Source organism: Pseudomonas arcuscaelestis, from assembly GCF_016881005.1.
In the GTDB taxonomy this organism is placed as follows: Bacteria; Pseudomonadota; Gammaproteobacteria; order Pseudomonadales; family Pseudomonadaceae; genus Aquipseudomonas; species Aquipseudomonas arcuscaelestis.
Genome location: NZ_JACOPV010000019.1, coordinates 1 through 57,671 on the forward strand (window position 1 = coordinate 1; position 57,671 = coordinate 57,671).

Genomic DNA, 57,671 nt, shown 5'->3' on the forward strand with positions numbered 1-57,671 from the left:
TCGTAGCGTCTGCCGTTGAAATAGCATCACCATGATGGTGACGCGCTCCTCGGTACTCAGGTGACTGTATTGGGTAGACATGACAACACCTTACATCAGGTGTTGCACTTGCTCCTTGAGGCCGCCCTTCCTGTAAGATGCCGTACAACTGATGCGTGCGGCGCAAATCTCCACGGCTACGCAGTTCATCTGCGTAAGTATCTGTACGCTATCGTTGTGCTGTGTATCGATTGATTAGTTAATGGGTGGCATTGATTATATGAGTCGAGGTCAAGTTAGATATAGGTATCGCTGTATTGGACGTTCAAAGGCGCCCGCTTTATAGATGATGACTGGGTGGTGTTAGCCTTCAACTAGTATTCAGGCTTCCCTGGCTGGCTCGATCACGGCGCTCAGGAGGGCAGCCGTGGACGATGAAAAAGAACTGGTCAGTCGCCTGCGCGAGGGCAACCTCGAAGCGCTGGAGCACCTGATCAAAAGCCATCATGCTTTTCTTGTCGGTATTGTCATTCCCTTGGTCGGTCGCGAGTCAGCCAACGACGTAGCTCAGGAGACCTGGCTCAGAGCCGTTAACGCAGTCGGCTCGTTCGAGGGGCGCTCTAAATTCAGAACCTGGTTGGCAAGAATCGCCATCAACGAAGCCCATTCGATGCGGCGCAAACTAGGGCGGGAAATATCCCTGGAGTGGTGGGAGTCCGAGCATAACTCGCCTATCTCGTCGCAGTTTGACGAACACGGGGCGTGGGCCACCCCCCCTGATGCGCGTGTTCAACACAGTCCGGAAGAGCTACTGACCGAGATTGAGTTGTACGAATGTATCTGGAAATACATTCAGGAACTGCCCAGCGCACAAAGAAGCGTTGTCATAATGCGTGATATCGCCGGGCTGGAGTATAAGGAAATTGCACACGCCCTGGCGTTGAGCGAAGGTAATGTGCGGTTGCTCCTTCATCGAGGTCGTCAACGTATACAGGTGATGCTGAGTAATTTTCAGGAGAAAGGGAAATGCTGAGTTGTTACGAAATATCCGAGCGAGGGTCAGATATTATTGATGGCAACTTGCGGTTGAGCCTGCGCTGCCGGGTATCTATTCATTTATACGGTTGTCCTCAGTGCAAGGTATATATAAGTAGGCTTAGACAAGCGACGCGTATCGTTCAGGCGCTGCCTGTATCAAAGACGGCAGTGAACAGCCAGTCGACAAACAATAAAGTCGAAGATTTGCAGGGCGATAGTATCTAACGCCCTGATAGACCTCAGTGCACGTACCGCGTGCACTGAGCCCTTAAGGGTGCAAGACGTTCGTTTATTCAATGGGCGCTGCGGTATTCGTCTCGATCTCTGGTAATAGGATCGGTTAGTCTAGGGTTTGTCGTGTTCATTTCATCGAGCGGATCAGCCACTGTATTTCCTGACGCAGTAGGGTTTTCCTTGATCAACTGTACATAGGTTGCGCCACTGTCCTGCTTGGGTTGGCTTTTTGCCAAAGCTTGTCGTTGTAGATAGTTTTCAGTAAGACGATCACTACCTCCTTCGGCAAGCATTAATTGAGCAGGTTCACTGGAGACACTGGAAACTGGGTATTCAACTTGCGTTGCAGCTGTAACACTCCCACTCAAATACGCAGCTGCAGCTAATGCTGTCATCTGTACGAAGAGTTTCATGATGTTCTTCCTCAAGAAGAGTCGTGCTTGCTTGAGTGACGCATTTACATGGATGCATGAGCCTGCACTTTGTTACAGTTCATCGGACTGACGGTAGCCTGCGTAACTCTCCGACGGACGCACCTTGCCGAGCCGCAGGCGTTACCTTAATGTGCGGGTCGCTTGGCCCAGTAAGCTTTTAGAAATCGATTGTTATTAAGCGAGGTACTGCTTGGTAAATTTTAATTTCAAAGCCTTTACCAAAATTATTCGACAATTGAATATCTTAGCGGCAGTTCTGCTGGGTCTGGGCGTCCTTTCGGGCAGCGCGATCGCCGTGCCTCTTCCTCAAAGCCTGCACCTGACTCAGCAGGCCACCCAGCGTCTAGACGACTGGCGGGCCCTGGTGGCCGATTCCGGCACGCTGAGCGAACAGCAAAAGCTGCTGCGTGTGAATGAATTCTTCAACAAGAACATTCGTTTCGGTGAAGATAGTGATGTGTGGAAAAAAGCAGACTACTGGGCCTCGCCACTGGAGACCCTGGAGAAGGGCGCGGGCGATTGCGAAGACTTTGCATTGGCAAAATATTATACGTTGCGGTTGTTAGGCGTTCCCGAAAGCAACGTTCGTCTTTTGTACACTACCGTCAACGCCAGCGGGCAAGCACATATGGTGCTTTCTTATTGGCAAACATCACAATCGGATCCACTGTTGTTGGATAATCTCACCAATAACATTACCTCGGCAATCCAACGCAATGATTTGAAAGTTGAATTCGCTTTCAATAATGTTGGTTTGTATCAAGTTGATCAGGCCGGGGTGAAGCGCGTCGGTAATATCGAGCAACTGCCCAACTGGTCCTCATTTGTGAGTAAGACCCAGGGCCAGGCGTCGTTGTTGATGGCCGGTACGCAAAACACGGATTTTCAAACGCCGCGGGTTTTCTAGGCCCGCGCCAGTGTTGCTACCAGACGTATTGCAAACGCAGGGTCCAGGTATTCACATCTGGCGACCCTGTGCGTTCTGAAACGGTATCGCTGTAGGCAACCAAGCCGCCGAACTGGCGTGACAGCATGAAACCCAGGCTGGCGCCAAGCAGGGCATTTTCCTGCTTGTTGTCCTGGTCGACACCGTCGACCTTGGTTTCGCCCCCCACACTGTAGGTTGCGTCCAGAGAAACCCAGAGCGCCGGGTTCAAGGTGTAGCTGTAATGTCCTTCGACGGCGTAAAGCGGCCGTTGTTCTAGCTTGCTGTCGCCTTGATACTCATCGTTGTCGCCGTAAAGCGAAACATAGGTGTTGAGTTCCAGCCATGTCGGGCCCAACGGGGTACCGAAGGCTACTTCGGGTTTTACTACCCATCGGTTGGCGCCAATGTTGATGATTCGGTTCTTGTCGTAGTCGCCGGTCGGCGTGGTCAGCCACAGGGCTCCGCTCAGGAAGGTCTTGGGTTGCCAGGTGGCAAACTCCTCCGCAGTCAATGCCGGACCACCAAAGAAGTTGTGGGCGAAAACAATTTGCGTGTCACCCATGCCGCCGTTGCGTTTGGTGCCGGAAAAAAACCGCGCGTCATCGAACGACGCTTTTACATCAGCGTAAGGCTGCAGCAACTGTATCGCAGAGTTGCGTCCATCAATACCAAACGAGCGGGCGTAACGCACGATGTAAACGTCGGCGTTGAGCGACAGGCCATCGAGCGCCAGCGAGGTATCAATAGGTGTGTTGGTGTCGATCAGGTTGTAGTAGCCAAACACCATGTTCAAGCCGATCGGGGTATTCTGCCAGTCTCTGGCGTTGTCAGCCTGGGCAGAAACCGCGAACAAACCCAGCGAAATTGAAACCAGGGATCCCGATACGTAGGGGTATTTCATGGCGACTCCTTGCGCTTACCGTCTAACAGTCATAGCTCAGGATTCGTTGAAGCTGTAGATTTTTGTCGGTGTTGAGTCATTTGACGCACAGGGTGAGGCGGCGTTGCCAGTTTATGCGAGTGCGTGCATGCACCATCCCAGCAGACTCCCACCGATGACCACCAGCCATGGCGGCAGTCTCCAATACATCAACGCGATCAACGCCAGTAATGCCAGGCCGACGTCTTGCGGCGAGTGAATCGAGCTTGTCCAGACAGGCTGATAGAGCGCGGCCAGGAGCAGGCCAACCACTGCGGCGTTGACTGCCGAAAGCGCCGCCTGCGCCTGGTTGTTGCGTCGCACGTCCTGCCAGAACGGCAGGGCACCCAGCACCAACAGAAAGGACGGTACAAAGATCGCCAGCAGGCAGATAAAACCACCCAGCCAGCCTGCCGGGGCTGTGTTCATGGATGCACCCAGGAACCCCGCGAAGGTGAACAATGGGCCCGGAACCCCAGGTGAGCGACAGGGCCGCCGAAGGATGTCAGGCCCAGGCGCAGGAAGATCAAGAACACGGGCCAAGGACTACGGTCAGTTCCAGCGGTGTCGGTCATGCGTACCTAGCTTTCTTGGGTATTGAAAAGACATTACGTCACTTGCGATGTCGGCACGCGAAGTGTTGTTGATTCAAGTCAAACGCATCTGGCCAGACAAATGCAGGATAGGACAATCCTACTCATCACTTAGTGTGAGGTGTGTTATGTCCGACTATCAACGTTTACTGCTTGTAGTCCCCCCGCTTATGCGCCGAAGTGATGCCTTTGACCGCGCCGCAGCCCTGGCCAAGGCCAAGGGCATGCCGCTGCATATTGTGGCGTTCGATTATCTCGAGGGGCTGGCTACAGCTGGAATGATGAACGAAGAAGCGCTGGCCCTGGTGCGCCAGGCCTACGTTGAAAAACACCGTGACTGGCTGGAAACCCAGGCTGCGCCCATGCGTAAGAATGGGCTGACGGTCACCACCGAAGTTGTCTGGGTGGACAATGTGCTAGATGAGATCCTGATCCACTTGAAAGAACAGCCATTTGCAATGGTGATCAAGGATATCGAGCACGAATCGCGGTTGATGCGAGCCTTATTCTCGACGCTGGATATTCGCTTGTTGCGCGAATGCCGGGTGCCCTTGCACTTTGTCGACAAGACCGAGCACGCGCTGCCCCGCAAGGTGGTCGCCGCCGTTGACCTGTCACGCCCTGATGATCAGTACCAGGGTTTCAATGATCGTATTGTTCAGGAAGCGCTGAAGTTGGCGATGCAGTGTCAGGCCCAGGTTGAACTGCTTTACGCCTACGATCTGACCTCTATGCAGACCGAAGCAGAACACCTCGGTCGGATATCGTTCATGTTCGACTCAAACGTGGCCCGCACCCTGCAAGAAGCTCAGAGCGAAGCTTTCCGGGCATTGGCCGAGCGCAACGGCATCGATCCGCAGGCCTGCCACATGATCATGGGCGACCCATCGAAAGTGCTGACGACGTTCTGCCAAACCCATGGCAGCGACATTGTGGTCATGGGCCGGGTTCATCATCGCGGGTTAGCAAAGTATATCGGCAGCACTGTTGAGCGGGTGCTGTACAAAATGCCAAGCAGTGTATTGGTCATAACCCCAGAACCTACCGTCGACTGATACACCAGCGCTGCCGGCCTGTTGGATGCATCGGTAAAAGATGTTTCGAACAGGCCAGCAGCGCTGCAGCTCAAGGCGTTCAGGCCAATGTCAGGGTATGAATGACCTGGCAGGAATCGTTTGGGTCGCGGGAAGTGGAAAAACCAAACTCACGGGCCAACTCGTGCATCGCGGTATTGGCCGCGGAGTCGATGGAAAACATGTGCTTGAAGCCGTTGGCGCGTGCCTTGTCAATCAAGTGCCCAAGCAATTTTGCGCCCAGGCCACGACCTTTCCACTGATCATCCACGGTGACCGCACATTCACACTCATCAGGTTGTGCGCACGCTGAGTAACGGCTAATACCGACTTCACGAAGCTCACCATCGACATGCGCAAGGGCCACATAAGCGGCGTTCTCAAGCTGGTTGACGCTCATCAGCTTGTCGAGCATCGCTTCGCCCGGCTCACTGACCTGGCACAAGAAGCGAAAGTGCCGTGACTCAGGTGAAAGACGCATGATGAAGGCTTTCTCACGCTCGCGGTCTTCAGCCCGCAGCGGCCGGATAAGCACGTGCCCGCCATCGTTCAGCGGCTCGATCCAGTGCTCACCGGTTTCAGAGGGAAAGGCAGGGGTAGAAGATGATTGCGTGTTGGATTGAACAGGTGCCATGAGGATTTGCTCCGCAGAGGTAAAGAGGCATGACGCATAACTCCTATCTACTCCTGTTGTAGCCAACGCCTTTGATGCATGTCAACGATCCAGCGGCAACGGCTAGCGCTACGCCGAATGGGCTGTGGCCGTCGGTTCTAGCTGCCCGCCCTGCGAATGCGCCCGGGCGCCGTGCCGTAAAAGTCCTTGAACTTCTTGCCGAATGCCGCCTGCGATTGATAACCGACCTGGCAGGCTATATCGGTCAGCCCAAGTTGAGTTTCGCTCAGAAGGCGAAAGGCCAGTTCCATTCTCACCCGCGTCAGCAATACCCAGGGGGACTCCCCAGCGACTTTCACAAAGCTGCGCATAAAAGTTGCCCGCGACATGCTGGCGTGCTCGGCCAGGCTCTCGATAGTCCATTCGAATGCCGGATCGTCGAGCATGGCTTGCCAGGCTCGGCTCAGGCGTTTGTCGCTCAACAACGCCAATGCGCCGGTGGCTGGGGGTTGATGTTGCAGGTAGCTGCGCACCACCATCGCAAACAGCGCAGATGACAGGGTGTCGACCAGAAACCTGGCGCCGATCTGGTTGCCATCGGCTTCGGCGCGCAACAGCCCCACCAGCGCGGACAATTGATCGGTTGTCTGAGGATAGTCGCTGGAAACTTTCAGGCACTTGGGAAGGGCGCCCAGCAGCAGCGATTCGCGCTGGTAGAGAAAGCGGCCACAGAGGATATCCAGCTCGCCAGCCTCACTGCCGATTCGATGCAGTGGTATCAGCCCACCATGACTGACCTGGGGCTTCACCGCGACGCCCTGATGGCCTTGGCTGTGCAACCGGTGAGCCTCTCCATCGACAAACACCAGAATGTCGCCAGTACGAAGGGTTATGGCCGTGCCATCGGGGCGTACAGCCTGGCATACGCCTGCCAGGACGATGTGGTAGCGAGCGACACCCGCGGGTTCCTGATCGTGCTCCAGGGCCCAATTACCCTGGAAGCTGCAGCGCAGATCCAGGTTGCCCCTGACGGCGGCAAGCTGGATGAGTTTATCAATCGAGTTCATGTGAGCACTTCGGAAAGTCTATTGAGCGGGTTTGATAATTCAAGCGGATTCTACCTCCTGGCTGCCCTGCAAGCCGTGGCCCACCTGGGACAAGCTGTCGCAGGCGGCTGAGACTTATCGACAAAAACTTGAGTGCAACGGGCAAGAGCGGCGGTCCGTCGAGCGGCATCATGAATCCAGTTTTTCATAGATGACGATTCGAGAGGTTCCCATGTCTAGCTTCACACGTTCGCTGCAACTACTCAGTCAACTCGACAAGTTTGGCCCGATGCTTATCCGTTTTGGTATCGCTGTTGTGTTTCTGTGGATCGGTGCACTCAAGTTTATCCCTTATGAGGCTGACAGCATCACGCCTTTCGTGGCTAACAGCCCGGTCATGTCGTTCTTCTATGAGCACCCCGAACAATACAAAGCTCACCTCACGCATGAGGGCGAACTGGTTGCCGAGAAGCGCGAATGGCAGACCGCCAACAACACCTACGGCTTCTCTTTCGGCCTGGGGGTGGTGGAAATAGCCATCGCATTGCTGGTGTTGGCCAATCCGTTTTCCCATCGTCTGGGTTTGCTGGGTGGTCTGCTTTCTTTTGCCACACCGCTGGTGACCTTCTCGTTCCTGGTCACCACCCCTGAGGCCTGGGTGCCCGCACTCGGCGATGCCCACCACGGCTTCCCCTATCTATCCGGTGCCGGTCGACTGGTGCTCAAAGACATCCTGATGTTCGCCGGGGCCGTGGTGATTATCGCCGACTCCGCACGCAGCCTCTTGCTCAAAAAAGCCTGATTCTCCCCTTTTGGAGACACACCATGAAAGCTCAAATTGCACTTCTACTCAGCGCCGTTGCACTCGCAGCTTGCACCAGCACCCCGGCATTCAGTAAGCCGGATATCGCCAGGGTCATTTCCGTTACAGACACCCAGGCAGCCTGCGGTGTAGTGCCGGTCACGATGGTCTATGACGACTCCCTGGGGGTTCGGCATACCCTGGACTACCGGGTGTTGGGCAGTGGCTGTCATGACAATTAACTCTCATCGATGCCCGGGTATTGGCGGCACGTGCTCAGAGAGCTTCCAGTTCAGGGCTGCACTATTCTGACTTGCAACGTTACCAGGGCGATGCCTGTTGAGGCCGCAGGTGCGGCCTCAGCTCGAAAAAACACACATTTTGCGCACCGTTAGAGGCGTTAACAATGACTCAGAACATTGAAACAGCAGCGGCCTTTGGTACTCCGCAACAAGCCGCGCATGAGGGGAGGTTGGCCTATCTGCCGGTAGCACTGTTCGGCTCAGTGATGGGGCTCACCGGGCTTTCCTCAGCCTGGCACCTGGCGAGCCAGATGTACGGGCTGGCGCTGTGGGTCTCTCAGTTGATCGGTTTGCTTGCGTTACTGGCGTTCGTACTGGTGTCTGTTGGCTATGCTGTCAAAGCGATTACCGCGCCGCACGCGGTGAAAGCCGAATACCTGCATCCCATTGCAGGCAACTTGTTCGGTACGGTGTTTATCAGCCTCTTGCTCCTGCCAATTTCCCTGGCAGCATACAGTCCGTTGCTTGCGCGGGCGCTTTGGGTAATCGGGGCCACGGGCATGATTATTTTCGCCTGGGTGATCGTCTCGCGTTGGCTCAGCCAGCGTCAGCAGGCGGCACATGCTACGCCTGCGTGGATCGTTCCGGTGGTGGGTTTGCTCGATATCCCGTTGGCGATGCCAACATTGCAGTGGGACGGTATTGCAGATGTGGGCATGTTTGCCCTGGCGGTGGGGTTGTTCTTCGCCATACCCCTGTTTACCTTGATTTTCTCGCGCCTGCTGTTTGAAGAGCCTATCGGTGCGGGTTTGCGGCCATCGTTGTTGATTCTGCTGGCGCCGTTTGCCGTCGGCTTTTCGGCCTATGTGAGTCTGACCGGTGAAGTGGACCGTTTCGCCAGTGCGCTGTACATGCTGACCCTGTTTTTCCTCGCCATTCTGCTCGGACGTTTGCGCTACCTGGCGAAGAGTTGTCCGTTTCGCTTGTCCTGGTGGTCGGTGGGCTTCCCGTTGGCGGCTGCCACCAGTTGCGCCTTGCGTTACGCCGGCCACGCGCCGGGCGTATTCACCAACGGTGTGGCGATCCTGTTGTTGGCGGGCACAACGCTGGTGATTTTCGGGATGGCTGTGCGTACGTTGCTGGGTATTGCGCAGGGTAAGTTGCGGGCGCTGGCAGGCTGAAATATCCACGACCAGAGGCAGGGCTCAATTGCCCCTGACGCTGCATGAGCGCTGATGGGAACATATTCTTGTCAGCCGCCTTCGCTTAATCACTGTATTGCGCTTGCGAGTCGCTGCACGCCTACCTGAAACCACTCGTCGATAATGATCATTAATGATGTGGGCACGGCGCGCATTTGTAAGTGGCGAGCAACAAATTTCTGGAGGCTAACGAAATGGAGGGGCTCTCTGTGCGTTATGAGATTTATTTAAAGCGCGAGCAACTTCGCAACGTCGTTCTGGTTGTCGATCAGGAGATGTGGACGCTGCAGGTGTTTGATGAGAAGAATATAAGAATTCCCTGCGCGCTGGGCCCCGCTGAAGTAAGGGTATTGCAGCAATTGTTGTCCAGCCCTGGGGAAGTATTCTCCAAAGAAGAACTTATTACTGCGGGGTGGGTAGGGCGGATCGTGGCTGCCGGAAGCCTGACTCAGGCAATATTCAATATCAGAACATTTTTGGGTGTCGACGGCCATTGCATCATCGTTACAAGTCCCAAGACGGGTTACTTGTTCAGTCATGAGTTTGTTGTAGGCCAGGCGGCGACTGAGGGTGCTCTTATCAATAATGAGGTGGCAGTACCGGCCGCGCCTCAAGTGGCGTCGACCCTGGAAGCAAATATTGACAAGCGTGCGAAAAGTACACGGAAAACAAATTATTTATCTCCCCTCGGCTGGACAGTGGCTGCCTTGCTAGTGGTTTCAACCACCTTGGCAATAGCCCTGATGAAACCGGAAATAGATCTTGTCTGAAACGACCCAGTCAACATTGAAAGCCGTGAACTTGGCCAGCTTGACCTGAAATTCATCAGCGCCGGCGCGCAGGTTGATACCCGGCGCATCGACAGTCAGATGGTCGGGCTGTCACCCGGTCTGGTTGGGGAGGTGTGGGTGCGTGCCTATGAGCGTCGATACCGTGTCGTGTGCTTTTCAGATGAGGGTGCGAGTTCCTACACAGCCTCCCGGCAAATGCCTTTGAAGGAGGTAATAGCACAGTGCGTCAAGAGGGAGGTCCCATGAAGAGCAAAGCTGTGTTGGTGGCGAGCGTTGTTGTGATCCTTTGTTTGTTACTGGTTGCCAGTGTATTTTTGCGCGAGTGGCCAGTATCGAAAAACCTTCAATACCGAATGTTCACCGACGTCCAGCCAGTGCAAACATATCAGGGGAGCTAGGCGGTAGAAAACCTGGAAACAATGGTGTTTGCGCATGGAGCGTTTAAATACACATCGACCTGGGCAGTCGACGGCAGGATGGAGTACTTGCACATCTCCGGGAAGGTCTATCCACTGTGGGGCGACTATGGGTACATGAAAGTTTCTGCGCGCATGGCAACGGAGGGGCTTGTCGAGCTTCTCAGTCACCTTAACATTCCGCTGGCGCTCAACCGGCAACTCGAGTTCTCCGAGGGAAGTTACTCTTACGTACGGCTGCTGAAAAATTCGTCTTCAGGTATGTGTTTTTATCATTATGACAGTAATAACGTGTTTTGCTTCGGTGAGAAGTAGTAGCATTTTTCTCGTTTGAACGCGACGCGTGAGGCAAATGCGTTACCCCTCCACATGCGCTTCACGCAGTGTTCAAACACTTTGCATGTTTATGTTCGTCTCTCCACTTGGTCGGACACGTTTGCTCCGGTCGTGCAGGTGCTGAATATATTGGCTCCTCCTTTAGGCTCGTCCATTGAGTGATGGCGAGCCTTTTTTTATTGTTATTTGTTTGAGACTTTCTGACTAAACGATGAGACGAACGCGATAGAAAGCGGGTATCCCGTCCGGCAGGCTTGCAAAGGCGTAATCACCTTGAAAAGCCAATCATTGGAAGATGCCGAGGAACCTGGATATGAGCCGTTCACCCTCTTTTTACCAGCGCTTTACAATGATGCCCGCCACCACGCTGCTGGGTTTGTTGTTGCTATTTGCATTCGCCGGTGCCGCCACCGCTACCGCCACTCAGGAGAGCCATACCGTGAATTTGTCCAGCCCTTATTCTTTCGATGAAACCTTGAATCGCGTGCGCTCGATGCTCACCGACAACGGCTTGACCATTTTTGCGCAGATCGATCACCAGGGTGCAGCGCGCAAGGTGGACCTGCAGATGCCCCCGACAACGGTGCTGATCTACGGCAACCCCAAGGCCGGGACGCCATTCATGTTGGCCGCACCCAATTTCGCCTTGGAACTGCCGTTGCGCGTGTTGATTCGCGCGGATGAAAACGGACGTACCTGGGTGGTCTATGAGCCCGCTGCGTCGCTGGACGGTCGTCATGGCCTGCCCGAGGGGATGGCCGAGCGCCTTGGCGCCGCGGAGAAACTTCTGGCAGCAGCAATCCAGGCACCGACGCAACCTTGACCCATGCTGAGGAACCCATAATGACAATAGATGAAAAGGAAAAGCAGGCATTGCTCGCAGCCAGCGCAACGTTGGCCCGGCGCAAGTTCCTGGGTGTTGCCGGAACGGTAATGGCCGCCGCCGTTGTCGCACCTGCACGTGCGGGGTCGTTGGCCGATGTACCTGCACGGCAGCTCGGACCTTCGATCAGTGTTGCCAGTGATCGCTCGAAGTACGTTCACCTCAAGCGCGTTACCGAGGCCAGCCCCGGAAAATTGAACGTCGACTCTGGCCTGGCTATCAACTCGAAAACGCCGCTCGACAAGCTGGTGGGCTCCATCACACCTTCCGACATGCACTATGAGCGCAGTCATTCGGGCTCGCCCGACCTTGATCCGGACAAACACCAGTTGCTGATCCATGGCATGGCCAGAAAAGAGCTGGTGTTTTCCATGGATGAGCTACGTGCCATGCCCTGCGTTTCGCGCCTGTACTTCATGGAGTGTTCAGGCAATGGCTGGGAAAACTGGAAGAACGCCGACCCGGAACTGACGGTGCAAGACACCCACGGCCTGGTCAGCATGCATGAATGGACGGGCGTTCGCCTGGCATATCTGATGGAGCTGGTGGGCGCCGAGCGCAATTCGACCTGGATGCTGGCCGAAGGTGGCGACGCAGCTGGCGTGGCGCGTAGCATCCCGTTGACCGCCGAAATTCTCGATGAAACGTTGGTCGCCTATGCGCAGAACGGCGAGCCCTTGCGACCGGCTCACGGCTTTCCGATACGCCTGCTGGTGCCGGGCATGGAGGGCAACCTGAGCATCAAATGGCTGCGCCGCCTGAAATTCGGTAATGAGCCGTTCATGACCCGCTGGGAAACCGCCCGCTACACGCAGCTACTGCCAAATGGCAAAGCGCGCCAGTTTCAGCTGTACCAGGAAGTCAATTCAGTCATTACCTCACCCTCGGGCACAATGCGTATTCGCCCAGGCTATAACCGCATCAGTGGACTGGCCTGGAGTGGTCGCGGAAAAATTGTCAACGTCGAGATCAGCACCGATGGCGGCGTGAACTGGCGCCAGGCCCAGATCAATGCGCCTGTACTGCACAAAGCCCAGGTTCGTTTTCATCAGGACTGGAACTGGGACGGCCGGCCCACGCGAATTGTCAGTCGCTCGACCGACGATAAAGGCCATGTTCAGCCCGACCGGGAAAGCCTGATCGCCACGATGGGCGAGAATGCACTTTTTCACTACAACGGTCAGCAGACCTGGGCTATCGACGCCGACGGGAGGGTCACCAATGTGCTCAGTTAAAACGCTGGTTGCGCTCGGCGCAGTGGTCTTGAGTCTATCGGCGCACGCAGACACCGGCAGTTTCGGGCGCGCAGCAACCAAAGCAGAAATCGCCCTGTGGAACATTGATGTGCTTCCCGACGGCAGAGGTTTACCTGAAGGTAGCGGGACAGTGGCCGAAGGTGAAAAGCTCTTTGCCACGCATTGCATGGCGTGCCACGGTCCAGGCGGCGAAGGTGGGTTCAAGGACCGGCTGGTCGGTGGCGTGGGTAGCTTGAACAGCGATCACCCGATCAAGACCGTCGGCAGCTATTGGCCCTACGCTACGACCGTGTATGACTACATTCACCGCGCGATGCCTTATCAGGCGCCTGGATCGTTGAGCGACAGTGACTACTATGCGCTGGTGGCCTACTTGCTCAATCGCAACGCAATTGTTCCCGACAATGCAAGGTTGGACAAGCACAGCCTGCCCGCGGTCAAGATGCCAAACCGAGACGGCTTCGTGCCCGAAGCGGAATTTCGCACCATTCCTGTCCGGCGCTAGCGTCCAACGAATTGCACTCCCTGTCTGAATTGAAAGCGCTGCGGCAAGTTGTCTGCTTGACTTTGCCAAGAGGGGTCCTATTGCTGTAAAGTTGACGCCGCGGTCAGTTTTCCACGGTTTTTATCACACCGAATTTGCTCACTGAGCGTCACAGATTTCATCCCCTCCAAGTTTCTCCAGCACCAGAAAAAAACATGGGCGGACACTTTTACTGCCCAGAGGATCAACCATGTCCAATCGTGATGTTTCCCGGCGTGCCTTTTTGCAAGGCGGGCTAATTGCCGGTGTCGGTGTGACCCTGGCGCCGCTAGGCAGCCAGGCGTTCGCCGCCCTGATGGAAGATGCAGTTACCACTTCACCTCAGAAATGGATGAGCCACGACGGCAAGGCGCGTTTTCGCAATGATGCGTTGTCCAAAGTCTGCGGCAACAAAGTTTTTGCCCGTGATATTCGAGCCAAGGACATGCCCGGCTGGCCTCAGCAACAGGGCCACGCCTTGCTGCTCAAGACCATCAAGGCCGATCGTATCTACGCCGGGCACGACCTTTCATGGTTGGGTGCAGACCTGCAGCCGGATCGAATCGTTACCGCCGCAGACCTTGAAAAAGACGGCATCGCATTTCCCGAGGCGCACTCGCCAGACCCCTTGCTACCTCCTGGCAAGGTGCCGATGTTCATCGGCCATCCAGTGGCGATTCTGATCTGGAACGATTTCGAGCGTTATCGCCAGGCCAAGCGCAAGTTGCAGTTCAATGACAAGGCGATTCGCTACGGGGCCCAGGCGCCGCTGTACCAGACCGATCCCTACGGCAGCTTTCGCTTCGTACGCGTGGGTGGCAATACCCCCTTTGATGACGATGAGTTCTCTAGCCTGAAGAATTCGATGCTGTTTCCGACCATCCTCAACCGTAAACCGGTGTGGTCCAAGGAACCCAAGCAGCACGGCGACCTCACCGAGCAGGGCCTGTTCTATGCCAAGCGCATGGACGAGCAGTTGAAGAACCCCGCGCAGGACTGGCTGGTGTTCGATGAGCGCTACAAGACGCCATCGATCGAACCGGCGGCCCTGGAACCCGACAATGGCAACGGCTGGTACGACCCTCAAAGCGGCACCCTGCATTTCGTGGTTGCCACTCAATGCCCCTTCGAAGTGGCCCTCGAATGTGTGCACATGATCAAGCCCTCGCGCTTTGCGCTGAATACGCTGAACATGCACCCGGGCTATACCGTTGGCTATGGCTCCAAGGACAACAACATTTTTGTCTTCTACGCAGCGCTGGCGGCCTTGTACGGTGCCGGCGTTCCGGTGCGCCTGGCCAACGACCGCTACGAGCAGTTCCAGAGCGGCATCAAGCGTCATGCCTTCGACATTCATTACCAACTGGCAGTCAACAAGCAGGACAACACGTTCAAGATTTTCCGCGCCGACATGAGTGTCGACGGCGGTGGACGTGCCAACTACAGTTCTTCGGTGGCAGCAGTAGGGGCCACCGCTGCACAGTCGATCTACTACATGCCACAGAACGACCTGGCCGTTACCGCCTATCACTCGCGGGGTGTCGAGGCCGGCTCGATGCGCGGCTACGGTACCCTGCAGACCATGGCGGCAACCGAGATGATGGTCGATGAGGTTGCCGACCGTCTGGGGGTGGACGCCATTGAGTTGCGCCGCGTCAACGCGCTGAAGTCGGGGATGAAAAACACCCAGGGCGCAGTACCCGCAGGAGCCTTGCGCCTGCACGAGATTCTCGACAAGGCCGCTGCCCACGAGTGGTGGAAGAACCGCGCCAGCCGCAAGCAGGCTATGGACGCCAAGGACCCGGACAACTGGTATGGCGTTGGCTTTGCCATCTGCCAGAAGGACTTCGGCACCGGCTCCGAAGCACCGATGGCGAGTATCGAGTTCAGCGCTGATGGGCATATCCGCATGCGTCACATCGGTACCGAGTTGGGTACCGGCATGTCGACTTCGCAGGCACTGGTGGTCAGCGACTTTCTGGGCCGCTCGGCCGATGAGGTCAGGACCGCTGAAACCCAATGGCCGGAGCTGCAGTTGGCTACCAGCGGCAACCCTTATTTGATCAGCCAGGCCGAGCAGGACGCGGCGTTGCGTAATCCACGCTGGGTCGGCAGGCTGGCCTCGCCGTCCTCGGCAACCAACTCGGCGTTCTATTTCAGTCATGCCACCCGTGAAGCAGCACGCGTGCTGTTCAATCACGGCCTCTGGCCGGCGGCGTTGGCGCTGTGGAGCAGGGGCCCGTTCGGTGGCCAGGCCAACCCCTTGGTGGTACGCCGGGAAAACGCGGTGTGGGTCAACGGTGAGTTGACCGGCAATGGCCTGGCACCGATCCCCTTTGCCGAGCTTGCCAGAAAAGCCCATGAGATGGGCCTGGTCACCGGTGCCAGCGTGCACGGGTTCAACCGCTGGAGCTGGGCAGAGGCGGACTTTGTCATCAACGGCGTGCGCGAGCGCCTGCCGCTCGATGCCCTGGCAGTGAAGTACGGCGATGGTGCGCCGAGTGCGATCAAGGCGCAGATGAACAGTGCCAGCTTTCATCTGCTGAACCGCGAAAAAGCGGTCTATCCAGCCACGCAATTGAATAATGCCATGGTCACCTACTACAGCCCGGTGGCGACCATCGTCGAAGTCAAGGTGAACAAGGGCAGCGGCGAAGTGCAGGTGCTCAACCACCACAGTTGGGTGGAGTGTGGCCGGGTGCTGGTGCCGGAGTTGGTCAAGGGACAGCTCGAAGGCGGTATCGCCATGGGTATCGGCCATGCGCTGATGGAAGAAATGCCGCTGTATGAGGGCGGTCCGGGCGAAGGTGATTGGAACTTCAACCGCTATCGCTTGCCGCATGCCAAGGACGTTGCAGTGTGGGCGCAGACATCCGAGATTCTGCCGCCGTTGTCACCCACCGATCCCTCCAAGGGCATCGCCGAAGTGGTGATGATCCCGGTGGTTGGCGCCATCAGCAACGCCGTCGCCCATGCCATCGGCAAGCGTGTGCGCGATTTGCCTATCACTCCAGCACGTATCAAGGAGGCCCTCAATGGCTAACCGTCCGCTACAACTGACCTTGAATGGTCAAACTGTCGGTCCAGTCGAGGTCCCCAACGACCTGGCGATGATCGACTACCTGCATGAATACCAGAACCTTACCGGTTCGCGCCTGGGCTGCGGCCAGGGTATCTGTCACGCGTGCGTGGTGATCGTCGACAACCCCGACGGCACCAGCGAAGAGGTACGTACCTGCATCACCGGTGTGCACTTCTTCGATGGCAAGAAAGTACGCACCATCGAAAGCCACGCCAAGTACGACGACGCTGGCAACCTCAGCGAGCTCAACCCGATCCAGCAGAAGTTTGTCGACCTGTTTGCCTTTCAGTGCAGCTATTGCGCGCCAGGCTTCGTCAATGCCGCCACGGTACTGGTGGAGAACGCCCAACGTAAGCCGCTGAAAAAGAGCGAACTGCAAGACACCATCGAAGCCAGCCTCGGTCATCACATCTGCCGTTGTACCGGGTACGTGCGTTACTACAACGCCACCCGCGAGGTGCTCGACGACCTCGGCCTGGTCAAGGAGGGTTGAGCATGCAGCGTATTCGTTCCGGCTTCGCCCTGGCGCTTGGCATGGCACTCTCGGTGGGCGTGCAAGCGGCAGATCAAGCACAGATCAAACGCGGGGAATACCTGTCGCGTGCCGCCGACTGCATGGCCTGTCATACCGCCGAGGGCGGTGCACCGTTCGCCGGTGGCCTGCCGATCCATTCGCCATTTGGCACTATCTATGGCAGTAACATCACCCCGGATAAAGCGTTCGGCATTGGCAACTACAGCGCCGACGAGTTCTTCGCCGCGCTGGCCAAGGGCAAACGCAATGATGGCGCCAATCTGTACCCGGCGATGCCTTATACCTCCTACCACTTGATCAAACGTGAGGATGCCGATGACATCCAGGCGTACCTGATGACCGTAGCGCCGGTCCATCGTCCCGCACCAGAGACCAAGTTGAGCTTCCCGTTCAACGTGCGCCTGGGGCTGACGGGCTGGAACATGCTCTATGGCAAAAGCGTCGAGCTGCAAAGTACCGAAGGCAAGAGTGCGGCCTGGCAGCGCGGGCAGTACATGGTCGAGGTGCTGGGTCATTGCGGCGAGTGCCATACGCCGCGCAACAGCATTGGCGCCCTGCAGCAGGACCAGCGTCTGACCGGTGGCCTGCTCAACGGCTACCTGGCGCCGAGCTTGCTGGCCAAGGACCTGGCTGAGCGCGGCTGGACCCAACCCGACCTCACCACCTTCCTCAAGCACGGCATGAGCGCCCAGGGCACCATGTTCAACGAGATGTTCCCGGTCGTTCACCACAGCACCCAGCATCTTCAAGACAGTGACTTGGCGGCGATGGCAACCTTCCTGCTGGGTGATCAACCGCCGCCGGCCAAAGTCGTCCAGGCCGCAAGCTTCGATCAGCTCAACGACAGCGCCAAACGCGGTCACCAGCAGTACCTCAACGTCTGCGCCGGCTGCCATGGTGTCGAGGGCGAGGGCAAGCCACACATCGCTGTTGCCATGCAGGGCAATACCGTCCTGCGTCAGGCCGACTCACGCAACCTGGCCAAGGTGATTTACGAGGGTATCGGCGAGCAGCAGTTTACCGGCTTCGAGCGCATGCAACCGATGCCGGGCTTTGCCGGCAAGCTCTCGGACGAACAAGTCGCTGACCTGATCAACTACCTGCGCCAGGCGTGGGGTGGGCTGCCTGCCGATCTCAGCGTGCAGCAGCTTGCGCAATTGAAGTCGGAGTGACGCCGTGCAGCATCTTGATCTGCAGGTAATTCGCCAGGCGTTGCAGTGGTCTTGCAAAGGCAGGCGGATATGGCTGTGCAGCGTGCTCTGTACCTATGGTTCGGCGCCACGTGCGCCGGGCTCACTGCTGGCAGTCAACGACAGCGGACAGTGGGTGGGGTCGTTGTCCGGAGGCTGTGTCGAGGATGATTTTCTCGAACGGGTCGCGCACGGGGACTTTGCCGAGCCGGTAACGGTGGTGCGTTACGGCGACGGCAGCGATACGCGTTCAAGCATTCGTCTTCCCTGTGGCGGCATACTCGATGTGCTGGTAGAGAACCTGCCGGCACATTGCGAGGTGCAGGCGCATTTGCGTGAACTGGAGTCGGCGCTTCTGGGGCAGCGGCGGCTGCTGCGAGAAGTCAGCCTGCGCGATGGCGAGCGCCGGCTCAGTGACGATCATCTGCAAGGGCCAAAGGTAGAGCGTGAGCACACCTGCGTGCGCTTGCGCGTGGGGGCTGCCCAGCGCCTGCTGCTGGCGGGTTACTCCAGCGTTGCGCATTTTTGCGCACAGTTCGCCAAAGGCATGGGTTTGGATGTGATCCTATGCGAACCGCGTGAAGAAGTGTTGGCTGGCGTGGTACTGGAAGGCATCGAGATTCGTCGAGAGTTGCCCTCGGTGTTTATCGCCAACGGTGGGTGTCACGCGGACACCGCCGTGGTGGCACTGACCCATGATCCGAAAATCGATGATCTGGCGATGCTCGAAGCGGTGCGTACCGAGGCTTTCTATATCGGGGTCATGGGCTCGCAGGTCACCTCGAACAAACGCCGTGAGCGCCTGCAGCGCATTGGTGGCCTGGGCGAGTGTGAACTGGCGCGCATTCACGCACCCATCGGTCTCAACCTGGGCAGCAAGACACCGGCGGAAATTGCCCTGGCGGTGCTCGCCGATATCTTGCGCGTACGTAACGGTATTGAGCGAGGGGCGCTGTGACGGTTGTCGCATTGGTACTTGCCGCCGGGCGCAGTGCGCGCTTTGGTTCGGACAAGCGCTGTGCGACCCTGGCGGATGGGCGCAGCCTGTTGCTGCACAGTGTCGAGCGTGCTCGCCAGGCGTTCGACGAGGTGCGCGTGGTGCTGCGCGAGGGCGAGTGTGGGCAAATGCTTGGCCTGCCAGATGAGTGCCTGATCGTGCACAGTCCGGATGCGGCCCTTGGTATGGGCCACAGCCTGGCAGCCGGCGTCGCCTCGCTCGCAGGCAGCGGCGCGCAGGCGGTTGCGATCGTGCTGGGGGATATGCCCTGGATCGCGCCGACGACCCTGCGTTTACTGGTCGAGGTTGCCACCGCCTCGACCATCCTCTTGCCCCGCCATGACGGCAAGCAAGGGCATCCGGTGGTGTTTGGCCGCGACTTCTGGCCGCACTTGATGGCGTTGCGCGGTGACGAAGGAGCCCGCTCCGTAGTGCGGGCTCATCCGGACTGCTGCGTCATGTTGGAGGTGGCTGACGCCGGCGTGCTCGATGACGTGGATACGCCGAGCAGCCTGCTTGAGCGCTGATCACTACTTCTGATTGCGGCATCCCGTGCCCGGTGAGCGGTATTCGAGAATGTTCAGTTTGCCGTTGGAATCCTCGTAGGTCATTTGTGCCGGCATTACATCGCAACTTGAATCGGTAGGGGTCGAGCCCACGACCTTGGCGATGTCGAGCTTCATGCCATAGCGGTAATGAACGATCTCGGGCGGATTCTTGCCATTGGCGACAGCGTAAGCTTGCATGGCTTTTTCATTGGCCTGGATCATTTGACCATACACACGATCCGCACCACCTTCTGCCATGGCGACAGAAGAAATAGCCATGATGGAAAGTACGCTGAAAAGTCTCAGGCTGTTCATATTGATCACTCCTTTTCGGTGGTGATCCAGATATAACCTTTGCGACCTGACACAAGCATGAGCGCCACATTACATTGTCGCAATGTGCTTAGCGGCCGCTGAGCCGCTTGTATAACGTGGTGCGCGAGATGCCCAGTTCCTTGGCCGCGGCGGTCACATTGCCGGCGTGGGCGAGGAGGGTGCGTTCAATCACATCACGCGTCGCCGCTGAAAGGCTCCGAGGCGCTACTGCCGCAGTACCGCGAACCTCTTCCGGCAGATGGTTTACGGTGATGGCGCAGGCGCCGACGGCAAGAATGGCAACAACAGCGGCGACGTTTTCCAGTTGGCGTAGATTCCCAGGCCAGTCGTACGCATGAACAATCGCCCGCGCCTCAGCGTCCAGCATTGGCATGCCTGGGCGCTGGAAAAACGCGTCAACAAGCTGCTCTTTATCCAACCGCTGGTTGAGTGAGGGCAAGGCGATCCGCATGCCGTCGAGACGGTAGAACAGGTCTTCGCGAAAACCACCCGAGGCGACCAGCGCTGGCAGTGACTTATGGGTGGCGGCAATGATGTGGGCCTTCAACGGCACCGTAACAGTGCTGCCAACACGAGTAATCTGTCGCTCCTGCAATACACGCAGCAAGCGGCTTTGAAGCGCAAACGGCATATCGCCGATTTCATCGAGCAGTAGAATTCCGTTGCCGGCCGACTCAAGTAGGCCCATCGATCCGCCTTTGCGCGCGCCGGTAAAACTGCCTTCGGCATAGCCGAACAGCTCGGATTCGATAAGGCTCTCGGGCAAGGATGCACAGTTGATGGCGACGAAAGGCGCGTTGGGGGTGCACTGCCTGTGCAGTTCCCTGGCGAAGACTTCCTTGCCGCAACCTGTCGGGCCGGTGATCAATACCGCAAGGTTGGCAACCACTGCTTTTTTGGCATCCTCGAATCGTGCATTGACCCTGCGGTCGCTACCCAGGGCGCAACGCGCTGCACGAATCGGCAGGCTTTTGCTCAGCGGCTGGTCGAGCAGCCTTGCATACAACCGCGAGCCATCGGTAAGTGTCAGCAGTTTGCTTGCTGCATTGAGCTGGCCGTGACTGCCACGATCGAACAGATGCTCCAGGTTCAGGCCGTGTGGTCGGTAGCTGGCAATACCCAGCAATTGCTGGGCGGCGCGGTTGGCGCCGCACACTGTGCCGTCTTCACGCACCGCGAGCAGCGCTTGCAGTGGCGAACCCATGAGCCTTGGATCATGCTGTAACTCCAGGATCCGGCAGTCCGCCAGGGCCAGGAAAAAGTTGTTTTCGGTGGCCAGTGCCGCATGCTTCAAACGCTCGAGCATGGTGCCGGCATTGCGTGTGCCGATACCGGTCAGGTCCAGCGCACCGAGCAGTTCTCCGCCCACGCCGCGTAGCGGAACGCTGACACAGAAAAACTGTGAAAACTCCTGCAAGTAGTGTTGGTTGCCAGCAACGATCGCCGGCAAGCCATCGACCAATGTGCAGGCAGGCGCGGTGGTGCCGACGTCGACTTCGCCCACGCGGCGGCCGGCGTGCAGCGCCGACAACGGACCGTCGATACCCGCAGGCTTGCGGGTCTGCACAATACGATTCTCGGGGTTGACGCAAAACAACATCCAGTGCGAGTCGCCGATCAACTCCCATAACCGTTCAAGCTCTGGCTGCACACATTCAGCCAGGTGGGTGTCGGCGTCGGTCAGGGGCAGGATATCGAGGCGCCCGCGGGCCAGGCGAGGCTGCCAGGGACTGAGACCTGCCGCTCGGGAGCGCTCCCAGGAACGCGCGATGGGGTCAGGGAGCAAGCCGATGGGCAGTGGCACGCCATCGGCAAAGTTCTGGCGGGCGGTTTGCAACTCGATCTGGAGGCGATCCATAGGTACACCTGGTCATTTGCGCTGCGCAGTAATGCCTGCCTACGGTGCCCCGCGGCAGGCAACTCGTCAAGGTTACCTGGAGGTTCAAAACAGCAGCAATGCCCTGAGGTTGACGCCGGTATCCTCGCGAAAGCCTCCTACCACGCGGGTGTCATGGGTGAACTGAGTGCTGAGTTGCACGCTGTTGCCGAGCATTTGCTGGAACTCCAGACGCACTTGCTGCACCTCGGTCTTCTGCCCGGTGTAGTCGCCCGAGAGGTGCTGCTTGCCACCGTCTGTAGCGGAGAAGCCCAATGCCAGGCGCTGAGCGGGGTTAACGTCATAGCGCAGGTTGGTTTGAAGCTGATAGGTGGTGTCCTGGCGCAGCGTTTGCCTGCCACTGCCAGCATCGTCGTTAGGTCCATGGAACACGGCATCGGCATACCACTCCATTGACCAGCGTCCCCACAACGGCTCTACCCAGCCCAACTGCAGATCAGCTTTCCAGCGATTTTCGCCCAGGTTGATCCCTTCATCCCGATCGTATTGTCCCCATGGCAGGTAAATCAGTGGCGTGATGCCGAAGTAGCGGCCACTGCTGCCTGCCTCGGGCTGGTTCACCAACCAGAAAGTGGCGCCGATAATCGGGTCGGCCATACCACTGTTACTGCCCAGGGATTGTCCGCTGACCTTGACGTTGTAGACATGCCCGAACGGCAACAGGATCTGCGGATCGACAGTGATACCGCCAATCTCGGTGAAGTGGATCAAACGTAGGATGCTGATGTTCGAGCGCAGGCTGGTGGCGTGCTTGGCGTCGGGTGCTCCGTCGCCATTGAAGCGATCTGCACGACCGAATTGTTGGTACCAGGCGGCAACATTGGTGCCAGCCGGCAGCGCCGTGTAGTCGCCGGCATTCACATCCACGGCGAGCACCTTGCCCGAAATCAGCGCGCACGCCATCAAGCCCCACGCGAAGCTGGAGATCTTTGTCACGATAGGATGTCCTTGTTTCTTGTTGTTTTAGGAGCAGGGGCAGCGCAGCGCGGCCCCTTTTCAGGATTACTTCTGGATACGGATGATCGGCTTGAGGGTCAGGCCTTTTTCGCTGTCCTCTGCCGCCTGGTTGATCTGATCGAAGTCATAGAATTTCACCAGTTTGTCGAAGGCAAAGCGGCCTTGCAGGTACAGATTCACCAGTTCAGGGATGAATTTCTTCGGCACACTGTCGCCCTCGACGATGCCGCGAATGACCTTGCCACCCAACAGCAAGTCATTGACATCAAACTCTGCCGTGGTGCCCAGCGGTGGCGCACCCACCACGCCTAAGGCGCCGCGACTACCCAGCGCCTCCACTGCCTGACGTAATACTTGCGGGCGACCGGTGGATTCCAGGGCAAATTGCACGCCCCCTCCGGTGATGTCACGGATGACCGCTACAGGGTCGCTCTCGCGGCTGTTAATCACGTGGGTAGCGCCAAGCTCGAGCGCAAGTTGCAGACGCGAAGGCACCACATCGACGGCGATGATCGTCGAGGCACCGGCGACCTGAGCGGCAAGTACCGCCGAAAGGCCCACAGCCCCACCACCAAAGGCTGCAAAGGCGCTGCCCGGGGTCACTTTCAGCGAGTTGATCACCGCACCGGCGCCGGTCTGGATGCCGCAGCCGAGCGGGCCCAGCAACTCGATGGGAGCTTCTTTGGAGACGCGAACGGTGTTGTTTTCGCGCCCCAATGCGTAGGTGGCAAACGAGGACTGGGCGAAGAAGTGGTCGTGAAGTGCAACGCCGTGTTCATCCTGCAGGGCATGGCTTCCATCCGGCCCCGCGCCGCTGAAGTTGCGCCCGAAAAAATCCTTGCAGTAGGCGGCCTGGCCCGAGTCGCAAGCCAGGCAATGGCCACAGTAGCCGTAGGTCATGACCACGTGGTCGCCGACTTCTAGATTCTGCACCAGCGGCCCGATGGCTTCGATTACGCCCGAACCCTCGTGACCGAGTACGGCGGGCAGGGGCACAGGATAGTATTGATCGCGCACGATGATGTCGGTGTGGCACATACCGGTGGCAACGATGCGCACCAGTACTTCATCCGCTTGAGGGGCACGAATGCGCGCCTGCTCCAGCACGAAAGGTGCACCCTTGTCACGGGTAACGGCAGCTTGTACAGGGCGTAAGGTCAGCGTTGTCATTGTTATTGTTCTCCAGGATTAAAGCGGGTAAGCAGGCGCTTCGCCTTTGAGGGTCAGCCACTGCCATTGGGTGAACTCTTCCCAGTTGGCGGCACCACCAATGCTGGCACCGTTGCCGGAGGCGCCAACGCCACCAAACGGGTTGATGACTTCATCGTTGACGGTCTGGTCGTTGATATGCAGCAGACCGGTACGCAACTGCTCGCCCAGTCGCAGGGCCCGGCCGGTGTCGCGGGACAAGATGGCGGCGCTCAGGCCGTACTCAGTGTCGTTGGCGAGCGCTACGGCTTCTTCGTCGCTGTCGAACGGTACGACTACCGCGACCGGGCCGAAAATCTCTTCATTGAAGGCAGGATTGTCGCGTTTCACTCCACTGAGCACGGTTGCCTGGAAAAACAGGCCATCGGCCGATCCGCCCGTTTCCAAGGTCGCCCCCGCAGCGCGAGCCGCCTCAACAATGCGCAGTGCATTGTCACGCTGGGCGGTATTGATCAGTGGGCCAAGATGGACTTGGGCGGTGCTGGGGTCGCCCACGGTCAAGCTGCGAGCCTTGGCCACCAGACGCTGGAGGAAAGCATCGTAGATACCGCGCTGAACCAGTACCCGACCTGTCGACATGCATATCTGTCCCTGGTGCAGGTAGACACCCCAGGTGGCATTGGCGATGGCCAGGTCCAGGTCGGCGTCGTCCAGAATGATAAGCGAGTTTTTGCCACCCAGTTCCAGGGAGACCTTTTTCAGATGACGCCCGGCCGCTTCGCCGACCTTGCGCCCAGCCGCAGTAGAACCCGTGAACTGAATCATCGCGACACTGGGCGAGGAGGTCAGCGCAGCGCCTGCCTCCGCGCCACCGGGGAGAACATGCAGTACTCCGGCAGGCAGGCCGGCCAGTTCAAAGATACGGGCAATGATGTGGCCGCCGCATACCGCCGTGCGTGGATCGGGCTTGAGGACCACAGCGTTACCGGTCGCCAGTGCCGGCGCCACTGCGCGCATGGCCAGGTAGAGCGGGAAGTTGAACGGGGAAATGACCCCGATCACACCCAATGGCCGACGTCGAGCGATACTTAGGCGACCCGCAGTGGACGGCAGCACCTCGCCCTGGCTGCGTGAGGGAAGGGCGCAGGCTTCATGCAGTGATTTAACGCTGATGGCGGCTTCAAAGCTTGCCTTAGGTTGCGTGGACCCACTTTCCTCGACAATCCAGCCAGCAATCTCATGCTGATACTGCTCGGCAAGCGCTGCTGCCTTGCGCATTACCTTGGCGCGCTCATCATAGGGCAGGGCATACCAGTCGCGCTGGGCACGTGCTGCCTGGCTGGCGCTGCGCTCCACTTGCGCGGCGCCAGCGTTGGCCAACAGCCCCAACTGGCGTCCATTGCCGGGAGACGTCACCGCAGTATCAGCACATTCACCTGCCTCCCAGCGACCGGTGAACAGGCGTTTGTTCCAAACCTCATTGGGCAGTAAAGTTTCCACCTCATGCATCCTGTCGTTTGTTGATGTCGAGATAGCGATTGCAGGGGGCATGCCAATGCTGGCCGGGCCGTAAAACCGGAGTTTTGCCAGGGGGACTGTGCAGATAGTGGACATTTACCGCGCGGGGCACTGTTCAGATTCTGAACAGTGTGCACGGCACCGTTAATGACGGGGGCGAGGCCAAGAGCGCCAATTGTTCTCTGGCTGTTGTTGATGATCGTGGTGTTTTTTTTCTACACGTTACTGACCAGAGGGAGTTTGGTTTGAGCACAAGGACAATGTCATTTAACCTGAATGGCTATGCAGTTGTTCCGGAACTGGTGACTGAAGGCGATTTGGCCTTGGCCCGTTCACTTGTCGGTAGACTGACCGAACGCTACCGTCAGGGAGACGTGGCGGCGTTGTCGGCCGGTGTGAGCATCAGCGATGCCGGACGACGAAATCCACAGCGCAATCCCGGTGTCGATCCTGAACAGTGGACGCAAGAGCCTTTTATAATAGGTGACCTGCTGGCCCTGGAACCTTGCTTTGCATGGTTGTTTTCACGGGAATCCATTTGGAACTGCGTTGCCAAACTATTGGACTGCATGCCATCCGAGTTGTTGTTTCACTTCAGCAACCTCACGCGCAAACCCGGTATGGCCGGCCCGGCGATAGGTTGGCATCGCGACGCGCAAAACAACTATTTCGCCAGTGAGGATGGGCGTACTGTGCGCGTGCTGATTGCGCTTGAACACATGTCTACTGAAAACGGTGGTACGGCAGTAGTGCCACGTTCGCACATGGACGCACTGGCAGGTATCGAAGACGCACTGTGCCCTGAGGTTTCACCCGGTAGTTGCCTGGTGCTGCACAGTGCCACGCTGCATGGGGGAACACCCAATCGAAGTGGGCGGGAGCGAGATGTGATCGTTATGCAGTTTGGCTTGCGTAGCTCGTCACTTCGTTGTCAGGCAAGCGAATGTATGGCGCTGTCGAGTCGTGATGAGCTTTTGGTTTTTGCCTCCAACCTGCCTGATAATCAACGATGTGCTGCAGAGAACTAACTGCTTTGTCGTTGTCACCCGAAAAGCAAGGGTGTTCAATAGCAGGACCACAGGCCAGCCATCACCCCGCATCGGGCGTCTCTTCAATCGATGCAGTCTGGAGCAGAGATCATGAACAGGTTGATGATCGTGCTTGCAGCCAGCCTAGTTGCGGGTTGCCAGGCGCCGATGCCGGTGGCCAACCCGGAAAAAGCCTGGGTCAGTTTCTCCACACCGTTCCCCAATGACCGCCTGCTGTTGGCTGAGCGCTTGGACAAACAACGCTTGAGCGATGGGCGCTTCTTTGAGGTTGCGCCCGGCAGCCATGAGTTGATCGTCCGGTTTGATTACGAAGTTTCCGGAGGCGGGGGCTCGGGGATGATGGACGGCCCGTCCGTGCGGGTGTGCTACCTGACCATCAACTACGGGCATTTCGAAGCAGGCCAGCGATATGTGCTCGAGGCCCGCTCCATGGCGCTCACCCCCGAAGCGCGGCTGTACAGTGCCAAGCGTGAGATCGTTGCACAAATGAGCGACTTCTATTGCCTGATGTAAGCAACCTCAGCGACGGCATGGCGCTATCAACCGGATTGAACAACGCTTTCACTCGGCTCGACCTGCAGCGCTTCGCCTTCTTCGGAGGGCTCAGTAATTACGCTGAAGTCACTGACCTCGACTGCGCCAAGGCCGTAGCCCAGCAGGTGGAAGGAAAAGGCCTTGCGTGCCTGTGGATTGCCAAACTGGAATTCCATGTTCAACGGCTGGTCTGCAGTTACCAGCATTTCTCCCGGTAGCCCCAGTTGCACGTCCTGTTCGAGCTCTTTGGCCTTGAGCAGAATGTGCGCGTTGTATTGCGGGTCCACCGAGCGGATCGTCAGGCGCACCCGTGTGAGGGAGCCTTTAGGCATCTCCAGGTACTGGGCGCCGATAAGGTTGTCTGCCCAATCATCTTTGATTTGCGCCTGCAACGGGATAATTGCCGGGCTGCCAAACTGGTAATGCTGGTTCAACGGCGTTCTGAGCAGCGATTGATCCAGCGCCGTCGCCCTGGCACTGACTTCACGGGCGCGCCTGCCGCGATACTGGCCGATCAGGTTTGCGCGCTCGGCGATGAAGCCTGCGCTGGCGAAGTTCCGGCAGCGCTGCTGGAAGTCGCATTCGGTGAAGGTGCCGCGGCCATCGTGGTAGCGCAACATGCCGTTGGTGTACGACATGATCTCGCGGGGTGTTTGATAGTCACGGAACAGGGAACGTCCACTGAGCACAGGAGGTACCGACAGGGCAAAATAGTCCAGTACCGACGCCGCCAGGTCGACGTGGCCATAGACGCCGGATTTTATCCGCGGCAGCTGTTCCTGCTCTGGCGCCAATGTCAGGTTGAACCCCCAGGAAGAGGCCAGGCGCACGCCGTCTATGCCGTGGGACTCGTCCGAGGTAATCACCACCAGGGTGTCCTTGAACACACCCTTGGCTTGCAGCGCACTGAGGAACTGCCCGAGGGCATCGTCCAGATAGGCAACCGCCGCTTGTTTGGGCGTGTCATAGCGCTGCAGATATTCTTCCGGCGCCGAGTAGGGTTGGTGGGTGCCAACGGTCAGCAAGGTCAACATCCACGGCTTTTTTTGCTTCTTCAGCTGGCCGACGTAGCCAAGCGCACCTTCGAAAAACGCCTTGTCGTCCTTGCCCCAGGGAAATTCCAGGTAGTTGCTGTTGGTGAACCAGTCCAGGCCGTGGGTGGCATCGAAGCCGATGTGCGGCATGATTTTGTCTTTGGCCATGAAACGCAGGCCGGCACCTTGGAGGAAGTGAGTGGAGAAGCCGTTATTGCGCAACTGGGCAGGCAGGCATGCCTGATTGCGTTCGCTTTGCACCAATAGCTCGATGCCCTTGGGCGTGCCATTGTCCAGCTTGTCGTAATCACCGCACAGCATCGCGTACAGGCCACGAATGGTCTGATGGCTGTGCAACACATAGTCGGGTGTATTCATGCCGCGCTCTGCCCAGCGGCTGAGGTTGGGCATGAGGTTTTCTTGGTAGCTGCTGTTCAAGGCTTCGCGGTTGGTCTTGATGTAGGCGCCGGGTATGCCCTCCAGTGCGATGATCAACACGTTGCGCGCGCGGCCGGGCGCGGCGAGCAGTTTTTGTCCGTCGAGATCCAGTTGGGTGAGTCCTGCCATTGGCGGGGTGATTTCGGACTGGTCATCTTCCAGCCATTCCTCCGCCCGCATCTGCACCTCACCAACACCCGCCATCACCAGTTGATGCGGCAGGTTGTACAGGCGCCATTGGTCAGCGTCGGTAGAGTAGAGGTGCTGGGCGCCCCAATGCGCTAACAGCAACACCAGCGGCGCAGCCCACAAGCTTCGTGGCAAGGGCTTGGCGCGGCTGGAACGACTCATCCGGTAAGTCAGCAACCAGATCATCAAGCCACACAGCAAGCTTGCGCCAAGCCACGGATGGGCAAAACCACCACCAGTGGAGTTGCCGACGAATTGCGGGTCGATCAGGTAATGCAGGTCTGAGGCGTTCGGAAGCCTGCCAACTGCGCTGACCAGCTCGGCCGTTGCCACGGTCAGGAAGGACCAGGCCAGCAACAGTGGGAGTGCCAGCCACAAAGGTCGACGATACACGAGCATGACGAGCAGGCTGGCGATGCCGACGTCGGAAAGGTAGCCCAATGGGTTCGACCAGCCAAAAGCGGCACGCTGGCACAGTGGCACGATCAATACCAGACCGACCAGCGCCGCGAGGTGTGCGTAAGGTTGCCGAAGCACGTGGCGGATGATGCTCACAAAAAAAGGCCTTCCATTCATTAAATATTCATATCCGTATGCTGGATGGTATCAGGCGTGGCGAAGTCTGGCTGGGAGATTGACGGATTGCATGTTTACGCAAGGTGTCCAGGCGTGGTGCGGAGGTGGAACGCGGAATCAGCCTTTTCAGGCGTCAGCCTGGTTTTCAAAGATCATTTATATCAAGGAGTTACCGTTTGGGCGGGGCCTGCTCAATCCGGAAATGATTTTGCCTTTCCTGGCCCTAGACTGGCTTTGCCAAGAAGGTTGCCCGATCCGGGCAGAGCCAGGAGCCTCCAATCAATGACAAGAACAACCGAAGAGAAGGTCGAGCTGCTACTGACTGACCCCGTGGCGCTGGCTGAGCATTCCTGCGAAACGTGGAATCAGCTGCCACGCGAAGTAATCGAGTCGCTGCAACTGGCTGCGATCCAGCGTCGTTTCAGGCAAATGCGCGACAGCATTGCGGTACTGACGAAGCTTGCCAATGCCGAGGGTATTGAACAGATCGAGCACATCGACGACGTGGTGCCCTTGCTGTTCGAGCACACCGTGTACAAGTCCTATCCGCCATCATTGCTTGAGAAGAACAACTTCGCGGCGATCAACAAGTGGTTGTGCAAGCTGGTCACCACCGAGACCGCCCAGGCCATCCAGGCTGCCGATGTAAGCGCCTGCGCAGGCCTGGATGACTGGTTTGAAGCCATGGACCGGGCGGTACCGCAGCTTTGCGTCAGCCATACCTCGGGGACCTCCGGGACGTTGTCGTTCTTGCCCCTGAGCAACCGTGAATTCGAAAAGGCCGTACAAATCCGCAGGCTCTACGCCTGGCGCATGAAAGGTCCGCAAGCGACGCAACCGGACATGCACTGCGTGTACCCGTACTACCGCAAGGGTTACCTCAGTCACATGCGTGGTAACTCGGCAATCATGAAGGCGGTACTGCCGAGCCTGGACAACTTTCACCCGGCTTATCCCGCAACACTCTCCAGCGATGTGCTGCATTTGGGGGCTAAAGTACGCGCGGCACATGCCAAAGGCACCCTCGATCGCGTGGTAATCAGTCCCGAACTGATGGCGAAAAAGAACGACTTCGACCAGTTGCAAGCTGACATGCCCCAGCACTTGGCTAACTTCTTCGACGACATGAGCACCAGGCTCAGGGGCCACGTCGTCTACATCGGTGGTACCTGGAATCTTCTCCACAACATGGCCAAGGCCGGCCTTGAGCGGGGGCTGGAAGGGGTATTTCACGCCGATTCGTTCATTGCCACCACCGGCGGCGCCAAGGGCGTGGTGCAGCCTGAGGGCTGGCGCGAGGACGTGCTGCGTTTCACCGGTGCGAGCAAAATCTTCGAAACCTACGCCATGTCGGAAACCCCGAGCGGCTCGCATGCGCTCTGCGAACACGGCCATTACCACTTCTCGCACACGACAATTCCCTTCGTCCTCGATCCCGAAACGGGCAAGTCCTTGCCACGTAGCGGGCGCCAGACTGGCCGTGCGGCATTCTTCGACCTGGGCGCGGATCTGCGTTGGGGCGGTTTCGTCACCGGCGATGAAATCACCGTTGAGTGGGACGAACCGTGCCCTTGCGGCCGCCCCAGCCGTTATGTAGTAGCGCCTATCCAGCGTTACAGCGACAAAAACGGTGGTGACGACAAGATCACCTGCGCCGCCTCCGAACAATCCCATCGTGAGGCGATGGACTTCCTTAATACGCTGGAGCTTTGAACCATGGCCCATCCCATTGCACCGATGATTATCCGCGGCGAAGTGATCACCGACCACTTGATCGAGGTCGGCGGTCGTGGCGGCGACCTGACCTTCCTCACGCCTGATGCGAACAAATACATCGACCGCCTGCCGCTGGGTAACCCGACCAAGCTGGCGGACCTGTACCGCCTGAGCTTCGACGACATACTCGACTACGCAGTTGCACTCGGTGAGCGTCTGGCGTTCGACAACAACGCCTATCTGCAGGAAGCGTGCGAACTGTCATTCTTGACCGCACCGACGACCCCGACCATCGTCAAGGCGTCCTATATGGGCCTGCAGAATCTTCTGCGCCGCGATGTGATCACTGAAATGGTCGAGAGCGCGGTAGGCGTTGAATACCTTGAAGGTTGGGTAAAACGGCAGTTGCTCGATGGTACCGAGCTTGAGGTGCGCTGTTTTGGCGCGCGGACCCTGCATATCGTTGCCGGTAATGCGGTTGCGCTGTCGTTGTGGACCATCATCCGCAATATGGTCCTGCGCAGCGACGCCATCATCAAGGCACCGTCAAACGATCCGTTCACTGCTGCTGCCATCGCCCGCACCATGGTCGACATGGCCCCGGACCACCCCTTGACCCGGCACCTGAGCGTGGCCTACTGGAAGGGGGGCGACCAGGCGTTCGAACAACGGTTGTACCAGCCGCAGAACCTGGAAAAAATCGTTGCCTGGGGTGGTTTTGCTGCCATGAAGCATGTCACCCAGTACATCCAGCCAGGTCTTGAACTGATCTCCCTAGACCCCAAGCGCAGTACCAGCATCATTGGTCAGGGGGCGTTCGACAGCGAGGCGAACATGCGTGAAGCGGCGGTACGCCTGGCTTCGGACATCGGCGCTATTAACCAGAAGGGGTGTGTTTGTGCGCGCACGATCTACGTGCAGTCGGGCACCGACGAGCAGGGGCTGGAACGCCTGAATACCTTTGGCCGTTATGTGTATGACGCCATGTTGGCACTGCCCAATAGCATCAGTACCACGCCCAAACACTACGACCGCAACCTCAAGGCTCATGTCGATGCCCTGCGCCTGGATGACGAGTGGTACAAGGTCATAGGCGGCCAGGCGGGTGAGGGCGCGATCATCTGTTCGCAGTTGCCCGAGCCGGTGCCGTTTTCCACGTTGCTCGACGATCGTACCGCCAACCTGGTGCCGGTCGATGAACTGAGCGAGGTGATGGACGCAGTGGATGCCTACACCCAGACCGTCGGCATCTATCCGGAAAGCATCAAGGATCAGCTCAAGGATGTGCTGCCGCTGCATGGCGCCCAGCGCATCGTTTCGCTAGGTTACGCAGCGGCGATGAAGTTCGCCGCTCCGCAGGATTCGATAGAGCCGCTGCGACGCATGGGCAAATGGATCTCCAACCAGATCGCCTCGCCCCAGACCAGCCCTGCGCCGTGGTTGCGGCCGTCGATCTGAGAGCACACGCGGCGCAATCTCTGCGAACTTCAGCGCCTGCCGGAATGTCCAGACCTTTACACGTCTCGGCAGGCTGCCCTGTCGAGCAGGCTTTGTTCAGCGCCATGAGGTGAGGTCGAGATGACGATGACGGTAGGCGATTTTCTGGTTGAACGACTCAGCCAATGGGGGGTAACACGGATTTTTGGTTATCCGGGAGATGGTATCAACGGGGTGTTTGGCGCGCTGAGCAGGGCCCAGGGCAAGATTGAGTTCATTCAGGCCCGGCATGAAGAGATGGCTGCGTTCATGGCCTCGGCGCACGCCAAGTTTACCGGCGAGCTGGGCGTGTGTATCGCCACCTCCGGGCCGGGCGCCTCGCACCTGATCACCGGGCTGTATGATGCGCGGCTGGACCATATGCCGGTCCTGGCGATTGTCGGCCAGCAGGCACGTACTGCATTGGGCAGCCATTATCAGCAGGAGCTGGACCTGGTTTCGATGTTCAAGGATGTCGCCGGGGCGTTCGTGCAACAGGCGTCGGCACCGTCCCAGGTCCGCCATCTGCTCGATCGTGCGGTACGTACTGCGGTGGGTGAGCGGCGTGTCACCGCGCTCATTCTGCCAAACGACCTGCAGGACATGGACTATGAGGCGCCGGCCAGAGCGCATGGCACGGCGCATTCTGGTGTCGGCTATTCGAAGCCGAAAATCCTGCCTTATGACGCGGACCTGCAGCGCGCGGCCGATGCCTTGAACGCTGGCGAGAAGGTCGCGATTCTGGTGGGTGCCGGGGCCTTGCAAGCGACAGACGAGGTTATCGCCGTGGCCCAGAAGCTCGGCGCGGGGGTGGCCAAGGCCCTGTTGGGCAAGGCCGCTCTACCTGATGACTTGCCTTGGGTTACGGGGAGCATTGGTTTGCTGGGTACCGAGCCCAGCTACAAGCTCATGGTCGAATGCGACACGTTGCTGATGATCGGGTCCGGGTTTCCGTACGCCGAATTTTTGCCTAAGGAAGGCCAGGCGCGTGGGGTGCAGATCGATTTACAGCCCGACATGCTCAGCTTGCGCTATCCGATGGAAGTCAATCTGCAAGGTGATGCCGGCGAAACACTTTTGGCATTGCTGCCATTGCTTACGCAGAAAACCTCGCGCAAGTGGCAGAAGAAAGTTGAAGGCTGGCGCAGCAGCTGGGAAAAGACCCTGGAAAAGCGAGCAATGGCCAAAGCCAAGCCAATTAACCCGCAACGCGTCGTTTTCGAGCTTTCGCCGCGTCTGCCTGAGCAGGCGATCATCACCAGTGATTCCGGTTCATGTGCCAATTGGTTCGCCCGTGACCTGAAAATTCGCCGTGGTATGCAGTGTTCGCTATCCGGCGGCCTGGCCTCCATGGGCGCTGCGGTGCCCTATGCGATTGCGGCCAAGTTCGCCTTCCCGCAACGGCCGGTGATTGCCCTGGTCGGTGATGGGGCGATGCAGATGAACAATATGGCCGAGCTGATTACCGTCGCCAAATACTGGCGGCAATGGCAAAGCCCCAAGTGGATCTGCGCAGTCTTTAACAACGAAGACCTCAATCAGGTTACTTGGGAGCAACGGGCAATGGAGGGTGATCCAAAATTCGAAGCGTCGCAGAACATTCCGGATGTTCCCTATCACCTGTTCGCTATATCCATTGGCCTCAAAGGCATTTTTGTCGATCGGGAAGAGGATGTGGCGGGCGCCTGGGAACAGGCCTTGGCCTCGGAGGTTCCGGTATTGATCGAATTTAAGACCGACCCCAACGTACCACCGTTGCCACCGCACATAAGCCTTGATCAAGCGAAGAAATTCGCCACAACCTTGCTCAAGGGTGACCCGGACCAGTCCGGGATGCTGCTGCAAACGGCCAAGCAGGTGCTGGGGGCGGTTCTGCCGCATAAAAAATGAGGGCCATTAGTACAAGCCTCACATTTTCGACATGCCCTCGATCACCCATTTCAGCGAAGCCGGCAGCATTGGCCCGTGGCCCAACCCTTCAAAGCGCTTGAAGGTCACCTGCAGCCTTGGCACGTTTGCCAAATCTGCACTCAGCTCGCGGGCAGGGCGCTCGGTATCACCTGTGGTGGGGCCTCGCGGCTGCGAAGGTTCTTCGCTGCCGCGCATCAGTAGCAGTTGCGCGTGGTTGTCACCCAAGCGCTTGGGCAAGCCCGCGACTTCATTCAGGATTACGCCATCATGCCACCACAGCGAGGGGCTGGCGGCTGCGTATCGGCTGAACTCGGTAGGGCGGGTGAACAGCGCGTGAAGCACCGCCAACCCTCCGTAGGAATGGCCCCAAAGGGTTTGTCGGCGCTTGTCGATAGGCGCGACGTTGGCGACCATCGGGCGCATGCGCGTGTCGAGCAGGTCGAAGAATTCATCAACGCCGCCGCTGGGCTGGCCCGTTAGCGGGTCACGTTGTGAGCGCTGGCCGGGCAACTGTGGGGTGTAGTCGTAGGTGCGTGAACTGCGCTCGATACGTTGGTCGGTCTGATAGCCCACGGCAACCAGCAACGGTGCCTGGCCTTCGGCGAGCTTGTGCAGTTGCGCCTCGTTCAGCGCGCCGATGGCAGCATTGCCATCGAGCATCCACAGCACCGGGTAACCGGCAGCAGGTGCCGGGCGGTCAGGCCGACCCACCCAGAGCTGGTAATGGCGCTTGCCATCGACGGAGTCGAGGGTGAGGGTGGTGAAAAAATACGCCAGATCCTGCTGCTGCAGGAGGCGGGTGTCCATCTTCTGCTCCCGCAGCGGCTGCGCCAGGGCGACGCCGGGCGCTGCAAGAATCAGCGCCAGTGCCACGGTCAGGGTGGTCTTGTTCATCAGGCGGTCTCGATATTGCTTGCGGGCAAAAAGGCCGCTGGATCTAACCCAGCGGCTGGCGGCCGTCAAAACGACGCGGTCAGGCTAGTGTAGAAGGTACGGCCAGGTTCGTTATAGGTAGCGGCCCCCGCACCTTCGATTCCCGCCACACCCTGGGCGTTACCGGCGCGGTACAGGCGTTTGTCGAGCAGGTTGTCCAAGCCGGTGGTCAGGCTGAGGTTCTTGCTGATGGCGTACGTACCGCTGATGCCAACCAGCGCGTAGGGCGAGAGTTGGTCGTTGGCGCTGCCGGTGACGCGATCACCGTGGTAGTCGTATTTTTTCGGTGTCTGCTTGCCGTACCAGGCCACGCTAAGTTGCAGCGAAAGGTCGTCATTGGCCTGCCAGTCGAGCATCGAGTTCAGGGTGTAGTCCGGGGTGACCGAAAGGGTCTCGCCAGTGGACTTGTTCTTCGACTGCAGCATGTAGGTCAGGTTGTTGCTCCAGGTAAGCTGCTCGCTCAGTGGAATGGTCAGGTTGCCTTCCAGTCCCTCGACCAGTGCCTTGGGAATGTTCTCCCACTGATAGATCGCCGCGTTGGCGTAACTGCCGCTGCCACCTGAGGCAGTGCCGATCGGGCTCTGGCCAGAGTCGATCTTGTTCTTGTAGTCGTTGCGAAAGTAAGTGAGTCCGGCGACCCAACCGTTGTGCTTGAACTCGATGCCCAGCTCTTTGTTGACGCTGGTTTCGGCATCGAGGTTTTCATTGCCTTGCAAGTAGCAACTGGTGCTCTGGCCATAACAGCCCTGGCCACGACTGTAGAGCAAGTAGTCGGGGTTGAGTTGATACAGGTTCGGGGCCTTGTAGGCACGTGCGATACCGGCCTTGAGGGTGAGGGTGTTGGTCAGCGCGTGCGAGAGGTTGAGCGAAGGGCTCCAGTTGTCGCCGACGATGCTGTGATGATCGAAGCGCAGGGCAGGGGTGAGCATGGTGCCGGGCATCAGCTCGATGTTGTCTTCGACGAACAACGAAACGATTTGCGCCTGCGAGGTGGTGTCGCGGCCCGCGCTGCTCAGGCCGCCAACCGCGCCGCCTTCACTGGTGGATTGGGTATTGGCACTGGGGTCATCGAGTTGTTGCTGGCTCCACTCGGCGCCGAGGGTCAGTGTCTGGTCGCGCCAGGCGTTGAGCGGCAGGTTCAGCTCGCCGTGGGCGGTAATGTCACGCAGGGTCGAGGTGTAGAAGTCGGTGCTGCTGAAGATACCCTCGGTGCCACCGGCCAGGCCTTCGTTGATCCGCGAGTTGCGGGTTTTTTCATACTGCAGATACGCCATGGAGCTGCCGAAATCCCAGTCGCCGTTATGGGTGAGGGCGTAACTCTCGCGGTACATGCGATTGGTTTCCTTGCCCAACATGCTTTTCACGTTGGCATTGGAATTGGTGTTCTGGGTGTCGCCGGTATAGATGTTGCCCTGGCGGCTGAACCCCGCCTCAAATGCCAAGCTCTGCTCCGGGCTCAGGCGCCAGGTAAGTTGGCCATTGAGGTCTTTGTTGCGCACGCCTTCACGGCCGGCCGGCAGGGTGCCGGCCTGTTTGCCGGTACGCAGCGACTCGTGACCCTGGTTGATATCCCAGTCATCTGCATCGGTCTTGGCCACGTTGCCATACAGCCGATAGCTGAGGTTCTCGGTAAGGGGGCCATTGAGGCCGAAACTCACACGTTTGCTCGCGCCTTCATCGCCGTGCTGGGGAAAATTCTGGTACACGGTGGCGTTGCCGTGGGTCTGGGTCGAGGCCTGTTTGGTGATGATGTTGACCACCCCACCCATCGCCCCGGAACCGTAGCGCGCGGCAGCGGGTCCACGAATCACTTCGATGCGTTCGACCTGGTCGGCGGGTACCCAGTTGGTGTCGCCGCGCGAGTCGCGCTCGCCCCGCCAGCCGTAGCGCACCGAACTGCGGCTGCTGACCGGCTTGCCATCGACCAGGATCAAGGTGTTTTCCGGGCCCATGCCGCGGATGTCGATCTGGCGGTTGTTGCCGCGCTGGCCACTGGTCGAGTTGCCGGTCAGGTTGACCCCGGGCATGGTGCGGATAATCTGCGACAGGTCATTGGCCGGTGGGCGCTTCTTGATGTCTTCTGCGGTAATGATCGAGACGCCGGGGGCCTGTTTGTTCTCTTCCAGTGCGGTCGCCACCACGGTCTGGCTTTCCAGTTCTATGGGTTCAGGCTCGGTGATGGCAGCTTGCACGGCATTGGCTAACAGGCAACTGGTCAACAGCAGGAACGGGGCGAGGGACAGCGGACGGGACGACATCATCGATCTCCGGAACATCGAGCGGAAGTAAGAGATCGCAGATGATAAGCACTCTTAATTGAGAGTAAAGCGCATTAACTTTCTAAACACTTGGCGCTTGCCGGCAACAGGATATGCAGGCAGAGGCCCGGTTGGGCGTTACTGGCCCACAGCCGACCGCCTTGCAGTTCGATGGCGCGACGGGCAATCGCCAGGCCCAGACCAAAGCCTGCGCCGCTGCCGGGCAGGCGCTGGTAGGGGCTGAAGATGTGCTCCAGCTGCGCCTGCGGCACGCCGGGCCCATGGTCGCGCAGGCGCAGGTGCCAGTGATCGCCCTCGCGCCAGCCATCAAGGCTGATCTCGCCTTGAGGGGGCGAGTGGCGGATGGCATTGCGCAGAAGGTTTTCCATGGCTTGGGCCAGGCTGTCCAGATGCGCTTGCACCTCGCAGTCGGTACCGAGGGAGCTGGGCAGGCGCGCGTGCGACCAGCCGCTTTCGAAACAGGCGTCCTCGCACAGGGCTTCCCAAACCGAGAGTACCAGCACCGGTTCGGTCGGCAATTGTGGGTGTTCAGTGTCCATCCAGGCGAGGTCGAGGGTGTCGACCAGCAGCTTCTGCATGTCGTCTACTTCACGCCCCAGGCGTTCGCGCAGTTGCTCGGGCGCCAGATTGCTGTCGTGAGCGATGCGCAGGCGTGCCAGTGGTGTGCGCAATTCGTGGGACAAGGTACGTAACAGCAGGCGCTGTTGCTCCAGGCTCTGGCGCAGACGGGCGGCCATGTGCTCGAAGGCCTGGGCCAGCTCACCCAACTCGTCGCGCCGCTCTTGCAGCGGCAGGCCGGGGCTTTGCAGGTCATCGGCGCGCAAGGCGTCGGCGCGGTCACGCAAGCGATTCAACGGCACTACCAACTGTCGGTACAGCGCCAAACCCAGAAGCAAGGCGAGCAGGGTGGGTGCCACGCCGTGGGTGATGATGTGCGTCCATGGGGTCAGGCCGGTAGGCAGCATGTGTTCGGGTAACTGAATAACCAGGCGACCGTTTTCGGGGTGTGCGGGAAACTCGATGCTGACGTAGGGCAACTCATCCTGCAGGCGTCGACTCATTGGCCAGTCGAGCTTGCGCATGAAGGTAAGACGGCCAGCCTCATTGGCGCTCAAGGGCGTAGTGCCGAGGCTCTCCAGCCGCGGTCCCACCAGCGCCACCCAGGTGTGTTCAGCGTTCTGCAGGTGTTGGCGATAGGCTTGGGCGCCGCCCGCGCCATCTTTTTCCCAGGCGGCTTCGGCTTGCTGCGCGTAGCGCGCGAGGTACTGCTGGTCCTCGGGGCTGAGGAAGTAGGTGCTGCGCTCTACCGACAAACCCCAGGTCCAGATCAACCAGGTGAGCAGCAGGCAGAAACCGACTTGCAGCAGGGCCAGTTTCCACAGCAGAGGATGCCGACGCATTAGCTCGCTTCCGTTTCCACCAAAACGTAGCCCTGGCTGCGTACTGCCTGGATCTGCAGGTGTTGCGCGCCAATCTGCGCGAGTTTGCGCCGCAAGTTGCACACATGCACGTCGAGGCCGCGATCCAGGCGAGTGAAGGCGCGGTGTAGCACTGTCTGATAAAGGAAGGCCTTGCTCAGGGCCTCGCCGGGATGCGCACGCAAGGTCGCGAACAAGCGATATTCGGAGCCGGTCAGGCCGGCGCTGCGACCTTGGTGCATAACATCCTGAGCGTACTGATCGAGGGTCAATTCACCATCGCTCGGGGCCTCGGCGTGGCGGCGGTCGAGGGCGACTCGGCGCAACAATGCATCGACGCGAGCATCGAGCTCGGCAAGGCTAAAGGGTTTGGGCAGATAGTCGTCGGCGCCACGAGTGAAGCCACTGATTCGGTCCTGCTCGGCACCCAGCGCCGACATTAACATCACCGGTACTACCTGATGGCGGCGCAATTCGTCCAGCAGGCTGAGGCCGTCGACACCAGGCATCATGATGTCCAACAGCAGCAAATCAAAACCACCCTGGTGCAGCACATCCAGGGCCTGGGTGCCGTTCTCGCACGCGGTGACGGTAAAGCCTCGATCTTGGAAATGCCGCTCCAGGTCGTGGCGCAGGCGCGGATCGTCTTCGGCGAGAAGCAGCTTGGGGGACACGGAACAGTCCTTGATGAGAATTGATTACAAATACGAATACTCTCACTGACGGTGGGGTGATGGCAATGTCGACGTACAAGTCATTCTGAACACACGCCAGCAGATTTGCTTTAAATGTAAAGTATTCGCATTTATACTGCGCGGCCGCGCCTACCTCCATGGCATCCGTATTTTCTTCGCGCAGGTCATCGTGCAAGCCGAACCGCCCAAACTCACTCTCCTGGCCACCTTGGTTCGGCATTACGACGATCTGGTGGATCACGTTCGCCGCCGTTTCGGCGCCCGGGTCTTTGCCCGCGAGGTGGTGCATGACGTGTGTGTGCAGTTGCTCGAAACGGATGAAAAACAAGGTGTGCGTATGCCCTTGGCGTTGCTGCGCAAAATCGCCCATGACACGGCCATTAGTCGCTATCGCAGTGATCGTCGACGTGAGGCCTGGGTGGTGGCGGTGCCAGCGCTGCCGGAAGTGGCCAGTACTGCCCCGAGCCAGCAGCGCCACCTTGAAAGCGTTAGGGCGTTGGAACAGTTGAGCGCAGCAATCGCCGCGCTACCGCCGCGTTGTCAGATGGTGTTTGTGATGCACAAGGTGTACGAACTGCCTCAGGCTGAAGTTGCCAAGCGTATGGGCATTTCCCTGAAAACCGTGGAGAAGCACCTGCGCCTAGGCATGAGCGCTTGCCGCGAGCATCTGGGCACCGAGGTATTGTCATGACCCATACCCCGCGCAATGCCAAGGATTTCAGCCAGGAAGACGAGGCTATTGCCCGTTTTCGGGAGGACCTCAAGGCACGTTTTCCGCTGCCCGCACCCACGCCGCCGAAGAACAGGCGCACCAACGCAAAAGTGGCAAGCCTGTTGCTATTGGCAATCGCTGCGGGGGTAGCGTGGGTCGATCCGGCCTATCAGCGCCAGCAGGTCGTCAGCCCGCTCGGTCAGCGTCAAGCACTGCAACTGGCCGATGGCAGTACCGTGTTGCTGGACAGCGACAGTCAAATGATGGTCAGTTGGCACCTGCGCAGTCGTCAGGTGGTGTTGGAGAAAGGCCAAGCGCTGTTTGAGGTTTCGCCGAGGGTGTACCGCCCGTTCCTGATCGATGCCGGGTCGGCAACGGTGCGTGTAGTGGGTACCCGCTTCAACGTCAAACGAAACGAACAGGATGTGCACGTCACGGTGCTCGAAGGCAAGGTAGCCGTACGCGGCAACGCCTCTGATACCGTGGCGCTGCTCGAGCCCGGCCAGCAATTGCGCGTTCGCAAGGGTATTGCCGGGCAACCGCTGCAGGTTAACGCCGATGATGTCAGCGCCTGGAAAGACAGCCGCCTGGTGTTTGAAAGCACTCCTCTGGCCGAGGTCATCGCCACGCTCCAGCGCTATCACCGTCAGCCCATCACGCTCTTGGACCAGCGCCTTGCCCGGTTACCGGTTTCCGGTGTGTTTGACAGCGATCATGTCGAGCGCCTGCTGGCGCTGTTGCCCGCCATCTTGCCGGTGAGTGTTTCCACCGCAACCGAGGGTGCGGTGCTGATCAAATACGCCGACACGAAAAAATAATCGTCGACCGGGGTAGGGGTGTGCAGCGCTTGCGGCGGCTATCTCCATGCAAACCTAATCCGTGGAGAATAAAAACGTGAGTCAGCCCCTCCTGCGCGCGCCTGTGCGCCTGTCTTTGCTGGCCAGCAGCTTGCTGCTCAGTCAATGGTCGTTGGCGCAGTCGGCACCGGTCGATTTTGATATTCCAGCCGCAGCGCTGGAGAAATCCCTGAATGCCGTGGCCCGGCAGTCCTCGGCACAGATCCTGTTCGCCAGCGACATCACCGCTGGCAAGCAAGCGCCTGCACTGCATGGCCGCTACACCTTGCAGGAAGCGCTTGAACATTTGTTGGGCAAGAGCGGGTTGACCGCGCAGGCGCGTGACGAGCACACCTTTCTGGTGGTGCCGGGCACGCCTGCACAGACACGCCAGTCTTCCACTACCGAAGCCGCTGCGGTAGAGCTGGCGAGCCTGGAAATCAGCTCCTCGCGACTCAACAGTGACCTGGTGCCTCAAGCCCGGCAGGTCAATGTCATCGAGCGCGAACAGCTTGAGCAACTGCGCCAAGGTTCCGATGGCCTGGCGACCTTGCTGGCCAAAAGTATTCCCGGCATGTCCGACTCCAGCCGCACTATCACCGATTACGGCCAGACCCTGCGCGGGCGCACTATGCTGGTGCTGGTCGATGGCGTACCGCTGAACACCAACCGCGACTCTTCACGTAACCTTGCAAACATCGACCCGGCCCTGATCGAGCGCATCGAAGTGATCCGTGGCAGCAGCGCTATCTATGGTGCGGGGGCCACCGGCGGGATCATCTCTATCACCACCCGCCCAGCCGGAGGTGAGCCGCGTGCGCAGACAACGCTCAGTGCCGTATCGCCCCTGAGCCAACTGGACAGTGACGGCCTTGGCGGACAGTTGCAGCATCACCTGTCAGGCTCACAGGGCCAGGTCGATTATGCCCTGGACTTCGGCGCCCGGCACATTGGCGCATCCTATGACGCCAAGGGGCAGCGCATTGCACCGGAGCCGAGTCAGGGTGATCTGTTCGATTCCAACACCTACAACATCGGCGGCAAATTGGGTTTGCGCATCGATGATGTACAGCGCATCCAGCTGTCTGCCAGCCACTACAACGCCGACCAGAACACGGACTACACCTCCGATCCATCCGTGGCCCGCTTGCCTGCAGGCACGGTGCCGGCGCGGCCGTTGTCCGGCTTGTCGCTGGACGAGCAGAACCAGATCAAGAACACCTTGTTGAACCTTGAATACGCCCACACCGATATTCTCGGCGGTTCGCTCAATGCCCAGCTGTACTACCGCGACTACTTCACCCGTTTCACGCCTTTCGACGCACGGGCCGTGGCTACCCGTGGGCGCAATGTCGATCAAGTGATGCAGAACAGCGAGGTGTTCGGCAGCCGCGTGACCTTGCGCACACCGCTGGGTGAGCAGGGCAATACCGAGTTGTTGTGGGGCGCTGACTTCAACCAGGAACGCAGCGACATGCCCATCGACATCTTTGATCCGCAGGCGTACGACGCCAGTGGTGGCCGGGTGTTCGACAAGATCGGCAAGCTCACCTACATGCCCGACCTGACCACCCGCAGTCTCGGTGGCTTCGCCCAACTGCAGCATAAGTTCAACGATCAATGGTCGATGGAAGGCGGCGTACGTTACGAATACGCTACCGCCCAATACGATGATTTCATTCCCCTGTCGGAGTCGACAGCAACTCAACCGGCCACGGTCCAGGGCGGCGAGATTCACTACGATTCGGTGCTGTCCAACTTCAGCGTGACCTACTCACCGGTGGTCGGGCAGGAAGTCTATGCAGCGTTCAGCCAAGGCTTCCAACTGCCCGATATTGGTGTGCAACTGCGTAACGCTCGGCGCGGGTTCGACATCGACGCCTCGAACCTGGAACCGGTCAAAACCAACAACTACGAATTGGGCTGGCGTGGCGCCGTCGGCGAGCAGACGCTGGCATCGCTGGCGGTGTTCTACACCACCTCCAAGCTTGGAGACGTACAAAGCTTCAACAACGGCCTGATCCTCACACGTACCAAAGAGCGCATCTACGGCGTGGAAGGTAGCGCCGACTGGCTGACTAGCGACGAGCGCTGGGGCGCAGGCGGCTCCTTCACCTGGATGAAGGGCAGGGAGCAGCCGGACGGTGGTGACTGGCAGGACATGACCGGCTACCGCATCCCGCCGCTCAAGCTGACCGCCTACCTGCAGTTCAAACCGAACGAGGACTGGAGCAACCGTGTGCAGGCCACCTACTTCGACGGTGAAGACTACCGCTTGAACGGCGTCGCCAGCTTCGGTCGCCGCCAGGTCGACAGCTACACCACCGTGGACTTGATCAGCCAGTACCAACTGAGCGCAGACGATCAACTCAGCGTTGGTTTGCAGAACCTGTTCAATCGAGATTACTACCCGCTCTACAGCCAACTGATGCGTAGCAGCAATAACACCAGTCACTTGCCTGCACCGGGGACGGTGCTGACCGCGAGTTATACGCATCAGTGGTAGGTTGTCGCGCTAGACCGCGGGCGTGATTCGGTGAAAACAGCACTGGAGTACAAATGTACTCCAGTGCTCTTATTGGCTACTCCGTGCCGCTATCAGCGGTGTTGTACAGGTGGCATTGATTGTCTGCGCAATACCACCGGCTCATAAATCTAACGCAAGCGCTTGCCACCCGATTTCCGATCCAGCGCATATAAAAGCCCTGCGATCAGCAGCGCACCGCCCACCAGGCAGGCCTTCGGCACCGAGTTTTTGCCCGATCGCCATCCACCCTGTACCCGGCGTTCGCCGCTGGCAGGCTCAAAAAGATTGCCGGTTGAGTTGGCCGATGCGGCGCTGTGGTTCAGACCCAGACGCGTCAATAACCCCGACAGTCGATTGAATCCCGGTAGTAGAAAATGCGTCAGGCGTGCCACTGTGGCTGCGGCACCGACGGTGGTGCTGGTGCGCGGGTTGATTGCACATCGAACCATCGCCTGGGCCACTCGGTGTGGGTCGTAGACGGGGGGAGGAGGCTTGAGTGCATGGCCGGTAAAGTTGCCGCCATCACGAAAACCCGGGGTGTCCATGACGGCGGGATAGATATCGCAGACATGAATAGCGGGAAAGCCATTGAGCTCGCCGCGCAGTGCTTCACTGAAACCGCGCAAGCCGTACTTGCTGGCCGAATAGGCAACGGCATAAGGCTGCGCCACCCAGCTTCCCAGCGACAAGGTATTGATCAACACACCGCTTTTCTGCGCTTTGAAATAGGGCCAGGCGACGTAGGCGCCGCGCAGGTAACCCAGCAGATCGGTCTGTATCACTTGCTCGTGAGCCTCTAGCGGGGTGTCTTCAAAGCTGCCCACTGCGCCGACCCCGGCGTTGTTGATCCAGATATCGATACGACCACCTCCAAACGCCGCGGCTTGAGCCGCCAACGCCTGCATCTGCGCGCTGTCGGTCACATCGGTTGGTACGGCAAGCGCCTGCGTCCCGCAGTCGGTGCATTCGTCGACAACATCGAATAGGGCCGACTCGTCCCGCGCCGCCAACACCAGGCGGGCACCTCGGCAGGCGAACGCGTGGGCTGCCGCTCGGCCGATACCGCTGGAAGCGCCGGTGATGACCACCAGCTTGCCTGCCAGGGAATTGCGCACGGACAGCGGGCGAGGTGACTCATAGCGTGTTTGGCTACCCGCCTCAAGCGTATCGAGCCGAGCTTCCTGGTGTACTTCCTCAAGTTTCAGTTGGGTGCCGTCCGCCAGGGTCAAGGTGAGGTCCTCGATGGTGCCGGCGATCCGGTCGGGATACACAGGCTGCCCTTGAGGATCGATGTCGTCGTAAAGAAACTTTTGGCCTTCCATCCAACCTATGGCGGTCAGCAGTTCAGGGCCCAGGTAGTACTTTGCGTCGAGAAAGAACCCGGGGAATTGACGTGTGCGCTCGCGGCTCTCGATGGTGTAGCGTTGGCCGGGCTTCATACCGGTGGCTGGATCGATCACGGCCGTATCTCCATGCTGTTGTTTTGCGATAGAGGGGGCGATTGATGCGGGGGTTCAACCCAGATTGACGGAAGGATGCACAATCTCGGCGAGCGCATACGTAATCCGATCAAACTTTCGCGGCCCTGTGGGTTCTTCTGAAAACACAACGTTGCTACAGGAGCACACCATGACCTCCAACGATCCCAAGCATGACGATAAGGTGCCTCGGCCGCTTTCTTCTGAAGAGGCTCAGCAAGGTGAGCAGGTTCGCGGGCCGGTGCTTGAGCGCCCTGACCCGGACACCGAGACGGTGGACAAAGTAATCACACCGACATCGATCAAGGAGCAGGAAGAAGAAACCCGCGAGATTGAGCGCCGCCTGGCCGAAATCGAGAATAAAGCCCGACGCTGAATACAATCGGAACTGCCGGGGCAGGCCATCGGTTCTTGCTAATGTGGCGTGTTCGTTGGCAGTCAATTATCAGCAACCCAGGCTTACGGTGAACAAATGGATGCTCTTTCCGGCAATGGCCTGTCAACGCGCAGCCAAGTGGTTCGGCACCTGATACTGGCGTTTTGCGGCATGTTGATGGTGATTCTTACGCTCGGATTGGTGTCGTTCTATCGCATCGCCGACTCACTCGATCAGCGCGAGGTAGGGCAGAGCCGCTTTCATGCCGAATCGGCGATGGCCCAGTTGCAGAAGAATGAGCGCAGCTATTTGCTCACCCATGCTATCTGGCAGTCAGCCTATGATCATCTCGGCCGCGAGGCGGATGCGCGCTGGGCCTACGAGGCTGACAATGTCGGACCGACGCTCTACACCACCGACGGCTATGCGGGTGTTTTCGTGCTGGATGATCAGCGCACCGGCTATGCCATGGTGGATGGCCAGTTAAGCAGTCAGGGCTTCGAACACTACAGCGATGATGCAGGCAAGATCCTCAGTCAGGCTCGACAAGTTGCGGAAAACCAGCAAGCAACCGCCGGCTACCTACAGTTTCGCGACCAACCGGCGATGTTCACCGCCGCAGTCATCCAGCCTCCATCACTACCTCACCATCTACCTGCGCCCAGCGCGGTGCTGGTGTTTGTGCGGGTGCTCGAAGCGAGTGTGCTCGAGCCCCTGGGGCGCAGTGCCGGTCTGGACGGCCTGGGCGTTGGCGCTGCTGGCAGCGCCAGCCAGGCAAAAGGCGCACTGCCGCTGGAAGGCAGCGGCGATGAACTTTCATGGACCATTGCCCAACCGGGACGCGAGCTGATTGCCACTGTGGTTCCAGCGCTGGCGCTGGCCGTGGTGCTGATAGGCTTGCTGGTCGCGGTACTGGCCCGCTATGGCATACGCGCGAGCGCCGGCATGGACCGAAGCCACCGGCAACTGGCCGTGTCCAAAGACGCACTGGAAACCAGCGAAGAGCGTTTTCGCGCCGTGGCCGAGGCGTCCTCCGACTGGATTTGGGAGACCGATGCGCAGTTGCATCTGACCTACCTCTCGGCGCGCTTCGCCGAGCTTACCGGGCACCCAATTGATGCCTGGTTGCAGCGACCCATTACGCAGTTGCTCGACTGCGACACCGCCCATATCGAAAACTGGCTGCACGGCTTGGCCGCGAGCCAGGCGTCGGGCAGCCTGCGCTGCCAGTACCATGATCAACTCGGCCAGCAGCGTATCTGCCGAATTGCGGCACGGGCGATTGTTGATCACGCCCGGTGTACCGGTTTTCGCGGCACTTGCAGCGATATCACCGATGAAGTGGCGGCCCATGCGCAGATCCAACACCTTTCGTTGCATGACGCGCTTACCGGTTTGCCAAACCGCAACAAACTTTTTCGTTTTCTCGAACTGGGCGAGCAGGGAGCCTTGCCGCACGCCTTGGCGGTGATCATGCTCGACCTGGACAACTTCAAGCCAATCAACGACAGCCTTGGCCATTCGGCCGGTGACGCCGTGCTGGTTGAGGTGGCAAGACGCCTCGGCCAGGTTACTCGAGACAGCGATCTGGTAGCGCGCTTGGGAGGCGACGAGTTCATCATCGTCTTGACCCGTCCAGGCCAGCACGAAGAGATGGATCGGTTTTGCGCCCGCGTGGTGGAAACCCTGCAACACCCAATTTTAGCGGAGGGCCAGTCGGTTCAGGTCGGCGTCAGCCTGGGCGTGGTGCTATCGGCTGAGTATCCGGGTACGCCGAGTGACTTGATTCGCTACGCCGACCTGGCCTTGTACAGCGCCAAGCGTGCAGGCAAGCACACCTGGCGCTACTTCTCCACGCAGATGAACGCCGCCCTGGTGGAAAAGCGCACGCTTGAGCACGAGTTGCTGGAGGGCATTGGCCGCGATGAGCTTGTGCTGCACTATCAGCCGCGCTTCAAGGTCGATGGCGTAACCGTTGCCTCGGTGGAAGCGCTGGTGCGCTGGCGACACCCGCGCCTGGGCCTGTTGCCTCCTGATCGCTTCATCGCCTTGGCCGAGGAGTCGGAACTGATTGTCCTGCTGGGCAACTGGGTCATACGCGAAGCCTGCACCAAGGCCAAGGCCTGGCCGATGGAGATCATGGTCTCGGTGAACATGTCGCCAGCCCAGTTCAGTCGCAGCGACGTGGTTCATGATGTCGCCGAAGCCTTGCGCCACACCGGCCTTGCGGCCCACCGCCTGGAGTTGGAAATTACTGAGAATGTCATGCTCAATGATGTCGAAGGTGCCTTGCAGACCATGAACTCGCTGAAAGAGCTGGGTGTCAGGCTGAATATGGATGATTTTGGTACCGGCTATTCTTCCCTGGGTTACCTGCGGACTTACCCCTTCGACAGCATCAAGATCGACAAGCGCTTCGTTCAGTCGTTGGGCAAGAGCGCTAGTGATCGCAGCGTGGTCCAGGCGATCATCAACCTGGGCAACGCCATGGGCATGACGGTGACTGCCGAAGGTGTGGAGACGGCCGAACAACTGGCCTTGCTCAACGATGATCAATGCCATGAAGTTCAGGGCTTTCTACTCAGCCGCCCGGTGGACAACGACGTACTTGTGCAGATAATGCGTCGCCAACGGGCGAACACCGCGACCGAGTCCTCTGGTTAGGCGCTTGTTATTTTGAAACGCGTAAGCCAGAGACAAGGATAGAATGCCGGTCACTATCTACGAGGAAACACGATGTTGTTACCTGATTTGAGCCGTGGTCAAACCGACTATCAATCGTTATCTGTCCAATGAGTCGCACGCTGTTTATTTCGCTGGATGGGCCCAAGGGAACTGGCAAAACCACGCTGCTGGAAGCCATAACCCAAACACTGCGGGCCGACAATAAAAAAGTGATCCGACTGTGCGAGAAGAAAAGCGATCCCTTTCGCGGTGAAACAATGGCGCTGGTCAACAAACTTGTGAGGAATCCCAACCAGGACCTGGAGCTGGAAGTTTGTCAGCGCTTTGCCGATAGCCGTCGTTGGATTTCCCAGCAGGTACTGCCCAAACAGCCGCAGGACAGCATCATCCTGATCGACCGCTGGTACCCGTCCGATGCCGCGTTTCGCCGATTACTGCCGTTTGCACAGATTCTGCAACTGAACCTTGCGCGAAATGTGCGAGTGCCTGACCTGCACGTGGGGGTTGTTACGGCTCCTGAAGTGTCGTGGGCGAGGGCGGCAGCGCGATCACGGGGCCTGGGCAGTACGGTGATTCATAGCCTGGAAGAACAGGTCGCTTGTACCGAGGCGTTTGAATGCGCCGTTCGCGATCACGGCTGGGCGCTATGCCGTAATGAAGGGACAATCGAAGACGCAACGATGCAGGTGGTTTCTGAGATCTACAGGCTGTTTTGAAGCGCCTGGTGGGTAGTCAGGCGTCCGTCGCCTACCTTTTATCCTCCTCCAGGATGGTCGCTGCCAGCTCCAGGGTGCCTCTGCCTCCGCGGCGCAGGCAGGCAATCAGCGACAACCAGGGAATGTCGGTAAGGCGCACCTCTGAGTTTGGGATCGCACGGACTTCACCCGCCGTTCCGCCGGCAGGGCCTCCATCAGGCAAGTAGATCAGCAGCCAATCACCGCGACTTTCCAGCACCAGACCAAAACGATATCCCTCGCCCTCGCTGATCATTCCGACTTTGGCACCTTCGATGTCGTCCAGGCCGGCGAAGCGTGCGGTAGCGTCTTTGAGCAGTTGGTAACCTGGTAGGTTGCCAAGCAGCCGGGTTTCAAGTGTGTCGAGTGTCCGCGTTGCTATTGCTGTTTTGGCCAGCAACCCGGCGAGAAAGCAAAACAGCGCCAGGAGTATCACCGTGGCCAGGGTCACTGAGGTAACCCCGGCAACGCTGAAGCCACTGAACAGTGGAACCACTTTCTGTACGGGACCGCTGAGCAGGTGAATGGCCTTTTCGATAAGGACGAATATCAATACCAACGGCAGAATGAGCAGCAGCCCGCCGGCAATCGTGGTCTTGATGAAACTGAACATGAGACCTCCTGCGCTGGAGCGCAACGGGGGCAGCGTTAGAATCGCCACGTAGCCCCGGCACCGAGGATGTGCAGGGCGGCATTGCGATAAGTGCCAGACAACGTGGTACCTGAGCGCGCCTTGGTTTGCTCCACGTCCATGTCACCAAGCCAGACCAGTGTGTACGCGGCGTGCACGTCCAGGCCCTGGTCAATCTGGTAGTTGACCCCAGTCGCCAACCGCCAGGCTTCGCCCATGGGGTTGTCGACCGTGCGGTCTTTGTCGTCCACCGCAGAACTGTCGTAACCAAGGCCCAAACTCAAGCGCAGGCGCGGATTGATCTGGTACTGCGTACCGACAGAGGCATGCCAGGTGTCTTTGTACTCGCGATCGACAGTGCGACTGACGCCCAGGGCATCGGCATCCACTTCGACGCCGATGTTGCCAAATTCGCTCCAGTCCTGCCAGCCGAGACTGCCCAATAGCTTCCATTGCGCATTGAGGTCGTGGGCGATACTGAACAGCGCGGTTTGCGGCACCGCCATATCCAGCTCCAGCGAGTCGGTACCCAAGCGGCCAAGTGCGCCATTGAGGATAAGGTTGTCGACCTTGTCCACATCAGGCTTGTCCTTGAATTCCAGGTCGATCTTGCTGGTATAGGCGAAGCCAATCTGGGTGCGCTCGCTCAGTTTGTACAACAGCCCCACGTTGACCCCGGTGCCGACGTCGGTGTCCTTGTACTCAAGCTGGCCATCGGGGCGATCCAGCAGCCCCAGCAGGTTGTTGTTGATGGCCATCTCGTTACGGTAGTAGGCGACCATGATCCGCGGGCCAATACCGATGGACAGGTCATCGGTAAACTTGTAAGCCAGCGTCGGTTGCAATGACACGCCAATAATCGCCGCCTCCTGGTTGAAGTAGCGGCCGGCCCAGTCATCATCGTAATCCAGTGCCAGGCCAAAATTGCCGTACATGCCAAAGCCGATTGCCGAGCGTTCATCGATCTGGTGGCTGATGAACAGGCTGGCGCCGGGCAGGTACTGAAGCGCGTTGCCGCCTTCGTTGCCGTCGAACTGGTTGCGACTGTCGCGTGAGAAACGCATGTCACCGAGGATCACTTGCGCGTTGGCGCTGATCTGGGTGCCCTGTAACTCGGTAAGGCCCGCAGGGTTGCTCATCAACACGCTAGGGTCGGTTGCCAGCGCAGCAGAACCGGCATTGGCGAGGCCATTGCTCTCCTGGCCTGCCTCGTAGATCAGAATGCCTCCAGCCCCCGCTTCGCTGCTTAGCAGACATAAGCTCAACGCCAGGCCTGTAAGGCGCACACCATGGTCGAGATCACACGTGGCTGACTTCATTAAGCCTCCTCATGGTCAATCCATTGAATTCGACCTGCCGCTGACGTCGGCAGGTCGTTGGGCCATGTCTTAGTGTTTGCTCTTGAGTTGCTCGAACGATTTGACGATGTCGATCGCCCAGCCATCGAGCACCGCCCTGGCATCCTTGGCAGTCATCACTTGGTCGGAGTTGTCCAGATCGGCCCCAGCGCCCTTGCGTACCACCTGGGCAACGACCTTGTTGTTGCTGGCATCGAGGAACTGGGCTTCAGTCGACAGGCTGGTGTCTTGGTCTCGAATACCGGTTGCAGCACTGACGCCTGCAGCCACCAGTGCGATCGGGATCACTTCGTACGGGCGCAGCCCTTTGGTCTTGGCGGATACCGCCGTGATCGCGGGGCGCACGACCAATACACCCGGCCCTGGGCCTTTGGCCAGCGGCAGGACTTTGGAGAATTGTGTTTGTAGGGCCTGATTGTAGTATTGGGTGATGCCTTGGAGGGTCGAGTCAGGAATTTTTTCAGTGGCTTGAGGTTTGGGATAAAGCTGGCTTGGCTCGACATAAACGCTGCTGAACTTGTTCACGTTCAAACCTGGTTCGATCCAGCGCATAACCGCTGCACCAGACGGTGACTTTTCTTCCTTCAAGGCACTGTAGTCCTTGAGAAAACCGGAATACTGGTCGGGTTCAACATATTTACTGGCGCAACCTGAGAGCGCCAAAGAACACACACACACAACGCTGCAGCAAGTGATTTGGCCTGCATGGTAACGCTCCGAATTAACTGACTGGTTGAAGCCTGAAACGGCAACTTTGAGCGACCAGGGGAGAGGGCGGCTGCCTTCCAGTTGCCGCCATCTCCCAAGGTTGACGCGTTATGGCGTGACGATGTTGAACCAGAAGTCGAAGTTGTCCATGTAGCTCATCAACTCCTCCAGCTTGCCTTCGTTACCTTCAACCTTGATATCCCCCGAACCCTTGGCGTCTTTGAGCGTGGTTTGCTTGAGCATCAGATTGTTAAGCGTGTCGCGGGTCAGGGTGATGGTGGCGTCTGCGTCCTTCGATTGCATGCCCTCGGTATGGTTGAGTACACCGTTGACCATCTCCAGCGTGTACTTCTGCTTCAGATCGGTGAAGTCGAGATTGAGCGTGATGTGCTTGCCTTCGACTTCGGGCCCTTTCAGGCGCATCGCCAGGTAATCGAAGAACAGGTCCAGGTCCATCGCCTTCACCGTGTCCGGGCTTGCAGTGTCCGGAGTTGGCAATTTCTGCACGCCGTTGCGAAGTTCCTGGGCGCCGGTCAGGTAGAAGTTGCGCCATGGACCACTCTCGGCCTGATAGCCCAGTTGTTCCAAGGCATCGGCCTGCAGGTTTTTCGCCGCTTGATTGCCTGGCTCGGCAAACACCACGTTGTTTACCACCGAGGCCACCCAACGGAAGTCACCCTTGTCGTAGTACTCCTTGGCCTTCTTCAGTACGGTATCGGCACCACCCATCATGTCGACGAAACGCTTGGCTTCTTCTTCAGGCGGCAATTCCCACAATGTGGCCGGGTTACCGATGAACCAGCCCAGGTGCAGGACATAGGTTGCTTTGACGTTGTGATTCAGCGAACCGTAGTAGCCACGGTTGGAAAAGCGGTTGGCAATCGACTTGGGCAGTTTTACCTGCTCGGCGATTTCGGTCATGGTGTAACCCTTGTTGGCCAGACGCAGGGTTTCGTCGTTGATGTAGCGGTACATGTCACGTTGCGAGGACAACTGATCCTTTACTTCCTTGTTGCCCCAGACCGGCCAGTGGTGCATGGCGTACATCACCTGGACATCATCGCCCCACATCTTCAACGCTTCGTTGAGGTATTTGGACCATGGCAGTGGTTCGCGGATTTTCGCGCCACGTAGCGAGTAGGTGTTGTGCAACGTATGGGTAGAGTCTTCGGCCGTGTTCAGGGCCTTTTTCTCCTTGATGTAATACAACATCTCGGCTGGTGCTTCGCTTCCCGGCGCGTAGAGGAATTCATAGGTCAAACCGTCGATAACGCGGGTCTCGCCGGTTTTTTCGATGATGTCGGTCGGCGGGATGAGGGTCACGGTACCGGCAGAGGTGGTGGTACCCAGGCCTGCGCCCAACTGACCTGTTTCATTCGGCGGCAGCAGGTTCCCGTACATGTAGCTGGCCCGACGGCTCATGGCCGTACCGGCCATGACGTTCTCGGCTACTGCATGTTCGAGAAAGCCCTTGGGTGCATAAACTTTGACCTTGCCAGCCTTGACGTCGTCTTCGTTGATTACCCCGCGCACACCGCCGTAATGGTCAACATGGCTGTGGGTATAGATCACCGCGACTACCGGTTTCTTTGGACGGTGCTTGAAGTACAGGTCAAGCGCCGCCTTGGCGGTTTCGCTGGAAATCAACGGGTCGAAGATGGTGATGCCTTCCTTGCCTTCGACGATGGTCATGTTCGACAGATCGTAGTTACGCACCTGGTAGATACCATCGGTAACTTCGAACAGGCCTGAGATGTTGATCAGTTGTGACTGGCGCCACAGGCTTGGGTTGGTGGTGTCGGGCGCTACTTCGCCCTCTTTGATGAAGGCGTATTTGGCCGGGTCCCAGATTACATTTCCGGTCTTGCCCTTTATGACCTCTGAAGGTAATGGAGCAATAAAGCCTTTGTGGGCCAACTCGAAGGATGTCTTGTCATTGAACGGTAGTTCTTTGAGTAAGGCGTTATTCGCAGCTTTCGTGGCCTCAGTCGCGGCTTTTGGTTGCTCTGCGGCCATTGCTTGGGTCGCTAGCGCGATGGCGACGACCAGTGAACATGTCATGCCCGCTACTTTGCGAGCTTTCGAACTACTGGAAAAAAATGCCCAGACTTTATCTCCAAACTCATCGCTATGCTCCTGCTGGTCGGGAAAGGCACTATCAAAGCTGTACGCGCGCTTAGATAAACGTAGAAGGTTTCTGTCGCGCAGCAACTTTTAAATGAACAACTTGCTACTTTATCTGTCAGGTCGTGCCTACAAAGTCGGCGGCTTAGGCGAAAATGTCGGCGTCTCTCAACCACTGAATCGTTTAATTTGATGGATGAGATTTCCTACTATTGGTGAAAATTGGCTACTTAAACTTAGGCGCTGTAGTGTGATGGTGACGCTATTGTTTTCGTATCGAGAGGATAATTAACCGTTCGGTAACCCAAGTGTGATGGAAGCACTTAAATGATTAGATGATTGGTGGCATTTTGATGTTGATTGAATATGGGTTTTAACACGATGTTAAAACCCACTCTCTCGCAGCAACACTGCCGCCACATGGATAAACCCTTGGCCTAGCAAACTGCGACGTTCACCAGCGATCTGCAGCCGACCGCGGGTTTCGCGCAAGGTGGTTGGCGCACCATCGAGTTTGATCAACACATGGAACAGTGGGGGCGTCGGCAATAGTTCCTTGCCCCGGCTGGCGACCGTCAGCGGTCCGCCGAAACGCGAGGCGAGCATTTCGTGGTGCAGTTGACTGACGCGTGTACTGCCGATAGCGAGCACGCTGCCAGTGATGGGGGTTGGTTGTCCTTCGGGGTAAAAGCGCACCGCGCCGCCCGCTACAAGACGCTGCACTTCATCCTGGTCGACGTAGGCGTCAACCTGCCAATGCCGTGGGTCGACCAGGATGCCGATGGGTTCGCGACTGCTGACCCATTGCCCGGTTTGCCAGTTAGGGTCCAGGTCGAGCCATTGACCTTCGAACGGGGCTTGCAACGTCAGCCGGGCAATTTCCGACCGTGCTGCGCGCGCTTCTTCGAACTGTACGTCCAGGCGCTGGCGGGTGGCGATGGCCTGGTCGGCACCAGAAGGGTCGGCAATCAGGCCGCCGAGGCGAGCCTGATAACTTTTGACACTGGCCTCGCTGGTCGACAGACGCGAGGCAATATCAGGTTCTTCGAGGGTGACCAGAGCGGTACCGGCGGCGACGTGGCCAGCGCGATGCAAGGCCTGCAAACGTGCAGGGTAAGGGGCGAACACCCGCAGTTGATGTTCGGCCCGGGCCACACCCAAGGCCTGAACCTGCGAGCGCCAGGGTACTGCCAGCAGCAATACGATCAGCGCGCCGATTGCCCACCAGGCACGCCGGTGGCCGGTGTTTACCCCTTCACGATGCTTCCACCAGTATTTGAGCTCGCGCCATACCGGCATGACGATGAACCACGCCAACTCCACGGCGAACAGAAAAATACCCAGCAGCTTGAAGAACAGCAGGTAAACCGCCACGGCGATGCCCAGGAAAAGTACCAAGCGGTACACCCAGGTCACTATGGCAAAGGTCACCAGCGCTCGTCGTTTAGCGGGGTGAAAGTGTTCCGGCCATTCCTCATTCAAGCCCAGCAGTACACGGCGCAGGGTGACTCGGGCCAAGGCCGAGGAGCGCTCGTGCAAATTGGGGAAGTCGAGCAAGTCAGAAAGAATGAAATAGCCATCAAAGCGCATGAACGGGCTGGCGTTGAGTGCCAGCGACAGCACCCAACTGGTGGTTGCCAGGTACAGCAGGGCATTGCGCAATGGGCCAGGATCGGACAACGCCCAGCCCAACGTGGCAAGCCCGGCCAAGGCCAGCTCGGTGAGGATGCCCGCGGAGGCAATGGCCAGGCGCTGCCTGGAACTGCGCAGCTTCCAGCTTTCGCCCGTGTCGGTGTAGAGCATTGGCCACATGACCACAAAGGCGATGCCCATATGACCCACGCGCAGGCCCAGGCGGGTGGCGACCAACGCGTGCCCCAGCTCATGCAGGGTCTTGGCCAGCGCCAGAGCAATGGCAAAACTGACCAGGGCTGAAGCTGAAAACGACTCCACCACCGCCGAGGTAAAGGTATCCCACTGTTGCAGCACCAACAGTACGCCGGTCAAGCCCAGCAACACGATCAGCACCGCGGTCAGCGGTTTGAACAGCCAGTCGAGTTTCTCTGCCAGCCACTGCAGGTGATGCTGTGGGCGCAGCAGCGGTATGCGGAAAAACAGGTAGTGATGCAGCCACCAGCTCCAGCTCAGCCAGGCATTATCCTTGCTGCGCGCCACCAGGCGGGCGAGGGCCTCGCGGCCGGGGCGGACCAGTTGGTGGTGCTCCAGAAACTGGCGAAACTCCACGATTTGCTCCACGTCCGGACGCAGCGGGGTTTCTGCGTGAATGGCTTGGCAAATGTCGTTCGGCGTGCGGTCCCAGCGCAACAGGCACTCAAACTCCAGCCAGCCGATGCGGTAGAAGCGGTTGACCACTGTGTCCTGAATCACCCAGGCCGGTTCGCCGCTGCTGTCCGGGGCGGTTTCCAGCAGGCGCAGGTCTTCGCGCAGTGGCTGCGACGGCAGTTGCGCCGGGTCGACGCCAATCACATGCCGCTCCAGGCCCGCAGCGCGGCGAAAGGCCGACGCAGCAGGTAATAACCCAGCACCACGCGTTCCCCGTACAAGCGGGCGGTGCCGTGCAGGCCAAGTCGCGCGTGTTCAGGTTGGCCGTCGATGCTGGCGAGCAAGCGGTACGCCACCACGCCTTCTTCATTGGCGCGTGCCTGGTAGCTGGTCTCGAGAACTTTGCCGTTGAGTGGGGTCAGCGGGTAGGCGGTGAGGAACAAGGTCACTTCGGCGCCGGGCTCCAAGGCGATGGCATCGGCCACCGGTAACTGGATAAGCATCGCCGGTTGCTTGGGCTCGGCAATCAACAGGATTCGCTCGCCAGTGGACACCGGCTTGCCCAGCCAATCGTTGGGATCGCTGTAGACCGCCACGCCTGCCCGGGGTGCGCGAACCTGGGTGCGCCGCAGTTGCGCCTTGACTGCCGCCAGCTCCGCCCGGCGCTGCTGCACTCGGCCATTCAACAGGGTCAGCTCGCTTTTGCTTTGCGGGTTGTCAAACGCTCGCTGGCTGGCCGCCGCCAACTCGGCATCGGCTACGGCGACTTCCTTGCTCAGAACATCGGCACGGCTGTTGAGGGTGGTTTCATCCAGGCTGAACAACAGCGTGTCTTTCTCTACGCTCTGATTGGGACGCACCTGCATGCCCTGAATCACACCATCGATGGGTGAGCTGATGATCATCGCTTGGCGCGAGACGATTTCAGCAGGAGCCAAGGCGGTTTGCCGAACCGGGACCAGTAACAAAGCCACCGCTACTGCCAGGCCCAGCAACAATTGGCGTTTGCTCGGCCGCCAGCGCGATAGCCGGCGTTTTTTGCCAAAGCCTGCCCAGCAATGCGCCCAGGTAAGCCACAGGCCGTCGAACAGGGGTTCAAGCGCAGGCGCGGGTGGATTGTCCAAGAGAAACAGCACCAGGCCTAAACGCTCACCCTCGCGGTCCAGCAACGGGATACACCACAGCCCTGCAGGCCACCACTCGGCCCAACCTTCTTCGATGTCAGGCGTTGGGGTAACGGCATCACGGGCAAGCCACAGCGGCTTGTTGTCTTGCACTTGGCTGGCAACCCAACGTACGGCACGTTGCAGCCACACCAGGTAAGGCGAGTCTTCAGTCGGCCGGGCCAGGCCCGATACGCACAACAGTTCGAGGATCTGCCCTTGCTGCTGGAAGACCAGGGCCTGGTGGTACTGCAGCAGGGGATAGGGATCGTTGGCGATGGAGAATCCCAG

47 protein-coding genes and 1 pseudogene (1 of these 48 running past the window's edge) are annotated in these 57,671 nt (G+C 58.7%); 26 read left to right on the forward strand and 22 right to left on the reverse strand.

Annotation, left to right across the window (positions count from 1 at the left end):
- Positions 1-406 precede the first annotated feature (406 nt).
- Positions 407-1,012, forward strand: coding sequence for an RNA polymerase sigma factor (locus tag H8F21_RS24900; RefSeq protein ID WP_203585539.1), 606 nt, complete (start codon positions 407-409; stop codon positions 1,010-1,012).
- Between the two features lie 298 nt (positions 1,013-1,310).
- Here the strand turns inward: H8F21_RS24900 and H8F21_RS24905 are convergent, their stop codons facing one another.
- Positions 1,311-1,664 (reverse strand): hypothetical protein, encoded by a 354-nt coding sequence (locus H8F21_RS24905; RefSeq protein WP_203585540.1) that lies wholly within the window; start codon positions 1,662-1,664, stop codon positions 1,311-1,313.
- A gap of 211 nt (positions 1,665-1,875) precedes the next feature.
- On the opposite strand from H8F21_RS24905, the gene H8F21_RS24910 reads away from it, so the two are divergent.
- Positions 1,876-2,592, forward strand: a complete 717-nt coding sequence (locus H8F21_RS24910) for a transglutaminase-like cysteine peptidase (protein ID WP_203585541.1) — start codon at positions 1,876-1,878, stop codon at positions 2,590-2,592.
- Positions 2,593-2,608: 16 nt separating this feature from the next.
- Here the strand turns inward: H8F21_RS24910 and H8F21_RS24915 are convergent, their stop codons facing one another.
- Both H8F21_RS24915 and H8F21_RS24920 read right to left on the reverse strand, forming a co-directional pair.
- A complete protein-coding gene (locus H8F21_RS24915) occupies positions 2,609-3,514 on the reverse strand; it encodes a transporter (RefSeq protein ID WP_203585542.1) in 906 nt (301 codons plus the stop codon).
- A gap of 111 nt (positions 3,515-3,625) precedes the next feature.
- Positions 3,626-4,006, reverse strand: a pseudogene (locus H8F21_RS24920) (chromate transporter); the annotation flags it as partial.
- Between the two features lie 247 nt (positions 4,007-4,253).
- Here H8F21_RS24920 and H8F21_RS24925 point away from each other — a divergent pair.
- Positions 4,254-5,180, forward strand: coding sequence for a universal stress protein (locus H8F21_RS24925; RefSeq protein WP_203482854.1), 927 nt, complete (start codon positions 4,254-4,256; stop codon positions 5,178-5,180).
- 79 nt (positions 5,181-5,259) lie between these two features.
- Here H8F21_RS24925 and H8F21_RS24930 read toward each other — a convergent pair whose 3' ends face one another.
- Complete coding sequence (locus H8F21_RS24930) at positions 5,260-5,832, reverse strand: GNAT family N-acetyltransferase (protein ID WP_203482851.1); 573 nt, start codon at positions 5,830-5,832, stop codon at positions 5,260-5,262.
- 137 nt (positions 5,833-5,969) lie between these two features.
- Positions 5,970-6,878, reverse strand: a complete 909-nt coding sequence (locus H8F21_RS24935) for an AraC family transcriptional regulator (protein WP_203585544.1) — start codon at positions 6,876-6,878, stop codon at positions 5,970-5,972.
- A gap of 211 nt (positions 6,879-7,089) precedes the next feature.
- Here H8F21_RS24935 and rclC point away from each other — a divergent pair, with 211 nt between their 5' ends.
- The 12 genes from rclC (at position 7,090) to H8F21_RS24995 (ending at position 19,639) form a co-directional block, all read left to right on the forward strand.
- Positions 7,090-7,659, forward strand: coding sequence for a reactive chlorine resistance membrane protein RclC (rclC, locus tag H8F21_RS24940; protein ID WP_203541389.1), 570 nt, complete (start codon positions 7,090-7,092; stop codon positions 7,657-7,659).
- 23 nt (positions 7,660-7,682) lie between these two features.
- Positions 7,683-7,901 (forward strand): DUF2790 domain-containing protein, encoded by a 219-nt coding sequence (locus H8F21_RS24945; RefSeq protein WP_203482547.1) that lies wholly within the window; start codon positions 7,683-7,685, stop codon positions 7,899-7,901.
- Between the two features lie 164 nt (positions 7,902-8,065).
- Positions 8,066-9,082 (forward strand): SLAC1 anion channel family protein, encoded by a 1,017-nt coding sequence (locus H8F21_RS24950; protein ID WP_203482546.1) that lies wholly within the window; start codon positions 8,066-8,068, stop codon positions 9,080-9,082.
- A gap of 230 nt (positions 9,083-9,312) precedes the next feature.
- Positions 9,313-9,873 carry a winged helix-turn-helix domain-containing protein gene (locus H8F21_RS24955; RefSeq protein ID WP_203482545.1) on the forward strand — a complete coding sequence of 187 codons (561 nt, stop codon included), beginning with the start codon at positions 9,313-9,315 and terminating at the stop codon, positions 9,871-9,873.
- Positions 9,874-10,959: 1,086 nt separating this feature from the next.
- Complete coding sequence (locus H8F21_RS24960; protein ID WP_203585545.1) at positions 10,960-11,469, forward strand: DUF302 domain-containing protein; 510 nt, start codon at positions 10,960-10,962, stop codon at positions 11,467-11,469.
- 20 nt (positions 11,470-11,489) lie between these two features.
- Complete coding sequence (gene soxC, locus H8F21_RS24965) at positions 11,490-12,764, forward strand: sulfite dehydrogenase (RefSeq protein ID WP_203585546.1); 1,275 nt, start codon at positions 11,490-11,492, stop codon at positions 12,762-12,764.
- Positions 12,751-13,290, forward strand: coding sequence for a c-type cytochrome (locus H8F21_RS24970; protein WP_413243018.1), 540 nt, complete (start codon positions 12,751-12,753; stop codon positions 13,288-13,290). Before soxC ends, H8F21_RS24970 begins: the two co-directional genes overlap by 14 nt.
- 229 nt (positions 13,291-13,519) lie before the next feature.
- Positions 13,520-16,351 carry a xanthine dehydrogenase family protein molybdopterin-binding subunit gene (locus tag H8F21_RS24975; protein ID WP_203541382.1) on the forward strand — a complete coding sequence of 944 codons (2,832 nt, stop codon included), beginning with the start codon at positions 13,520-13,522 and terminating at the stop codon, positions 16,349-16,351.
- The gene (locus H8F21_RS24980) at positions 16,344-16,883 is read left to right on the forward strand and encodes a (2Fe-2S)-binding protein (protein WP_203585547.1); all 540 of its coding nucleotides are present in this window, start codon (positions 16,344-16,346) and stop codon (positions 16,881-16,883) included. The genes H8F21_RS24975 and H8F21_RS24980 overlap by 8 nt, the downstream gene beginning before the upstream one ends.
- A gap of 2 nt (positions 16,884-16,885) precedes the next feature.
- The gene (locus H8F21_RS24985) at positions 16,886-18,097 is read left to right on the forward strand and encodes a cytochrome c (RefSeq protein ID WP_203585548.1); all 1,212 of its coding nucleotides are present in this window, start codon (positions 16,886-16,888) and stop codon (positions 18,095-18,097) included.
- Between the two features lie 4 nt (positions 18,098-18,101).
- A complete protein-coding gene (locus H8F21_RS24990) occupies positions 18,102-19,073 on the forward strand; it encodes an XdhC family protein (protein WP_203585549.1) in 972 nt (323 codons plus the stop codon).
- The gene (locus H8F21_RS24995) at positions 19,070-19,639 is read left to right on the forward strand and encodes a nucleotidyltransferase family protein (RefSeq protein WP_203585550.1); all 570 of its coding nucleotides are present in this window, start codon (positions 19,070-19,072) and stop codon (positions 19,637-19,639) included. The genes H8F21_RS24990 and H8F21_RS24995 overlap by 4 nt, the downstream gene beginning before the upstream one ends.
- A gap of 3 nt (positions 19,640-19,642) precedes the next feature.
- Here H8F21_RS24995 and H8F21_RS25000 read toward each other — a convergent pair whose 3' ends face one another.
- From H8F21_RS25000 to H8F21_RS25020, 5 genes are all read right to left on the reverse strand, one after another.
- Positions 19,643-19,975, reverse strand: coding sequence for a DUF2790 domain-containing protein (locus H8F21_RS25000; RefSeq protein WP_203585551.1), 333 nt, complete (start codon positions 19,973-19,975; stop codon positions 19,643-19,645).
- 88 nt (positions 19,976-20,063) lie between these two features.
- Complete coding sequence (locus H8F21_RS25005) at positions 20,064-21,854, reverse strand: sigma-54-dependent Fis family transcriptional regulator (protein ID WP_203585552.1); 1,791 nt, start codon at positions 21,852-21,854, stop codon at positions 20,064-20,066.
- A gap of 84 nt (positions 21,855-21,938) precedes the next feature.
- The gene (locus tag H8F21_RS25010) at positions 21,939-22,829 is read right to left on the reverse strand and encodes a transporter (protein ID WP_203585553.1); all 891 of its coding nucleotides are present in this window, start codon (positions 22,827-22,829) and stop codon (positions 21,939-21,941) included.
- A gap of 66 nt (positions 22,830-22,895) precedes the next feature.
- Positions 22,896-24,020, reverse strand: coding sequence for an NAD(P)-dependent alcohol dehydrogenase (locus H8F21_RS25015; protein ID WP_203585554.1), 1,125 nt, complete (start codon positions 24,018-24,020; stop codon positions 22,896-22,898).
- Positions 24,021-24,038: 18 nt separating this feature from the next.
- Complete coding sequence (locus H8F21_RS25020) at positions 24,039-25,508, reverse strand: benzaldehyde dehydrogenase (protein ID WP_203482532.1); 1,470 nt, start codon at positions 25,506-25,508, stop codon at positions 24,039-24,041.
- A gap of 140 nt (positions 25,509-25,648) precedes the next feature.
- Between H8F21_RS25020 and H8F21_RS25025 the strand changes: the two genes are divergently transcribed.
- Positions 25,649-26,545 (forward strand): phytanoyl-CoA dioxygenase family protein, encoded by an 897-nt coding sequence (locus H8F21_RS25025; RefSeq protein ID WP_203482531.1) that lies wholly within the window; start codon positions 25,649-25,651, stop codon positions 26,543-26,545.
- A gap of 111 nt (positions 26,546-26,656) precedes the next feature.
- Entirely contained in the window at positions 26,657-27,079 is a 423-nt protein-coding gene (locus tag H8F21_RS25030) for a PA0061/PA0062 family lipoprotein (protein ID WP_203482530.1), read from the forward strand.
- 26 nt (positions 27,080-27,105) lie between these two features.
- Here H8F21_RS25030 and H8F21_RS25035 read toward each other — a convergent pair whose 3' ends face one another.
- Positions 27,106-29,337 carry an LTA synthase family protein gene (locus H8F21_RS25035; RefSeq protein WP_211202161.1) on the reverse strand — a complete coding sequence of 744 codons (2,232 nt, stop codon included), beginning with the start codon at positions 29,335-29,337 and terminating at the stop codon, positions 27,106-27,108.
- 282 nt (positions 29,338-29,619) lie between these two features.
- Between H8F21_RS25035 and H8F21_RS25040 the strand changes: the two genes are divergently transcribed.
- From H8F21_RS25040 to H8F21_RS25050, 3 genes are all read left to right on the forward strand, one after another.
- A complete protein-coding gene (locus tag H8F21_RS25040; protein ID WP_203585555.1) occupies positions 29,620-31,050 on the forward strand; it encodes a hypothetical protein in 1,431 nt (476 codons plus the stop codon).
- A gap of 3 nt (positions 31,051-31,053) precedes the next feature.
- Positions 31,054-32,511 (forward strand): acyl-CoA reductase, encoded by a 1,458-nt coding sequence (locus tag H8F21_RS25045; RefSeq protein ID WP_203482527.1) that lies wholly within the window; start codon positions 31,054-31,056, stop codon positions 32,509-32,511.
- Positions 32,512-32,631: 120 nt separating this feature from the next.
- Positions 32,632-34,419, forward strand: a complete 1,788-nt coding sequence (locus H8F21_RS25050) for a thiamine pyrophosphate-requiring protein (RefSeq protein ID WP_203585556.1) — start codon at positions 32,632-32,634, stop codon at positions 34,417-34,419.
- A gap of 18 nt (positions 34,420-34,437) precedes the next feature.
- Here H8F21_RS25050 and H8F21_RS25055 read toward each other — a convergent pair whose 3' ends face one another.
- The 4 genes from H8F21_RS25055 to H8F21_RS25070 all read right to left on the reverse strand — a co-directional run bounded on the left by H8F21_RS25055 (position 34,438) and on the right by H8F21_RS25070 (position 39,744).
- Entirely contained in the window at positions 34,438-35,334 is an 897-nt protein-coding gene (locus tag H8F21_RS25055; protein WP_203482525.1) for an alpha/beta hydrolase, read from the reverse strand.
- A 65-nt stretch (positions 35,335-35,399) separates the two neighbouring features.
- Positions 35,400-37,631: a TonB-dependent siderophore receptor gene (locus H8F21_RS25060; RefSeq protein ID WP_203585557.1), complete on the reverse strand. Its 2,232-nt coding sequence runs from the start codon at positions 37,629-37,631 to the stop codon at positions 35,400-35,402.
- Positions 37,632-37,705: 74 nt separating this feature from the next.
- The gene (locus H8F21_RS25065; RefSeq protein WP_203482524.1) at positions 37,706-39,052 is read right to left on the reverse strand and encodes a HAMP domain-containing sensor histidine kinase; all 1,347 of its coding nucleotides are present in this window, start codon (positions 39,050-39,052) and stop codon (positions 37,706-37,708) included.
- A complete protein-coding gene (locus H8F21_RS25070) occupies positions 39,052-39,744 on the reverse strand; it encodes a response regulator transcription factor (RefSeq protein WP_203482523.1) in 693 nt (230 codons plus the stop codon). The genes H8F21_RS25065 and H8F21_RS25070 overlap by 1 nt, the downstream gene beginning before the upstream one ends.
- A 190-nt stretch (positions 39,745-39,934) precedes the next feature.
- On the opposite strand from H8F21_RS25070, the gene H8F21_RS25075 reads away from it, so the two are divergent.
- The 3 genes from H8F21_RS25075 to H8F21_RS25085 all read left to right on the forward strand — a co-directional run bounded on the left by H8F21_RS25075 (position 39,935) and on the right by H8F21_RS25085 (position 43,819).
- Entirely contained in the window at positions 39,935-40,456 is a 522-nt protein-coding gene (locus tag H8F21_RS25075; RefSeq protein ID WP_203585558.1) for an RNA polymerase sigma factor, read from the forward strand.
- Positions 40,453-41,295, forward strand: a complete 843-nt coding sequence (locus H8F21_RS25080; protein ID WP_203585559.1) for a FecR family protein — start codon at positions 40,453-40,455, stop codon at positions 41,293-41,295. The genes H8F21_RS25075 and H8F21_RS25080 overlap by 4 nt, the downstream gene beginning before the upstream one ends.
- 76 nt (positions 41,296-41,371) lie before the next feature.
- Positions 41,372-43,819, forward strand: coding sequence for a TonB-dependent receptor (locus tag H8F21_RS25085; RefSeq protein ID WP_203585560.1), 2,448 nt, complete (start codon positions 41,372-41,374; stop codon positions 43,817-43,819).
- A gap of 149 nt (positions 43,820-43,968) precedes the next feature.
- On the opposite strand, the gene H8F21_RS25090 is transcribed toward H8F21_RS25085, so the two are convergent.
- The gene (locus H8F21_RS25090) at positions 43,969-45,300 is read right to left on the reverse strand and encodes an SDR family oxidoreductase (RefSeq protein WP_203541369.1); all 1,332 of its coding nucleotides are present in this window, start codon (positions 45,298-45,300) and stop codon (positions 43,969-43,971) included.
- Positions 45,301-45,469: 169 nt separating this feature from the next.
- On the opposite strand from H8F21_RS25090, the gene H8F21_RS25095 reads away from it, so the two are divergent.
- From H8F21_RS25095 to H8F21_RS25105, 3 genes are all read left to right on the forward strand, one after another.
- Complete coding sequence (locus tag H8F21_RS25095) at positions 45,470-45,694, forward strand: hypothetical protein (protein WP_203585561.1); 225 nt, start codon at positions 45,470-45,472, stop codon at positions 45,692-45,694.
- 96 nt (positions 45,695-45,790) lie between these two features.
- Positions 45,791-48,358, forward strand: coding sequence for a bifunctional diguanylate cyclase/phosphodiesterase (locus H8F21_RS25100; protein ID WP_203585562.1), 2,568 nt, complete (start codon positions 45,791-45,793; stop codon positions 48,356-48,358).
- A 128-nt stretch (positions 48,359-48,486) separates the two neighbouring features.
- Positions 48,487-49,095, forward strand: coding sequence for a dTMP kinase (locus H8F21_RS25105; protein ID WP_203482507.1), 609 nt, complete (start codon positions 48,487-48,489; stop codon positions 49,093-49,095).
- Between the two features lie 31 nt (positions 49,096-49,126).
- Here the strand turns inward: H8F21_RS25105 and H8F21_RS25110 are convergent, their stop codons facing one another.
- The 6 genes from H8F21_RS25110 to H8F21_RS25135 all read right to left on the reverse strand — a co-directional run.
- Positions 49,127-49,726 (reverse strand): hypothetical protein, encoded by a 600-nt coding sequence (locus H8F21_RS25110; RefSeq protein ID WP_136476154.1) that lies wholly within the window; start codon positions 49,724-49,726, stop codon positions 49,127-49,129.
- Between the two features lie 35 nt (positions 49,727-49,761).
- Entirely contained in the window at positions 49,762-51,063 is a 1,302-nt protein-coding gene (locus H8F21_RS25115) for an OmpP1/FadL family transporter (RefSeq protein ID WP_203482505.1), read from the reverse strand.
- A 69-nt stretch (positions 51,064-51,132) separates the two neighbouring features.
- Entirely contained in the window at positions 51,133-51,780 is a 648-nt protein-coding gene (locus tag H8F21_RS25120; protein WP_413243049.1) for a DUF3313 domain-containing protein, read from the reverse strand.
- Between the two features lie 138 nt (positions 51,781-51,918).
- Positions 51,919-53,871: an alkyl/aryl-sulfatase gene (locus H8F21_RS25125; protein WP_203482549.1), complete on the reverse strand. Its 1,953-nt coding sequence runs from the start codon at positions 53,869-53,871 to the stop codon at positions 51,919-51,921.
- A 447-nt stretch (positions 53,872-54,318) separates the two neighbouring features.
- Positions 54,319-56,418 (reverse strand): HlyD family efflux transporter periplasmic adaptor subunit, encoded by a 2,100-nt coding sequence (locus tag H8F21_RS25130; protein WP_413243050.1) that lies wholly within the window; start codon positions 56,416-56,418, stop codon positions 54,319-54,321.
- A protein-coding gene (locus H8F21_RS25135; RefSeq protein ID WP_203541362.1) for an efflux RND transporter periplasmic adaptor subunit crosses the window boundary here: on the reverse strand, positions 56,418-57,671 show its 3' portion. The gene runs 87 nt beyond the window's last position; only the last 1,254 of its 1,341 coding nucleotides appear in the window; its start codon lies off the right edge, out of view; the stop codon is at positions 56,418-56,420. The genes H8F21_RS25130 and H8F21_RS25135 overlap by 1 nt, the downstream gene beginning before the upstream one ends.

What these genes read in the sequence shown, in the direction of transcription:
- H8F21_RS24905 (WP_203585540.1), bottom strand. Translation starts at nt 1,664, where the DNA reads ATGAAACTCTTCGTACAGATGACAGCATTAGCTGCAGCTGCGTATTTG.
- H8F21_RS24915 (WP_203585542.1), bottom strand. Translation starts at nt 3,514, where the DNA reads ATGAAATACCCCTACGTATCGGGATCCCTGGTTTCAATTTCGCTGGGT.
- H8F21_RS24925 (WP_203482854.1), top strand. Translation starts at nt 4,254, where the DNA reads ATGTCCGACTATCAACGTTTACTGCTTGTAGTCCCCCCGCTTATGCGC.
- H8F21_RS24930 (WP_203482851.1), bottom strand. Translation starts at nt 5,832, where the DNA reads ATGGCACCTGTTCAATCCAACACGCAATCATCTTCTACCCCTGCCTTT.
- H8F21_RS24935 (WP_203585544.1), bottom strand. Translation starts at nt 6,878, where the DNA reads ATGAACTCGATTGATAAACTCATCCAGCTTGCCGCCGTCAGGGGCAAC.
- rclC (WP_203541389.1), top strand. Translation starts at nt 7,090, where the DNA reads ATGTCTAGCTTCACACGTTCGCTGCAACTACTCAGTCAACTCGACAAG.
- H8F21_RS24945 (WP_203482547.1), top strand. Translation starts at nt 7,683, where the DNA reads ATGAAAGCTCAAATTGCACTTCTACTCAGCGCCGTTGCACTCGCAGCT.
- H8F21_RS24950 (WP_203482546.1), top strand. Translation starts at nt 8,066, where the DNA reads ATGACTCAGAACATTGAAACAGCAGCGGCCTTTGGTACTCCGCAACAA.
- H8F21_RS24960 (WP_203585545.1), top strand. Translation starts at nt 10,960, where the DNA reads ATGAGCCGTTCACCCTCTTTTTACCAGCGCTTTACAATGATGCCCGCC.
- soxC (WP_203585546.1), top strand. Translation starts at nt 11,490, where the DNA reads ATGACAATAGATGAAAAGGAAAAGCAGGCATTGCTCGCAGCCAGCGCA.
- H8F21_RS24970 (WP_413243018.1), top strand. Translation starts at nt 12,751, where the DNA reads ATGTGCTCAGTTAAAACGCTGGTTGCGCTCGGCGCAGTGGTCTTGAGT.
- H8F21_RS24975 (WP_203541382.1), top strand. Translation starts at nt 13,520, where the DNA reads ATGTCCAATCGTGATGTTTCCCGGCGTGCCTTTTTGCAAGGCGGGCTA.
- H8F21_RS24980 (WP_203585547.1), top strand. Translation starts at nt 16,344, where the DNA reads ATGGCTAACCGTCCGCTACAACTGACCTTGAATGGTCAAACTGTCGGT.
- H8F21_RS24985 (WP_203585548.1), top strand. Translation starts at nt 16,886, where the DNA reads ATGCAGCGTATTCGTTCCGGCTTCGCCCTGGCGCTTGGCATGGCACTC.
- H8F21_RS25000 (WP_203585551.1), bottom strand. Translation starts at nt 19,975, where the DNA reads ATGAACAGCCTGAGACTTTTCAGCGTACTTTCCATCATGGCTATTTCT.
- H8F21_RS25005 (WP_203585552.1), bottom strand. Translation starts at nt 21,854, where the DNA reads ATGGATCGCCTCCAGATCGAGTTGCAAACCGCCCGCCAGAACTTTGCC.
- H8F21_RS25015 (WP_203585554.1), bottom strand. Translation starts at nt 24,020, where the DNA reads ATGACAACGCTGACCTTACGCCCTGTACAAGCTGCCGTTACCCGTGAC.
- H8F21_RS25020 (WP_203482532.1), bottom strand. Translation starts at nt 25,508, where the DNA reads ATGCATGAGGTGGAAACTTTACTGCCCAATGAGGTTTGGAACAAACGC.
- H8F21_RS25030 (WP_203482530.1), top strand. Translation starts at nt 26,657, where the DNA reads ATGAACAGGTTGATGATCGTGCTTGCAGCCAGCCTAGTTGCGGGTTGC.
- H8F21_RS25035 (WP_211202161.1), bottom strand. Translation starts at nt 29,337, where the DNA reads ATGAATGGAAGGCCTTTTTTTGTGAGCATCATCCGCCACGTGCTTCGG.
- H8F21_RS25040 (WP_203585555.1), top strand. Translation starts at nt 29,620, where the DNA reads ATGACAAGAACAACCGAAGAGAAGGTCGAGCTGCTACTGACTGACCCC.
- H8F21_RS25045 (WP_203482527.1), top strand. Translation starts at nt 31,054, where the DNA reads ATGGCCCATCCCATTGCACCGATGATTATCCGCGGCGAAGTGATCACC.
- H8F21_RS25050 (WP_203585556.1), top strand. Translation starts at nt 32,632, where the DNA reads ATGACGATGACGGTAGGCGATTTTCTGGTTGAACGACTCAGCCAATGG.
- H8F21_RS25055 (WP_203482525.1), bottom strand. Translation starts at nt 35,334, where the DNA reads ATGAACAAGACCACCCTGACCGTGGCACTGGCGCTGATTCTTGCAGCG.
- H8F21_RS25060 (WP_203585557.1), bottom strand. Translation starts at nt 37,631, where the DNA reads ATGTCGTCCCGTCCGCTGTCCCTCGCCCCGTTCCTGCTGTTGACCAGT.
- H8F21_RS25065 (WP_203482524.1), bottom strand. Translation starts at nt 39,052, where the DNA reads ATGCGTCGGCATCCTCTGCTGTGGAAACTGGCCCTGCTGCAAGTCGGT.
- H8F21_RS25080 (WP_203585559.1), top strand. Translation starts at nt 40,453, where the DNA reads ATGACCCATACCCCGCGCAATGCCAAGGATTTCAGCCAGGAAGACGAG.
- H8F21_RS25095 (WP_203585561.1), top strand. Translation starts at nt 45,470, where the DNA reads ATGACCTCCAACGATCCCAAGCATGACGATAAGGTGCCTCGGCCGCTT.
- H8F21_RS25100 (WP_203585562.1), top strand. Translation starts at nt 45,791, where the DNA reads ATGGATGCTCTTTCCGGCAATGGCCTGTCAACGCGCAGCCAAGTGGTT.
- H8F21_RS25105 (WP_203482507.1), top strand. Translation starts at nt 48,487, where the DNA reads ATGAGTCGCACGCTGTTTATTTCGCTGGATGGGCCCAAGGGAACTGGC.
- H8F21_RS25110 (WP_136476154.1), bottom strand. Translation starts at nt 49,726, where the DNA reads ATGTTCAGTTTCATCAAGACCACGATTGCCGGCGGGCTGCTGCTCATT.
- H8F21_RS25115 (WP_203482505.1), bottom strand. Translation starts at nt 51,063, where the DNA reads ATGAAGTCAGCCACGTGTGATCTCGACCATGGTGTGCGCCTTACAGGC.
- H8F21_RS25125 (WP_203482549.1), bottom strand. Translation starts at nt 53,871, where the DNA reads ATGACATGTTCACTGGTCGTCGCCATCGCGCTAGCGACCCAAGCAATG.